This window comes from Tropicimonas marinistellae (assembly GCF_001509585.1).
Taxonomy (GTDB): Bacteria; Pseudomonadota; Alphaproteobacteria; order Rhodobacterales; family Rhodobacteraceae; genus Tropicimonas; species Tropicimonas marinistellae.
Genome location: NZ_LNCI01000020.1, coordinates 1 through 46679 on the forward strand (window position 1 = coordinate 1; position 46679 = coordinate 46679).

39 protein-coding genes and 1 riboswitch are annotated in these 46679 nt (G+C 64.9%); of the genes, 26 read left to right on the top strand and 13 right to left on the bottom strand.

The window, feature by feature from the left end; all coding sequences use genetic code 11:
- Nucleotides 1–610 precede the first annotated feature (610 nt).
- From ARC39_RS24325 to ARC39_RS24335, 3 genes are all read left to right on the top strand, one after another.
- Nucleotides 611–1042 carry a methylglyoxal synthase gene (locus tag ARC39_RS24325; RefSeq protein ID WP_068119295.1) on the top strand — a complete coding sequence of 144 codons (432 nt, stop codon included), beginning with the start codon at nucleotides 611–613 and terminating at the stop codon, nucleotides 1040–1042.
- A 172-nt stretch (nucleotides 1043–1214) separates the two neighbouring features.
- Nucleotides 1215–2501: a lipoprotein-releasing ABC transporter permease subunit gene (locus ARC39_RS24330; RefSeq protein ID WP_149866542.1), complete on the top strand. Its 1287-nt coding sequence runs from the start codon at nucleotides 1215–1217 to the stop codon at nucleotides 2499–2501.
- Entirely contained in the window at nucleotides 2494–3177 is a 684-nt protein-coding gene (locus tag ARC39_RS24335) for an ABC transporter ATP-binding protein (protein ID WP_068119195.1), read from the top strand. Before ARC39_RS24330 ends, ARC39_RS24335 begins: the two co-directional genes overlap by 8 nt.
- Before the next feature lie 23 nt (nucleotides 3178–3200).
- Here the strand turns inward: ARC39_RS24335 and ARC39_RS24340 are convergent, their stop codons facing one another.
- Nucleotides 3201–3641, bottom strand: coding sequence for a DMT family transporter (locus tag ARC39_RS24340; protein ID WP_068119198.1), 441 nt, complete (start codon nucleotides 3639–3641; stop codon nucleotides 3201–3203).
- A 130-nt stretch (nucleotides 3642–3771) separates the two neighbouring features.
- Here ARC39_RS24340 and ARC39_RS24345 point away from each other — a divergent pair, with 130 nt between their 5' ends.
- The 3 genes from ARC39_RS24345 to ARC39_RS24355 all read left to right on the top strand — a co-directional run bounded on the left by ARC39_RS24345 (nucleotide 3772) and on the right by ARC39_RS24355 (nucleotide 5582).
- A complete protein-coding gene (locus ARC39_RS24345) occupies nucleotides 3772–4185 on the top strand; it encodes a c-type cytochrome (protein ID WP_068119200.1) in 414 nt (137 codons plus the stop codon).
- A gap of 1 nt (nucleotide 4186) precedes the next feature.
- Entirely contained in the window at nucleotides 4187–4600 is a 414-nt protein-coding gene (locus ARC39_RS24350) for a c-type cytochrome (RefSeq protein WP_068119203.1), read from the top strand.
- A gap of 136 nt (nucleotides 4601–4736) precedes the next feature.
- Nucleotides 4737–5582, top strand: coding sequence for a MipA/OmpV family protein (locus tag ARC39_RS24355; RefSeq protein WP_068119205.1), 846 nt, complete (start codon nucleotides 4737–4739; stop codon nucleotides 5580–5582).
- 226 nt (nucleotides 5583–5808) lie between these two features.
- On the opposite strand, the gene lipA is transcribed toward ARC39_RS24355, so the two are convergent.
- The 3 genes from lipA to ARC39_RS24370 all read right to left on the bottom strand — a co-directional run bounded on the left by lipA (nucleotide 5809) and on the right by ARC39_RS24370 (nucleotide 8256).
- Nucleotides 5809–6759, bottom strand: a complete 951-nt coding sequence (gene lipA / locus ARC39_RS24360) for a lipoyl synthase (protein ID WP_068119208.1) — start codon at nucleotides 6757–6759, stop codon at nucleotides 5809–5811.
- A 171-nt stretch (nucleotides 6760–6930) separates the two neighbouring features.
- Nucleotides 6931–7818, bottom strand: a complete 888-nt coding sequence (locus ARC39_RS24365; RefSeq protein ID WP_068119210.1) for a cytochrome c — start codon at nucleotides 7816–7818, stop codon at nucleotides 6931–6933.
- Between the two features lie 273 nt (nucleotides 7819–8091).
- Nucleotides 8092–8256 carry a hypothetical protein gene (locus ARC39_RS24370; protein ID WP_236545389.1) on the bottom strand — a complete coding sequence of 55 codons (165 nt, stop codon included), beginning with the start codon at nucleotides 8254–8256 and terminating at the stop codon, nucleotides 8092–8094.
- A 331-nt stretch (nucleotides 8257–8587) separates the two neighbouring features.
- Between ARC39_RS24370 and ftsW the strand changes: the two genes are divergently transcribed.
- The 15 genes from ftsW (at nucleotide 8588) to ARC39_RS24450 (ending at nucleotide 26253) form a co-directional block, all read left to right on the top strand.
- Nucleotides 8588–9754, top strand: coding sequence for a putative lipid II flippase FtsW (gene ftsW, locus ARC39_RS24375; RefSeq protein WP_068119213.1), 1167 nt, complete (start codon nucleotides 8588–8590; stop codon nucleotides 9752–9754).
- Complete coding sequence (locus tag ARC39_RS24380) at nucleotides 9754–10872, top strand: UDP-N-acetylglucosamine--N-acetylmuramyl-(pentapeptide) pyrophosphoryl-undecaprenol N-acetylglucosamine transferase (RefSeq protein ID WP_068119217.1); 1119 nt, start codon at nucleotides 9754–9756, stop codon at nucleotides 10870–10872. The genes ftsW and ARC39_RS24380 overlap by 1 nt, the downstream gene beginning before the upstream one ends.
- A 17-nt stretch (nucleotides 10873–10889) precedes the next feature.
- Nucleotides 10890–12287, top strand: coding sequence for a UDP-N-acetylmuramate--L-alanine ligase (gene murC, locus ARC39_RS24385; RefSeq protein WP_068119303.1), 1398 nt, complete (start codon nucleotides 10890–10892; stop codon nucleotides 12285–12287).
- A 56-nt stretch (nucleotides 12288–12343) separates the two neighbouring features.
- Nucleotides 12344–12631 carry a DUF2484 family protein gene (locus ARC39_RS24390; protein ID WP_068119306.1) on the top strand — a complete coding sequence of 96 codons (288 nt, stop codon included), beginning with the start codon at nucleotides 12344–12346 and terminating at the stop codon, nucleotides 12629–12631.
- Nucleotides 12628–12921 carry a DUF2484 family protein gene (locus ARC39_RS24395; protein WP_068119219.1) on the top strand — a complete coding sequence of 98 codons (294 nt, stop codon included), beginning with the start codon at nucleotides 12628–12630 and terminating at the stop codon, nucleotides 12919–12921. Before ARC39_RS24390 ends, ARC39_RS24395 begins: the two co-directional genes overlap by 4 nt.
- 1517 nt (nucleotides 12922–14438) lie before the next feature.
- Nucleotides 14439–15377 (top strand): UDP-N-acetylmuramate dehydrogenase, encoded by a 939-nt coding sequence (gene murB / locus ARC39_RS24405; RefSeq protein WP_068119226.1) that lies wholly within the window; start codon nucleotides 14439–14441, stop codon nucleotides 15375–15377.
- Nucleotides 15378–15506: 129 nt separating this feature from the next.
- Nucleotides 15507–16385 carry a D-alanine--D-alanine ligase gene (locus tag ARC39_RS24410; RefSeq protein ID WP_236545390.1) on the top strand — a complete coding sequence of 293 codons (879 nt, stop codon included), beginning with the start codon at nucleotides 15507–15509 and terminating at the stop codon, nucleotides 16383–16385.
- Nucleotides 16382–17251, top strand: coding sequence for a cell division protein FtsQ/DivIB (locus tag ARC39_RS24415; protein WP_236545393.1), 870 nt, complete (start codon nucleotides 16382–16384; stop codon nucleotides 17249–17251). The genes ARC39_RS24410 and ARC39_RS24415 overlap by 4 nt, the downstream gene beginning before the upstream one ends.
- Nucleotides 17251–18585, top strand: coding sequence for a cell division protein FtsA (ftsA, locus tag ARC39_RS24420; RefSeq protein ID WP_068119236.1), 1335 nt, complete (start codon nucleotides 17251–17253; stop codon nucleotides 18583–18585). The genes ARC39_RS24415 and ftsA overlap by 1 nt, the downstream gene beginning before the upstream one ends.
- Nucleotides 18586–19085: 500 nt before the next feature.
- Complete coding sequence (ftsZ, locus tag ARC39_RS24425; RefSeq protein ID WP_068119239.1) at nucleotides 19086–20708, top strand: cell division protein FtsZ; 1623 nt, start codon at nucleotides 19086–19088, stop codon at nucleotides 20706–20708.
- A gap of 225 nt (nucleotides 20709–20933) precedes the next feature.
- Entirely contained in the window at nucleotides 20934–21854 is a 921-nt protein-coding gene (gene lpxC, locus ARC39_RS24430) for a UDP-3-O-acyl-N-acetylglucosamine deacetylase (protein WP_201455804.1), read from the top strand.
- 133 nt (nucleotides 21855–21987) lie between these two features.
- Entirely contained in the window at nucleotides 21988–22839 is an 852-nt protein-coding gene (locus ARC39_RS24435) for an outer membrane protein assembly factor BamD (protein WP_068119244.1), read from the top strand.
- A gap of 140 nt (nucleotides 22840–22979) precedes the next feature.
- Nucleotides 22980–24629: a DNA repair protein RecN gene (gene recN / locus ARC39_RS24440; RefSeq protein WP_068119247.1), complete on the top strand. Its 1650-nt coding sequence runs from the start codon at nucleotides 22980–22982 to the stop codon at nucleotides 24627–24629.
- Between the two features lie 15 nt (nucleotides 24630–24644).
- Nucleotides 24645–25412 (top strand): sulfotransferase, encoded by a 768-nt coding sequence (locus ARC39_RS24445; protein WP_068119248.1) that lies wholly within the window; start codon nucleotides 24645–24647, stop codon nucleotides 25410–25412.
- Nucleotides 25413–25584: 172 nt separating this feature from the next.
- A complete protein-coding gene (locus ARC39_RS24450) occupies nucleotides 25585–26253 on the top strand; it encodes a sulfotransferase family 2 domain-containing protein (RefSeq protein ID WP_068119253.1) in 669 nt (222 codons plus the stop codon).
- Nucleotides 26254–26259: 6 nt separating this feature from the next.
- Here ARC39_RS24450 and ARC39_RS24455 read toward each other — a convergent pair whose 3' ends face one another.
- A complete protein-coding gene (locus tag ARC39_RS24455) occupies nucleotides 26260–27636 on the bottom strand; it encodes an FAD-binding oxidoreductase (RefSeq protein ID WP_068119256.1) in 1377 nt (458 codons plus the stop codon).
- A gap of 262 nt (nucleotides 27637–27898) precedes the next feature.
- Between ARC39_RS24455 and ARC39_RS24460 the strand changes: the two genes are divergently transcribed.
- The gene (locus ARC39_RS24460) at nucleotides 27899–29587 is read left to right on the top strand and encodes a chloride channel protein (RefSeq protein WP_068119267.1); all 1689 of its coding nucleotides are present in this window, start codon (nucleotides 27899–27901) and stop codon (nucleotides 29585–29587) included.
- 57 nt (nucleotides 29588–29644) lie between these two features.
- Here ARC39_RS24460 and ARC39_RS25900 read toward each other — a convergent pair whose 3' ends face one another.
- From ARC39_RS25900 to ARC39_RS24485, 6 genes are all read right to left on the bottom strand, one after another.
- Nucleotides 29645–29818, bottom strand: coding sequence for a DUF6732 family protein (locus tag ARC39_RS25900; protein ID WP_161471009.1), 174 nt, complete (start codon nucleotides 29816–29818; stop codon nucleotides 29645–29647).
- Complete coding sequence (locus tag ARC39_RS24465; RefSeq protein ID WP_236545392.1) at nucleotides 29815–30171, bottom strand: hypothetical protein; 357 nt, start codon at nucleotides 30169–30171, stop codon at nucleotides 29815–29817. The genes ARC39_RS25900 and ARC39_RS24465 overlap by 4 nt, the downstream gene beginning before the upstream one ends.
- Nucleotides 30172–30298: 127 nt before the next feature.
- A complete protein-coding gene (locus tag ARC39_RS24470; protein ID WP_068119273.1) occupies nucleotides 30299–31543 on the bottom strand; it encodes an agmatinase family protein in 1245 nt (414 codons plus the stop codon).
- The gene (locus ARC39_RS24475) at nucleotides 31524–32291 is read right to left on the bottom strand and encodes an ATP-binding cassette domain-containing protein (protein WP_068119276.1); all 768 of its coding nucleotides are present in this window, start codon (nucleotides 32289–32291) and stop codon (nucleotides 31524–31526) included. The genes ARC39_RS24470 and ARC39_RS24475 overlap by 20 nt, the downstream gene beginning before the upstream one ends.
- Before the next feature lie 163 nt (nucleotides 32292–32454).
- A complete protein-coding gene (locus ARC39_RS24480; protein ID WP_068119279.1) occupies nucleotides 32455–33267 on the bottom strand; it encodes an ABC transporter permease in 813 nt (270 codons plus the stop codon).
- A 61-nt stretch (nucleotides 33268–33328) separates the two neighbouring features.
- Entirely contained in the window at nucleotides 33329–34384 is a 1056-nt protein-coding gene (locus ARC39_RS24485) for a putative urea ABC transporter substrate-binding protein (RefSeq protein ID WP_068119281.1), read from the bottom strand.
- Nucleotides 34385–34474: 90 nt separating this feature from the next.
- Nucleotides 34475–34584, bottom strand: a riboswitch (guanidine-I (ykkC/yxkD leader).
- A 545-nt stretch (nucleotides 34585–35129) separates the two neighbouring features.
- On the opposite strand from ARC39_RS24485, the gene ARC39_RS24490 reads away from it, so the two are divergent.
- Nucleotides 35130–40118: a 2-oxoacid:acceptor oxidoreductase family protein gene (locus ARC39_RS24490; protein WP_068119311.1), complete on the top strand. Its 4989-nt coding sequence runs from the start codon at nucleotides 35130–35132 to the stop codon at nucleotides 40116–40118.
- Nucleotides 40115–42874 (top strand): sulfide/dihydroorotate dehydrogenase-like FAD/NAD-binding protein, encoded by a 2760-nt coding sequence (locus ARC39_RS24495; protein ID WP_068119284.1) that lies wholly within the window; start codon nucleotides 40115–40117, stop codon nucleotides 42872–42874. The genes ARC39_RS24490 and ARC39_RS24495 overlap by 4 nt, the downstream gene beginning before the upstream one ends.
- A gap of 39 nt (nucleotides 42875–42913) precedes the next feature.
- Here the strand turns inward: ARC39_RS24495 and cbiB are convergent, their stop codons facing one another.
- Complete coding sequence (gene cbiB / locus ARC39_RS24500) at nucleotides 42914–43858, bottom strand: adenosylcobinamide-phosphate synthase CbiB (protein ID WP_068119288.1); 945 nt, start codon at nucleotides 43856–43858, stop codon at nucleotides 42914–42916.
- Between the two features lie 190 nt (nucleotides 43859–44048).
- Between cbiB and cobU the strand changes: the two genes are divergently transcribed.
- Nucleotides 44049–44558, top strand: a complete 510-nt coding sequence (gene cobU / locus ARC39_RS24505) for a bifunctional adenosylcobinamide kinase/adenosylcobinamide-phosphate guanylyltransferase (protein WP_068119313.1) — start codon at nucleotides 44049–44051, stop codon at nucleotides 44556–44558.
- A 4-nt stretch (nucleotides 44559–44562) separates the two neighbouring features.
- Here the strand turns inward: cobU and cobF are convergent, their stop codons facing one another.
- Nucleotides 44563–45312 carry a precorrin-6A synthase (deacetylating) gene (gene cobF / locus ARC39_RS24510; RefSeq protein ID WP_068119290.1) on the bottom strand — a complete coding sequence of 250 codons (750 nt, stop codon included), beginning with the start codon at nucleotides 45310–45312 and terminating at the stop codon, nucleotides 44563–44565.
- Between the two features lie 265 nt (nucleotides 45313–45577).
- Between cobF and ARC39_RS24515 the strand changes: the two genes are divergently transcribed.
- Complete coding sequence (locus ARC39_RS24515; RefSeq protein ID WP_068119292.1) at nucleotides 45578–46516, top strand: pirin family protein; 939 nt, start codon at nucleotides 45578–45580, stop codon at nucleotides 46514–46516.
- The last annotated feature ends 163 nt before the right edge of the window (nucleotides 46517–46679 follow it).

Sequence of the window (46679 nt, forward strand, 5' to 3'; positions counted from 1 at the left end):
TCCCGCGGCCAAGCTCAAGGGCGTCCTTGTGGCCGATGTTGAGGTAGTCGCCGACTTCGCCGGAATAGTCGCGGTTGGCCATACGGGCCAGTACTGGCGTTGCGCCGGAGGGAAGAGTGGTCATTTTCTGGCCATCCGTTCGATCCTGTTCACGCCCCCGCAATCGGGCTTCGTCTCGCATCCAATGATGGAAAAAATGTGGCAGTTTTGTTGCCCCGAAACGCGATATCTTGGGGGCTGGGCGGCAAAAAATACCAATTTCAGAACCTTAAAGCGCATACTTCTCGTCAAATTCGCGAAATCGGGGTGTGTTTGGCCCGGCAATTGCGGCGCGGATTATCTGGATGGAAGTCGCGATGCAGGGTCACTGTTGATCGGGCGGAAACCGCCCGCCACGGGACGCGGCTGGACGGCGGCGCAAGGCAGGCCGGCAAAATCCGGAAATGGCGGCGCTGATTGGCGGCTCGGGCTGGTCTTGGATCTTCAGCCGCTCACGGCGAAAGCGGTTGCGGCGCGGTGCCTTCGGCGCGATATCATGGGGGCAGTAGCTGGCGGTGGCCCGCGGGGCCGCGCCGGTACCGATGGTATTGCGATCTCGAAGGATGACCGAATGACCCGAATGGCCGCGCGAAAACGGATCGCGCTGGTGGCGCATGACGCCATGAAACCCGCATTGGTCGCCTGGGCGGCACGGAACCGCGATGTGCTCGCCCGCCACGATCTCTGGGGCACGGGAACGACGGGCGGCAAGGTCGCCGAGGGCACGGGGCTCGAGGTGACGCGCCTCAAGAGCGGCCCGCTGGGCGGGGATCAGCAGATCGGCGCAATGATCGCCGAAGGCGAGCTCGATATTCTCGTTTTCTTCAGCGATCCGCTGACCGCCATGCCTCACGACGTGGATGTGAAGGCGCTGCTGCGGATCTCCACGCTGGAACAGGTCGTCGTGGCCTGCAACGCGGCGACGGCGGATTTCGTGGTGGCCTCTGGGCTCTTGGAGGCGGCCTATTCGCCGGTCGAGAGCGAAGCCGCGCACGCCGGGTAAAGCGGTTCGCTCATCCGTGAATCGCCATTGCCTGCCTCGAATCCGCGTTTTGTGTACGATTGGCGATCCGCGATGGCGCAAGTTCTTGGCGGGTCGGCGCTGCCGCCCGGCCTGAGCGGTTGACGCTCCGGGCGAAGGCAGCCATTCAGAACGCAAAACACCGGAGCAGACCTTGCCGCAGAGCCCACCGCCCTTTGCCGCCTTCGAGTGGATGATCGCCTGGCGCTACCTGCGCGCGCGCCGCGCGGAGGGCGGTGTCTCGGTGATGACCTGGATCAGCCTCGTCGGCATCACGCTGGCCGTTTTCGCGCTGATCGCCACGCTGGCGGTGCGATCCGGTTTCCGTGCCGAGTTCGTCGATACGATCCTTGGCGCCAATGCCCATGTCACCGTCTATCAATCGGCCGAGGTGTCGGAAACCGGGCAGGTCGACCGGACCATCGCCGATTACGCAAGCATGGCGGAGCGCGTGCGGGCGGTGCCGGGCGTGACCCGGGCGGCGCCCCTCGTCAAGGGGCAGGTGATGGCCAGTTTCGGCGGCCGCAACGCCGGTGTCGAGGTCTTCGGGATCTCGGCGGAGGATCTCGCCACCATTCCCCGCATCGCCGCGCCCGAACGGCACAGCGGCGACCTTGCCCGGTTCGAGGCCGGTATCGCGGTCGGATGGGGTGTCGCCCAGCAGCTCGGCGCCAGCGTGGGCGACCGGATCAAGCTGATCTCGCCCGACGGGGTCAAGACGGCCTTCGGCACCTCGCCGCGCGTGAACGCCTACGAGGTGGTCTATGTCTTCCAGGCGGGCCGCTACGATATCGACCGAACGCGCGTCTACCTGCCCTTCGCGGAGGCGCAGAGCTTCTTCAACCGCGAAGGCGTCGCCGACGAGCTGGAGGTCATGGTGGCCGACCCCGAGGCCGTCCATGCCATGTCGGCGGACCTGATGCGCGCCGGGGGCGAGCGCACGCTGCTCTGGACCTGGCACGACGCGTCCGGCGCCTTCCTGCGCGCCCTCGAGGTCGAGGACAACGTGATGTTCGTGATCCTGTCGATCCTCGTGCTGATCGCGGCGATGAACATCATTTCCGGCCTCATCATGCTGGTGAAGAACAAGGGGCGCGACATCGGCATCCTGCGCACCATGGGGCTGACCGAAGGCTCGGTGATGCGCGTCTTCTTCATCTGCGGTGCCTCCGTGGGCACCATCGGCACCCTGGCGGGCGTGATCCTCGGCTGTCTCTTCGCGATCTACATCGACCCGATCTTCTCCTTCGTGAACTACATCGGCGGCGGCGGTGTCTGGGACCCGTCGATCCGCGGTATCTACAACCTGCCGGCGAAGCTGGAGCCGGGAGACGTGCTCTCGGCGGTCGTCCTGTCGCTGGGCCTGTCCTTCATCGTGACGATTTTTCCCGCCCGCCGTGCCGCCCGCATGAACCCGGTGGAGGCCCTGCGCTATGAGTGAGGCCGCACTCGACCTGCGCGGGATCGCGAAAACCTACAATCCCGGCACGCCCGGCGCCGTGTCCGTGCTCGACGGCGTGGACCTGAGCGTGTCGCAGGGCGAGGTGGTGGCCCTCGTGGCCCCCTCGGGCGCGGGAAAGTCCACGCTTCTTCACATCGCCGGCCTGCTGGATACCGCGGACCGGGGGCAGGTGTTCCTCGGCGGGCAGGAGATGACCGGCAAGGCCGATGCCACGCGCACCCGCGCCCGGCGCCGGGAGGTGGGCTTCGTCTACCAGTTCCACCACCTGCTGCCCGAATTCACCGCGGCCGAGAACATCGTGCTGCCGCAACTCGCGAACGCGGTTCCGGCGGCAACGGCGCGCGCGCGCGCAGGGGAACTCCTCGAAACCGTCGGTCTGACGGCCCGCGCAGACCATCGCCCCGCGCAGCTTTCCGGCGGCGAGCAGCAGCGCGTCGCCTTCTGCCGCGCGCTGGCCAACGCACCGCGCCTGCTCCTGGCCGACGAACCCACGGGCAACCTCGACCCGGGCACCTCCGATACCGTCTTCGCAGCGCTGATGGCCCTCGTCCGCGAAACCGGGATGGCCGCCGTGGTGGCGACGCACAACCTCGATCTCGCGGCGCGTATGGATCGCGTGGTCCGGCTGGAGGCGGGGCAGGTGGTGCCGCAATAGCGGTTCCGGGGGCGCCCGCCGCCTCACGCCCGTTGCGTGAGCACCACGCCAGCCGCCATCAGCGCGATACCAGCCCCTCGCATCAGCGATACCGGCCTCACCGGGGCACCGAACAATCCGAACTGGTCGATGAGCGCCGCCGACGCGAGTTGTCCGATCAGGACGAAGAATACCGCGTTGCCGACGCCGAACCGCGGCGCGATCGCCGTGACGGACAGGACGTAGAATGCAATCAGCACACCGGCCAGAAACAGGTGCGGCGGGGCACCGGCGGCCCGCAGAACGGCGCGCGGCCCGGTGGCCCCTGCGGCACCAAGCGCCACGCAGAGCGCGACACAGAACAGGATGACGGCGGCGGCGGCCGGCGAGCCGAGGCGCTGGCCAAGTGCGGCATTCAGCGCGGCGAGCACCGGAATGCCGATCCCGGCACAGAACATGACGGCGGCGTAGATCTGGGTCTGCATGGGCGCTCCTGCGGTTCGACTGCGGCAGACTGAAAGATTGCCAGATCCTGAGCAAGTCCGGCGGTTGACCCGGATCAATGACAGCGATTGGTTAAGGGAGGACCATCGGGCAGCCAGATTGGAGGCCGAAATGACGCCATATGCCAGAGGGTGCGCCGTCCTCGTCGCCATGTCCTGTGCGGTTGCGGCACTGTCGGGTGCGGCGCGCGCCGAGCCTGCGCCGGAGAGCTACGTCGATGCCTGTGCCGGTTGCCACGGGCCGGATGCACGCGGCGGCGGGCCGAAAGCCGCAATGCTGAGTGTCACCGTTCCGGATCTCACCACCCTTGCCGCCAGAAACGGCGGTACTTTCGACGCGGTGCGCGTGATCCGCCTGATTGACGGGCGCGAAGGGTTGTCGGCGCATGGCGGGCCGATGCCAATGTTCGGCGGCTTGCTCACCGGCCGTTCGGCCGTGATCGACGGTCCGGACGGCAGCCCGGTCATGACGACCGAACCGATCCTCGATATCGTGATGTGGCTCGAAATGCTCCAGGAGCCCTGACATGCGAACGGTTGCCAATGTCTTCGGGTGGTGCGCGGCGCCCCTCTTTGCGCTTTGTGCCCTACCGGCCGGCGCAACCGACACACAGGTCGGCGAAGCGCTCTTTTCGCGCTACTGCGCCACATGCCACGGTCACGGTGCGGCGGGCGACGGAGCTTCGGCCAGCGCCCTCGACACAAGCCCCGAAAACCTGACGACGCTTGCGGCCGGCAACGGCGGGGTCTTTCCCGTGGCGCGCGTGGTGCGCCGGGTCGAGGGAACCGACCGCATGGGTGCCGACGGCAGCCCGATGCCCGTCTACGGCGCCTTTTTCGAAGGGGCTCCGACGGTGCAGATCGAAACGGAAGAGGGGCTGATGACGGCCAGCCTCCCGGTTCTTGAAATCGTCACCTATCTCAAGGGCCTGCAACGCTGATCGATGCGTTTGGGTCACGTGACAATTGAATGACAGTCGCGCGATGTCGATGCGCGCTCCCTTGCACGTATTCCGCTTCGGTTTACCTTGGTGCCAGTTGCCCCTGGGACCCGCTCGATTCGGGAGACGTCTTGACATGAAAACCCGTATCTTCGGCACAATCGGTGTGGCGATGCTCGCCCTCGCGGGGAGCGTGTCCGCGCAGGAGGTAACCGATCCCGTTGCCGCCGCGCCCGTTTCGGAGCAGCCGCTCGCACTTTCGCGGATCGACCCGAGCAAGAACGTCGTTCTCCGCTATGACATTCGCGCTGGCGCCCAGGCACGCCCGGCCTATTTCGGGTCGGACGATTACACAATCGCACCTGATTTCGCGATCCGCTTCGACTACGCGAAAATCCGCGGACTGGGTGAGTACGGCGATGCCACGGGCTCGCGGCCGCCAAGTGCCCTTGGCCTGCGTGGCTCGCTGCGGTTCATCGGGAAGCGCGACAGCGGCGATCATGACGAGTTGAAAGGGCTTGAGGATATCGACCCGACCCTGGAACTCGGTCTCGGTGTCGTTTACCGGCAGCGGAATTTCGAGGCCTTCGGCGACGTTCGATATGGCGTGCTGGGCACGCAGGATTTCTTCGGCGAGGTCGGGCTCGATGCGATCAGCTATCCCAACGATCGCTGGGAACTGCGGGTCGGCCCGCGGTTCAGTTTCGGCGACAACGGCTTCACCGATACCTACTTCGGCGTGACCGACGCAGAGTCGGACGCAAGCGGGCTTGACGCGTTCGACCCCGATGGCGGTCTGCTCGGCGCAGGGATCGAGGCAACGGCCCGCTACCGGTTCAACGAGCTCTGGGGCCTTGAGGCGTCAGTGCGCGCCGACCGTCTGCTGAATGGCGCCGCGGATTCTCCGATCACGGAGATGGGCAACGAAGACCAGTTCCGTGTCCGCGTCGGCGTGACCCGCGAACTCGTTCTGCAATTCTGATCCACAGCGTTTCGTCTCAAACCTGAACCGCCTTTCGCCGCCTCCCGGGCGCGAAAGGCGCTGCGCGATACATCAGGGTGTCGCCCTGACGCCAAAGGTGCCGGGGCACCGCGTTGGATTGCAGCCTGCCGGGCGGCGACGCGGTGCGATCTCCGGGTTTCCCGGCGATGTTCCGTTGTGGGTGTGCAGGCGGAACAGCCCCGCAGGGCCGTCCCGGCCAGTCCGTTCAGGCGCGTCCGAGCTTTCGCAGCCGCGCTTCCCGCAATTGCGCGAAGTCGTCTCCGGCGTGGTAGGAGGACCGCGTCAGCGGCGTTGCCGAGACCATCAGGAAGCCTTTGCCATAGGCCGCCTTCTCGTAGGACTTGAACTCCTCCGGCGTCACGAAGCGTTCCACCGCGTGATGCTTCGGCGTCGGCTGTAGGTATTGTCCGATGGTCAGGAAATCGACGTCCGCCGAGCGCATGTCGTCCATCACCTGCAATACGCCCTGCCGGTCCTCCCCGAGACCGACCATGATGCCGGACTTGGTGAACATCGTCGGGTCCAGCTCCTTCACCCGCTGCAACAGGCGCAGCGAGTGGAAATAGCGCGCCCCCGGCCGCACCGTGGGGTAGAGGCCCGGCACCGTTTCAAGGTTGTGGTTGAACACATCCGGTTTCGCCTCGACCACGGTTTCCAGCACCTCCGGGGTGCATTTCAGGAAATCCGGGGTCAGGATCTCGATCGTGGACTCCGGCGCGCGATGCCGGATGGCGCGGATCGTCTGGGCGAAATGCTCCGCGCCGCCGTCCTCCAGATCGTCCCTGTCGACCGACGTGACAACCACGTGGCGCAGCCCGAGCTTCTGCACCGCATGGGCCACGCGGCCCGGCTCGAAGGCGTCCAGATCCTGCGGCTTGCCGGTCGCCACGTTGCAGAAGGTGCAGCCGCGGGTACAGATCTCGCCCATGATCATCATCGTGGCGTGCCCCTGGCTCCAGCATTCGCCCACATTCGGGCAGCCGGCTTCCTCGCAGACCGTGGACAGCCCCAGCTCCCGCATCAGCTTGTGCGTATCGTTGAACCCCTGGCCGCCGGGCGCCTTCACCCGGATCCAGGCGGGTTTCTTTGGCTGGGCGTTGTCGGGCCGGTGGGCCTTCTCAGGGTGGCGTTGATCGGGGATCTTCAGGTCGCGCATCTCACACCTCGCAGTTCCCTGAGTCATATAGGGGCCGCCATCTAAAACCAATCGCCATTTCCTACACGCAACCCAGCCATGCGGAAACGCGACGTGCCGTCGCCCGAACCGCCGCGAAGCCGGTGTCAGGCGGGTGCAACCGCGTTCGGAGCCCCGTGACGGGGATGCCGCCTACCGCGCCGGCGCAAGCCCCTTGAGATAGGCGGCTATCGCGTCCCGGTCGTCGTCGGGCAGCTGGCTGAGACCGGCGATGATGGATTCCATCTCCCGGCTCACCTCCTCGTGGTCCGGGCTAAAGCCGCTTTCCAGGTACCAGGCCATTTCGGCCGTGCTCCAGCTGATCGCGGCCGGCGTGATGTTGGGCACGTCCCCGCGGCCGGCCGGATTTGCGGCACCCGCCATCCAGCGGCTTCGGTCGAGCCCGCCGAACCGGTCTCGCGGCGTGTGGCATTCGGCGCAATGGCCGAGCGCCTCGACGAGGTAGCGGCCGCGCTCGATCTGCGGGCTCGGCGCGGCGCCCACGAAAGCGTCCTTCAGATAGCGCTGCTTCCAGAAGCCGATCGCACCGCGGAAGGAATAGGGGAAGGGGATCTCGTTGGCCCCGCGTGGCGTCGAATCCTCGGGCAGTGTGTCCAGATAGGCCTTGAGGTCCGCCACATCCTGCAGCGCCATCCGGGTGTAGGTCGTGTAGGGCATCGCCGGGTAGAGGTGCCGGCCATCGGGCGTGACCCCGCGCTTCAACACCCCTGCGAGGTCGGCGAGACTGTACCCGCCAATACCATGCGTCGGGTCCGGGGAGATATTCGGAACAACGAAGGTGCCGAACGCCGTGGGCAACCTGCGCCCGCCGGAGAGCAGCGGCGCCTCCTGCGCTTCGGCGCCACGGTCGGCATGGCAGGAGGCACAGCCCGCGGCGAGGAATACCTGCCGGCCGGCCGCCGCGTCGCCGCTGAAGCCGGCCACCGCGGTCTCCGGCAATGGGCGCGCCCGCGTCAGCCAGAAGCCGCCGGCCCCGAGCAGACCCACGATGAGAACGAGGAATGTGAGAAAACGGCCCATATGCTGTCCTTCCACGACCGGCGCCGCGCCACGGCGCAACGTCCCTTGGCGGCAGATTAGAAAGTTCCGCGCTGCAGCGCAAAGGCAGGAAGGCGGTCTTTCCGGGAGGGTTGCGTAACGGCACTGCGTCCTTGCCGAGCCTCCGCGCCAATCTGGCGCCTGTTCCCGGCGCGCGCCGCCGACCCTCGGCCGCATCTTGCGCGCCGCCGGTCGCAGGGCGCCACGGGACGGCGCGCGAGATGATCAGCCGGTTCACCCCGATCGCATCGGGGTTTAGAAGCCCGACGGGCGCGGCACCCGGCCGGGCCGGTCGGCGGTCATCCAATCGGGCCAGTAGCCCGCCCGTTCGATGGCGACGATCAGCAGGCAGACGACCAGAACGCCAAGCACGAGCATCACGCGCTGCCCCGACGGCGGGTTCTGAACCCAGCGTTTCATTCGGAAGAACCAGTGGGGGCCGAGCATGGTGGTTTCGGTGTGTCCGGGGTCTGGAAGGGAACCGTTCCGCAGCGAACGGTCCAGAGCGGCGTCAGCTTGCGCCAAGCGCGACCCAGCGGCAAGGGGGCATCCGCGCACTGCCAACGTTCCGAATGCGATCTGCCCGCGAGAGGCCGCCGACGGTTGGCGCAGGCGGCGCGGCTTCCCCGGCATTTGGGCTGCAACCTCCATGAAATTTACGTTTTTCCTAGCCGCATTGGCCAATTGGCGTTATTCTTCGGCGCATCAGACCCGGTCCACCGGGCGACAGAGGCAGTGTAGCGGTACTCCAATGACGGAAATGGTGTACGGGACCGCGCCCGCGCAATCGGGCGATCCGGTCCTTCCACGTTGGTGGCGGACGGTCGACAAGTGGTCGATTTCCGCCGTGCTCATGCTGTTCGGCATCGGGCTGTTGCTGGGGCTCGCGGCCTCGCCGCCCCTTGCCGCGCGGAACGGGCTGGACTCGTTCCACTACGTCGAACGTCAGATCTTTTTCGGCGGGTTGGCGCTGCTGACCATGCTCGTGGTGTCGATGATGTCGCCGGCACTGGTGCGCCGGCTGGCGGTGCTGGGCTTCCTCGCAGCCTTCGTGTCGCTGTTGCTGCTGCCGCTGTTCGGAACGGATTTCGGAAAGGGGGCGGTGCGCTGGTATTCCTTCGGTTTCGCCTCCGTGCAGCCGTCGGAGTTTCTCAAGCCCGCCTTCGTGGTGCTGGCAGGCTGGCTGATGGCCGCCAGCCACGATGTCGGCGGCCCGCCGGGCAAGGCCGTCTCCTTCGGCCTGGTCTGCGTGATTGTCGGCCTGCTGGCGATGCAGCCCGATTTCGGGCAGGCGGCGCTGATCCTGTTTGCCTGGGGCGTGATGTATTTCGTCGCCGGTGCGCCGATGCTGCTGCTTGTCGGCATCGCCAGCGGCGTCGTCGGCTTCGGTGTCGTCGCCTACAATTCATCGGAGCACTTCGCCCGCCGCATCGACGGTTTCCTGTCGCCGGATGTCGATCCGCGCACGCAGCTGGGCTATGCCACGAACGCCATTCAGGAGGGCGGCTTCTTTGGCGTCGGCGTGGGAGAGGGGCAGGTGAAATGGTCGCTGCCGGACGCCCACACCGATTTCATCATCGCCGTGGCCGCGGAAGAATACGGGCTCATCCTCGTTCTGCTGATCCTTGCGCTCTACGGCACCGTCGTTGTCCGCTCGCTCTTCCGCCTGATGAAGGAACGCGACCCGTTCATTCGTCTCGCGGGCACCGGGCTCGCCTGCATGTTCGGCGTGCAGGCGATGATCAACATGGGGGTCGCGGTGCGGCTCCTGCCCGCCAAGGGCATGACGCTGCCCTTCGTTTCCTACGGGGGCTCGTCGCTGATCGCGGGCGGGATCGCGCTCGGCATGCTGCTGGCCTTCACGCGGCAGCGCCCGCAGGGCGAGATCGCCGACATCTTCCAGCGCAGGGGGCGGTAATGGCCGCGCCCCTCGCCATCATCGCGGCAGGCGGCACCGGCGGGCACATGTTCCCGGCGCAGGCCCTGGCCGAGGCCCTTCTGGCGCGCGGCTGGCGGGTCCGGCTTTCGACCGATGCGCGCGGTGCGCGCTATGCCGGCGGTTTCCCCGATGCGGTGGAGATCGTCGAGGTCGCCTCCGCCACCTTCGCGCGCGGCGGCGCGCTCGCCAAGGCCGTGGTGCCGTTCCGCATTGCCGCCGGTGTCATCGGTGCCTGTGTCCGCATGTTGATCGAACGGCCCGCCATCGTGATTGGCTTCGGCGGCTATCCGACGATTCCAGCGATGTCCGCGGGCTGGCTGCTGCGCCGGCCGCGGATGATCCACGAACAGAATGGCGTGCTGGGGCGCGTCAACGAGGTTTTTGCCCGCCGTGTGAACGCGGTGGCTTGCGGAACATGGCCCACCAACCTGCCCACGGGGGTGGAGGGCCACTACACCGGGAACCCGGTGCGCTCGGCGGTGATGGAGCGGGCAGGCGCCCCGTTCATTCCGCCGGGCGACTACCCCATGTCGATCCTGGTGATCGGCGGCAGCCAGGGCGCGCGCATCCTGTCGGACATCGTGCCGCCCGCCATCGCCGCGCTTCCGCTGGACCTGCTCCGGCACGTGCGGGTCGCGCATCAGGCCCGCGGCGAAGACGAGGCGCGCGTGACCGCCTATTATGCCGATCATGCCATCGACGCCGAGGTGCAGCCGTTCTTCGACGACGTGCCGCGGCGCATGAGCGAGGCGCAGTTGGTGATCTCCCGCTCCGGCGCCTCGTCGGTGGCCGATATCTCCGCGATCGGCCGGCCCGCCATCCTGATCCCCTTCGCTGCCGCATTGGGCGATCACCAGACCGCGAATGCGCGGGGATTGTCGGAGGCCGAGGCCGCCATCGTCATTCCCGAATCCCGACTTGATGTCGAAACCCTTTCGGAACACATAGGCGCGATCCTGACGCAGCCCGGGGCGGCGACACAGATGGCGCATAACGCGCTGGCCCAGGGGCGGCCGGATGCGACGGAAAGACTTGTCGAGATGGTGGAGTCGCTGTCCGGCACACAAACAACAATTACGGGGCCTGAGCAGAGATGATGGACGGAAGCACATTGATGAACGCGGTGACCAAACTGCCCACCGACGTGGGCGCCATCCACTTCGTCGGTATCGGCGGCATCGGCATGTCGGGTATCGCGGAGGTGCTGCTCACCCATGGCTACACGGTTCAGGGCTCCGACCTGAAAGCCACCAAGATAACCGACCGGCTGCAAAAGCTCGGCGCCACGGTCTTCATCGGCCAGACGGAGGAGAACCTCGACGAAGCCGCCGTCGTCGTCATCTCCTCGGCGATCAAGCCCGGCAACCCCGAACTCGACGGCGCCCGCGCCCGCGGCCTGCCGGTTGTGCGCCGCGCCGAGATGCTGGCCGAACTCATGCGGCTCAAGTCCAACGTCGCCATCGCCGGCACCCATGGCAAGACCACGACCACAACCATGGTCGCCACCCTGCTGGACGCCGGCGGCATCGACCCCACCGTCATCAACGGCGGCATCATCCACGCCTATGGCTCCAACGCGCGCGCGGGGCAGGGCGAGTGGATGGTGGTGGAGGCCGACGAGAGCGACGGCACCTTCAACCGCCTGCCCGCGACCATCGCCATCATCACCAATATCGACCCCGAGCACATGGAGCACTGGGGCACGATCGAGAACCTGCGCGCGGGCTTCAAGACCTTCGTGGAGAACATCCCCTTCTACGGCGTCGCGGTCTGCTGCACCGATCACCCGGAGGTGCAAGCGCTGGTCGGCAAGATCACCGACCGCAAGGTGATCACCTACGGCTTCAACGCCCAGGCCGACGTGCGCGCCACCAACCTCTCCTACAAGGCCGGCGTGGCGCATTTCGACGTCGCCCTGCGCGACGACGACACGGTGATCGAGGGCTGCACCCTGCCGATGCCGGGCGACCACAATGTCTCCAACGCGCTCGCCGCCGTCGCCGTGGCGCGCCACCTCGGCATGAAGCGCGACGAGATCCGAAGCGCGCTTGCCAGTTTCGGCGGCGTGAACCGGCGCTTCACCAAGGTCGGCGAAGTGAATGGCGTCACGATCATCGACGACTACGGCCATCACCCGGTGGAAATCGCGGCCGTGCTCAAGGCCGCGCGCCAGGCCACAGAGGGCCGCGTGATCGCCGTGCACCAGCCGCACCGCTACTCCCGCCTGCACAACCTGTTCGACGATTTCTGTGCCTGTTTCAACGAGGCCGATGTCGTGGCCATTGCCGAGGTCTTTGCCGCGGGCGAGGCCCCCATCGAAGGCGCGGACCGGGATTCGCTCGTCGCCGGGCTGATCCGCCACGGCCACCGCCACGCCCGTGCGCTTCTCAGCGAGGAAGATCTCGAGCGCCTCGTGCGCGAGCAGACCCAGCCGGGCGACATGGTCGTCTGCCTCGGGGCCGGGACGATCTCCGCCTGGGCCAACAACCTGCCGGAGCGTCTGGGCAAGTAGACGCGATGGCTCCGGCCGGCCGCGAAGCCGCACCGGGGCAGGAAGGGAAGAGCGCGATGAACGCACTCGTTTGGGGATGTCTCTGGGTCATGGCCGCGACCGCCGTCGCGATGCTGCCGATGAAATACCAGTATGTTCCCGGCCTCGGGCTGCTTCTGGCAGCGCCGTGGCTCATCTGGAATATCGGCGCCGCCTATGGCTGGGTGCCCCTGCTGATCGCCACCGCCGCCTTCGTGTCGATGTTCCGCAAACCGCTGCGGTACATGATCCTCCGCGCTGCCGGCCGGTCGCGCGAGGAGGCGATGGGCCGCGCGCGGAAGCGGGCCGGGGAGGGCGCGCAATGAGCCTCTCGCTGACACTCGCCTGTCTCTGGGCGCTGGCCGCCACGTTCCTGGCGATGATCCCGTCGAAACGCAGCCACTGGCCGCAGGCCTATGTGCTGATTGCCATCGGCATCCCGTTGCTCGGCTTTGTCACCTACGAAAACGGCCCCATGGCCGGGCTGCTGGTCTTCATCGCCGGCGCCTCGATCCTGCGCTGGCCGCTGATCTACCTCTGGCGCTGGATCAAGCGCCACACCGTCGGCAAGCCCGACAGGATGAAGGCAAACGAAAGCCAGGGCAAACCCTCCTGATCCCTGCGGCGTTACGCTGCTGGCGCAGAACGAGGTGAGATCGACGCGCCGGGCCAAAACCGGTCCCTCATCAGGGCACCCCGCGCGGAACACGGCCGAAGGCCGCCGCGCATCGCCGGTCCGCCCCGACGGGCCGGCGATCCCTCACCGCCAGCGCGACGATCTGACTTCGTTCAGCACGGAGGGATAAAGCGCTGCCGTTCAGGGTGTCGTGCGCCGCCCCGCGGACCGGCGACGCCCGGCTCGCACAAGAAACCCCGATTGAGCCAGCCCCCGAGCGGTCCCACTCCCGGCCAAGCCGATCCCCGCGCGGAACAAGGCCGAAGGCCGCCGCGCATCGCCGGTCCGCCCCCACGGACCGGCGATACCTCACCGCCACCGCGACGCTCTGACGTTGGTCGGGGCGGAGGGATAAAGCGCTGCCGTTCAGGGTGTCGTGCGCCGCTCCGCCGACCGGCGATCCCCGGCTCGCTCAACAAACTCCCGATTGAGGCAGCCCCCGACCGGTCCCACTCCCGGCCACGCCGCACCCCGCGCGGAACAAGGCCGTCAGGCCGCCGCGCATCGCCGGTCCGCCCGCACGGGCCGGCGATCCCTATCCGCCACCGCGACGCTCTGACGTTGGTCGGGGCGGAGGAATAAAGCGCTGCCGTTCCGAGCGTCGTTAGTCGCCCCGCCGACCGGCGCCGCCCGGTTCGCACAAGAAACCCCCGAATGAAGCAGCGCCCGACCGGCCCCAAACCCCGCCACGCCGGTCTCCGCGCGGAACAAGGCCGTCAGGCCGCCGCGCATCGCCGGTCCGCCCCAACGGGCCGGCGATCCCTATCCGTCACCGCGACGCTCTGACTTCGTTTGGAGCGGAGGGATAAAGCGCTGCCATTCAAAGCGCTATTCGCCGCCCCGCGGACCGGCGATGCCCGGCTCGCACAAGAAAACCCCGGCTGAAGCAGCGCCCCAACCTGCGACTTGTGTGCTGTCGCCGTCGGGGCGGCGGCGTTGCATTCCGATTTCGCGCAACGACTTCAGGACGATGCACTTGCCAAGGCGCCATAGGTCTCGGTCGAGGTTTCCGGGCGATGCGGTTACATGTAGTTTCCACCCATTTGCTCGGGCGCCCAGCCTCAGCCGTGCCCAACCGGCCCGTGGTGCCGGAGGCGTGCGTCCAATCCGACCAGGGTGCATTGGCGCAGTTCTGCAATGGCGAGACGTGGTTCGGGACTCCGACACGAAACGTCCGGAGTGGGCATTGCGATGTACCCACCCCGTGTCGGCCGCGTCTCGTGGTGCTTTCGCCCTCCCCGGAACCCGCGCGAGGGGGCGTCTCCGGGCGGCCGGCCCCCCTCATTTTGTGGCTTGATCCTTAACGATTGGTGAATGCGCGCTCGTAACCCATTGAAATATAATGCCTCTGGAAATGTCTCACCATGAGACACCCTGAGGGCCGCGAAAACCGGTCTCGACAGCCGGCCCGCCGCTCCGCTATCAGGCCAACCCAGAGACTGGAAGGAACCCGCCCCATGGCCCAGCCCGATCAGATCGAGGTCCGCGGTACGCTCACCCCGGGCCGCCCGCTCTCGTCGCTGACCTGGCTGCGGGTCGGCGGCCCGGCCCAGTGGCTGTTCCAGCCGGCCGACCGGGAGGACCTCCGTGCCTTCATGGAGCGGCTGGATCGGGAGGTCCCGGTCTTTCCCATCGGTGTCGGCTCCAACCTGATCGTCCGCGACGGCGGCATCCGCGGCGTCGTGATCCGGCTGGGCCGGGGGTTCAACGACATCGCCTGCGGCGAGCGCACAGTGACGGCCGGCGCCGCCGCGCTCGACGCCCATGTGGCCCGCAAGGCCGCGCAGGCGGGGCTCGACCTGACCTTCCTGCGCACCATTCCCGGCGCCATCGGGGGCGCCGTGCGGATGAACGCGGGCTGCTACGGCTCCTACGTGGCCGATCACGTGGTCGAGGCCGAGGCGGTCACGCGCATGGGCAGCGTCGTGACCCTCACGCCGGAGGCGCTGCAATTCGCCTACCGTCAGACCAGCCTGCCGCGTGGGTGGGTGATTACCCGCGCGACCTTCCGGGCCGAACCGGGCGACCCGGAGCAGCTCGCCGAGCGCATGGAGGCGCAGCTTGGTCGCCGTGACGCCACCCAGCCCACGAAGGAGCGTTCCGCCGGCTCCACCTTCCGCAATCCGGCGGGGTTCAGCTCCACCGGTCAGGCCGACGATACGCATGATCTCAAGGCCTGGAAGGTGATCGACGACGCCGGGATGCGCGGGGCGCGACTCGGTGGCGCGCGGATGTCGGAAAAGCACTCCAACTTCCTGATTAATGCCGAGAATGCCACGGCCGCCGACCTTGAGGGCCTGGGAGAGCTGGTGCGGAAAAAGGTTTACCGTGCGAGCGGAATTCAGCTAGAGTGGGAAATCATGAGGGTCGGTGAACAGACCCCGGATAATACATGACCGCCGCAAGGTGGCAGGACAGGCGGTGAAGCCGCGCGCGGCGCGGATTTCACAAAACAAAAATGGGCCAATGGCCCGGTGAACGAGGCGGGCATGTCGAGCAGGGCATCCCCTAGAGTGGCGGTTCTCATGGGAGGGCCATCGGCGGAGCGCGAGGTGTCGCTCTCGTCAGGGCGCGAATGCGCCGAGGCTCTCAGGGGCGAAGGTTTCGAGGTTGTTGAACTGGACGCTGGGCCGGATCTTCCGGCGCGGCTGGCGGAAATCGTTCCCGATGTCGCCTTCAACGCGCTGCACGGCCGCTGGGGCGAGGATGGCTGTGTGCAGGGGCTGCTGGAATGGGTGCGTCTGCCCTATACGCATTCCGGCGTGCTGGCATCGGCATTGGCGATGGACAAGGAACGCAGCAAGGCGGCCTATCGCAGCGCCGGGCTTCCGGTTGTCGACAGTCGCCTTGCCTGCGCCGACGAGGTGCGTGCGCGGCACGTGATGGAGCCGCCCTATGTGGTGAAGCCCAACAACGAGGGCTCGTCGGTGGGTGTCTATCTGGTGCACGAGGCCGCCAATGGGCCACCCAAGCTTTCCGCCGATATGCCGGATGTCGTGATGGTCGAGCAATTCGCACCGGGGCGGGAGCTGACGACGACCGTCATGGGAAACAGGGCGCTTTCGGTCACCGACATTTACGCGGACGGTTGGTACGACTACGATGCAAAATACAAGCCGGGCGGATCGCGCCACGTGGTGCCGGCCAACATCCCGGCCGAGGTGTTCGAGGCCTGCCTGGATTACGCCCTGCGTGCCCATCGGGTGTTAGGATGCCGAGGGATTTCCCGAACTGATTTCCGGTGGGACGAGGGGCGCGGACTGGACGGGCTGGTGCTGCTTGAGACCAATACGCAGCCCGGAATGACGCCAACGTCGCTGGCGCCCGAACAAGCCGCTGCGGCGGGCTATGATTTCGGAGCATTCTGCCGCTGGATCGTGGAGGACGCCTCTTGCAATCGGTGAGCCGCCCTCAGCGCCACGACCCCGCACCTTCGCGCTGGTCCTACCGGCTGAACAGGCTTTGGCTCACGCCGGGCTACCGGCGGATACTGCGGCTTGGGTTTCCGCTTTTTCTGATGGCGGGTGCGGCGGCGTGGTACCTCTCAGATGCGCAGCGTCTGGAAGCTTTGCGTGACAGCTACGCCGAAGCCCGGCGGGCGATCGAGCAGCGTCCGGAGTTCATGGTGAACCTGCTGTCGGTGGAGGGCGCTTCGCCGGAGCTTGCCGAGGCCGTACGCGAGACCCTCGCCCTGCGCTTGCCCATGTCCTCCTTCGACATGGACCTTGAATCCATGCGGCGCAATGTCATTGCCTTCAACGCAGTGGCCGACGCCGACCTGCGTGTGCGAACTGGCGGTGTCCTCTCGGTGCAGATCACGGAGAGGGTTCCCGCCGTGTTGTGGCGTCATCCACGCGGACTGAGCCTGCTCGACGCCGATGGTCACATGGTCGCTGGCACCTCAGATCGCGGTGCATGGCCGGACTTGCCGCTGGTGGCGGGGGAGGGGGCCGAGGAGGCGATCCCCGAGGCGCTTTCATTGATCGCCGCCGCCGCGCCGCTGGAGGAGCGGTTGCGTGGGCTGGTACGGATGGGCGAACGCCGCTGGGATCTCGTGCTCGACCGCAACCAGCGCATCCTGCTGCCCGAGAAATACGCGGTCTCCACTCTGGAGCGACTGTTGGCACTCTCCAAGGGCCGCCAGATGCTGGAACGTGACGTGACCGTCGTGGATTTCCGCAACCCCCGCCGCCCCACCGTGCGGTTGAACCGAAACGCAGTCCTGGAACTGCGAAACATAAGAGACACGGATATCGGAGCCCCCCTGTAATGACCGACCTCTACCAGTCTCAGCGCGCGATGCGCCGGATGCGCAAACAGGCAATGGACCGCGGTGTCATTGCCATTCTCGACGTGGGTACCTCCAAGATTGCGTGCCTCGTGCTGCGCTTCGACGGTGCCGACAAGTTCGAGGGCACTGACGGTGTCGGATCGCTGGCCGGACAATCGAGCTTCCGTGTCATCGGAGCGGCGACCACACGCTCGCGCGGCGTGGCCTTTGGCGAGATCAGCGCGATGCAGGAGACTGAGCGGGCTATTCGTACCGCGGTGCAGGGCGCACAGAAAATGGCCGGTGTACGTGTCGACCACGTGATCGCTTGTTTCGCCGGTGCGCGGCCGCGCAGCTATGGGCTCGACGGACGTATTGATCTGGCCGACAGCATCGTCTCCGAGGATGACGTGGCCCGCGTGCTGGCCTGCTGCGATGTGCCCGACTATGGGTCCGACCGGGAGATGCTGCACGCTCAGCCGGTGAACTTCGCCATTGACCACCGCACGGGCCTCTCCGACCCGCGCGGGCAGATGGGCAATGCGCTGGCGGTGGACATGCACATGCTCACGGTCGATGCACGGTCCGTGCAAAACCTGCTCTATTGCATCAAGCGCTGCGATCTGGAACTCGCGGGCCTTGCCTCCTCGGCATATGTCTCCGGGATATCGGCGCTCGTCGAGGACGAGCAGGAGTTGGGTTCTGCCTGCATCGATCTCGGTGGCGGCGCCACCGGCCTGTCGATCTTCATAAAGAAACACATGATCTATGCCGACAGTGTGCGGATCGGTGGCGATCACATTACGCAGGATATTTCCAAGGGCTTGAAAGTGCCGTTGAACACGGCGGAGAGAATCAAGACCTTCTATGGCGGTGTCATGGCGACCGGCATGGATGACCGGGAGATGATCGAGATCGGCGGCGACACCGGTGACTGGGAACACGACCGGCGCACCGTCAGCCGTGCAGAATTGATCGGCATCATGCGCCCGCGCGTCGAAGAAATCCTGGAAGAGGTGCGGGTGCGTCTGGACGCCTCCGGCTTCGAGCACCTGCCGGCGCGCCAGATCGTACTCACCGGAGGCGCCAGCCAGATCCCGGGTCTCGATCTGTTGGCCAACAAGATCCTCGGACAGCAGGTGCGCCTTGGCCGTCCACTCCGGGTTCAGGGACTGCCGCAGGCGGCCACGGGCCCAGCCTTCTCTTCTGCCGTAGGGCTATGCCTGTTTGCCGCGCATCCGCAGGACGAGTGGTGGGACTTCGATATCCCCGCCGATCGTTACCCGGCACGGTCGCTGAAGCGGGCCGTGAAATGGTTCCGCGACAACTGGTAGGGGGACGGTTCAAGCAACGGAGTTGCAGTTCGCGCCTGCGGCAATTGCGATGGCGCGGCAGCGAAGCGGATTTCAGGGTGGGCGCGCGGATATTCGACAGTAGAAACTGAATAGTTACACTGGATTTTCAGTCCGTTGATCTGTACGCTTTTTTCCACAACAACGCGTCGGCTTTGAACCCGACGCACGGCAGGCCGAGCAGCCGCCCCGAAACGAAAAAGATCGCCGCACGTTGCGGTTTGGGCACGCGCAGTCCCCTCGGGCTCCGCGGTCTTTGTGCGTGAGGGGGCGGCAACCACCATATGCAGCCATTTCAGGTAGATGCAGGTGGTAAGGCAAAAAAACTTTCCATATTTTGTGGCATTTTTGCACTTTTTTGATGACGCGCCGTAGTCGTCCGCGTATTGTCGTCCCAATCAATTTGGAATCCCCGGGTTTGCCCCGGTCAGGACAGGCAGCAACCGCTCGGCAACGGGGCGGCATAACAAGGCGGAGAAAAGATGGCATTGAATCTCACCATGCCCGAGCAGGAAGAGCTCAAGCCGCGCATCACCGTTTTCGGTGTGGGCGGCGCCGGCGGGAATGCGGTCAACAACATGATCGAGAAGAACCTGGAAGGTGTGGATTTCGTCACCGCCAACACCGATGCCCAGGCCCTGCAGCAAAGCAATGCTCCCGCGCGCGTTCAGATGGGTGTGAAGGTCACCGAGGGGCTCGGCGCCGGTGCACGCCCGACGGTCGGTGCCGCTGCCGCTGAGGAAACCATCGAGGAAATCGTCGATCACCTGGCTGGCGCACATATGTGTTTCATCACCGCCGGTATGGGTGGCGGCACTGGGACGGGGGCCGCGCCGATTATCGCACAGGCTGCACGCGAACTCGGTGTGTTGACAGTTGGTGTTGTCACGAAGCCGTTCCAGTTCGAAGGCGCCAAGCGGATGCGTCAGGCCGAAGAGGGCGTGGACGCACTCCAAAAGGTCGTGGACACGCTGATCATCATCCCGAACCAGAACCTTTTCCGGCTCGCCAACGAGAAGACGACCTTTACCGAGGCGTTTTCGCTGGCAGACGATGTCCTTTACCAGGGCGTCAAGGGCGTGACGGACCTGATGGTTCGTCCGGGCCTGATCAACCTCGACTTCGCCGACGTGCGGTCGGTCATGGACGAGATGGGCAAGGCGATGATGGGCACGGGCGAGAGCGAGGGCGAGGATCGTGCGATCCAGGCCGCCGAGGCCGCCATTGCCAACCCGCTGCTAGACGAGATCTCGCTCAAGGGCGCCAAGGGCGTTCTGATCAATATCACCGGTGGCTACGACCTGACCCTGTTCGAACTCGACGAAGCTGCCAACCGGATCCGCGAAGAGGTCGACCCGGACGCCAATATCATCGTTGGCTCGACCCTCGATACGGCGATGGATGGCCACATGCGCGTATCCGTCGTGGCGACGGGGATCGATGCCTCCGCCGTGGTCCAGGATATTCCGCGCCCGGCCCGCAAGCTGCGCGATCCGGTCATGCCCGACGCCGAGGCGGCACCTGCACAGGTGGAAATGGAGCCGGAGCAGGTCGCCGCACGTCGATCCGCGCCGGTCGAGGCCTCGCAGCCCGTCGAAGAACCCAACCTGTTCGCCAGTGACTATTCGGCAGGCAATGAAATCGATGACGATTTCGCCGAAGACGACCTGCCCCCGCCGGCATATCGTCAACCGGCTGCGGAATCCCTGCAGATGGTCGAAGCCGCCGAGGACGCTGGTGAGGAGGGCTATGTCCCGCCGCAACCGCGACGCCCCGGTACGCCAAGCCCGGAAGCGCTGCAGCGTCTGCAAGCCGCAGTTCGCAAGTCCGCGCCGGTGTCTCCCGAACCGCGGCGTGAAGCGGCACCGGAGGTCGAGGCAGCTTCCGTTGAAAAGCGGAGCTTCGGTATCAGCACGTTGATCCACCGCATGTCCGGGCACAACGAAACAGCCGAACGACCCGCCGCTCACAACCCGCGCCAGCAGCCTCCGCAGCTGCGCCAACAGACAGGCCGGCCAAGCCAGGCCTATGACGATGACCCTGAGATGGATCCCGAGCAGGAGCGCATTGAGATCCCCGCATTCTTGCGGCGTCAGGCAAACTGATAAAAAACTATCCCTCGTTAACCTCCTATGGGGTCGGCTTGTCCGACCCCTTTTTCTTTTGTTTTAAGGCGATTAGAGCGTGATCTTCTTGCATCGGCGGGCTTCCGCCTACACGGGATGGATGGATGTTTCACGCGGTTACAATGTTTGAGTTGAGGAAAATGCGACCCATTCGTATCTGCTGAGTTGCCGGCTGGCTGTGCCGGTTTGAAGAAAGCCATTCAGTTGCAGACGACTCTGAAGACCACCGCGACGCTCATCGGCGAAGGCCTCCATTCCGGACGGCCGGCGCGCATTGCAATTGCGCCTGCCCCTGCCGACAGCGGCATTGTATTCCGGCGGACCGACGCGGTTGCCGGGAGCCCGGTGGTTCCAGCCCGTTGGGATGCAACGCAACACGTGCCGCTCTGCACCCGGCTGGTGAATGCCGATGGGGTCAGCATCTCCACGGTGGAACATGTCATGGCCGCGCTGGCCGGACTCGGTGTGCATAACGCGCGTATCGACGTAAGCGGGCCGGAAGTGCCGATCCTTGACGGGAGCGCGGCGCCGTTCGTTCGCGCCGTGCTGAAAGCGGGCCTTGCCCGCCTGGATGCGCCCCTCAAGGTGTTGCGGGTTCTGAAACCCGTCGAGGTCCGTGAAGGTGAGGCGGTGGCCCGGTTGTCTCCGTGCCCCGAGTTGCGTCTCGATTTCGAGATAGATTTCGACGATTCCGCAATCGGTCATCAACGTCGCGTGCTGAAAATGGGCAATGGCGCTTTCGTTCGTGAGCTTTGCGACAGCCGTACATTTTGCCGTCTGGCCGACGTGGAGTACATGCAAGCCAACGGTCTGGCGCTTGGCGGCACGATGGAAAATGCGGTGGTGGTCGACGGCGCGAACGTGTTGACGCCGGGTGGACTGCGCCATGCCGACGAGCCGGTGCGTCACAAGATGCTCGATGCCCTCGGTGACCTGGCGCTCGCGGGCGGGCCGATTCTCGGAGAATACACGGGCATCCGTGCTGGTCACACGCTGACGAACAAGCTCTTGCGCGCGCTCTTCGCCACGCCTGGGGCCGCCGAGTGGACTGTATGCGCGCCCGATGTGCAGGCCCGGCTGCCTGGAACGGGCGTCGGAATGGGAGACCTTGCAGCGGTCGCCTGATCACAGTGACTTCCCAAGTCGCGGAAATCCGGCGCAGACCCGTTTTGTGCCGGATTTTTCTGTGCTAGACGATGGCAAATCGCAGGCTCTCGAAGGAGGCCTGGGGCAGAAAAAACGGCAAGGGTCTCAAGGCATGGCGTCGCGTGGCATGACAATCCGGCTGGTGGGAGCTTTGGCGATTCTCGGTGCGCTCGCGGGGTGTGGCTCCGGTCCGGGCTTGAAAGCTAGCCGCGGCGTTCCGCTGGAGACTTTCACGGCCGAGGAAATCTACAAGCGTGCCGAGTATGACCTGAATAACGGCGATCCGGACGATGCGGCCGAACTATTCGGCGAGATCGAGCGTCTCTATCCCTATTCCGAATGGGCCAAGCGGGCGTTGATCATGCAGGCCTTTTCCTATCACACGGATCGTGACTACGAGAATTCTCGCAGTTCCGCGCAGCGATATATCGACTTCTATCCGGCCGACGAGGATGCGGCCTATGCCCAATACCTTCTGGCACTGAGCTACTATGATCAGATCGACGAAGTGGGCCGCGACCAGGGGCTGACCTTTCAGGCGTTGCAAGCGCTGCGCGACGTGATCGAGCTTTACCCCGACAGCGAATACGCCCGTTCGGCAATTCTGAAATTCGACCTCGCCTTCGACCACCTCGCCGCGAAGGAGATGGAGATCGGTCGCTACTATCTGAAGCGGCAACACTACACGGCTGCGATCAACCGGTTCCGGGTGGTTGTAGAGGAGTTCCAGACAACGTCGCACACGGCCGAGGCGCTGCACCGGTTGGTCGAGGCCTATCTCTCGCTTGGTCTGGTCGACGAGGCGCAGACGGCTGGCGCGATTCTCGGACATAACTTCCGTTCGACCATCTGGTACCAGGACAGCTACCAACTTCTTGTCCAGCAGGGGCTCACGGCCCAGGCCAAGGGTGATAGCTGGCTCAACCAGGTTTACCGCCAGATGGTCAAGGGCCAGTGGCTCTGATCTTCGGTCGGGCGCGGGGCGGCACAAGTCGTCTTCAACCGACCCAGATCCGCGTGGATCGCGAGCGATGGCAGCGACCACGCTGGCGTTCAGGCCGGGGACTGCCGTAGAACGGCTTCGGGGCGATGTGAGGTGGGACGATGCTGCGCGGGCTAGACATCCGTGACATGCTGATCATCGACCGGCTGGAACTCGAGTTTCAGCCGGGTTTGAACGTGCTGACTGGCGAGACCGGGGCCGGAAAGTCGATCTTGCTGGATTCGCTCGGCTTTGTGCTCGGCTGGCGGGGCCGGGCGGAACTGGTTCGGACCGGCGCGGATCAGGGCGAGGTGACGGCGTGGTTCGATCTGCCGGAGGGACACCCCGGTCGTGACGTGCTGCGTGAAGCCGGTCTTCCGGAAGATGATGAGTTGATCCTGCGGCGTGTGAACACCGCCGACGGACGGAAAACGGCCTGGATCAATGACCGCCGGACATCGGGAGAGGTTTTGCGGCAACTCTCCGCGACATTGGTGGAACTCCACGGTCAACACGATGACCGAGGGCTGCTCAACACGCGCGGTCACCGGGCGCTGCTGGACGAATTTGCCGGCGCGGCACCGGCGCTGGTGCAGGTGCGCAGTGCCTGGGACCAGCGCAATGCGGCGAAAGCTGCATTGGAAAGCGCCGAGGCACGGATAGCCAGTTTGAGGGAGGAAGAGGAATTCCTTCGGCACGCGGTTCAGGAGCTCGATACCCTTGCGCCGGAACCGGGAGAGGAAGCCGAGTTGGATTCTCGTCGTCGCCTGATGCAGGCGGCGGAGCGGATCGGGGAGGATATCGCGCGCGCACATGCAGCTGTGTCGGGCGAGGGAGCCGAGGGGAGTATCGCCGATGCGATCCGGTGGCTCGACGGGGCAGCGGCACAAGTTGAAGGGCAACTCGATGCAGCCACGGACGCACTTGCCCGCGCGATGGAAGCCCTGGGCGAAGCGGAGCAGGGGATTGCGGCTTGCCTGGAAGGTCTCGCTTTCGATCCGGCAGAACTGGAGCATGTGGCTGACCGTCTCTTCGCCATTCGAGAAATGGCGCGGAAGTACAAGGTTCTGCCTGATGAGTTGGCGGAGAAGGCCGAGGAGTTCCGGGAGAACCTGTCCGCGCTCGATGCGGGCGTCGGGGACATTGCCGGGCTTGCGGCCGCACTGAGAGACGCCGAGACCGCCCACGCCGCCGCCTGTGACCGCCTGACGGCGCAACGCCGTGATGCCGCCGCCCGGCTCGATGCGGCCATGGCAAGGGAACTGGCGCCGCTAAAAATGGAACGTGCGGTATTCACGACCGAGGTGAGCGCCGCCGATCCGGGCCCGGGAGGACAGGACGGGGTTCAGTTTACGGTTGCGACCAACCCCGGGGCACCGGCGGGCCAGTTGAACCGCATCGCTTCGGGGGGCGAGCTGTCTCGCTTCCTGCTCGCACTCAAGGTGTGCCTGTTGGGAGAGGCGCACGGGCTGACCATGATCTTCGACGAAATAGATCGCGGCGTGGGTGGCGCCACCGCGGATGCCGTCGGCCGGCGCCTGGCTACATTGGCCGCACGAGCGCAGATATTGGTTGTCACGCATTCGCCTCAGGTGGCAGCCCTTGGCGGGCACCACTGGCGGGTCGAAAAAAGGGTGTCGGACAGCGTCACGCTCTCCACCGTTACGCCGCTCGGTTCGGAAGCGCGGGTCGACGAACTGGCCCGAATGCTGTCGGGAGATACCGTTACCGACGAGGCCCGGGCGGCGGCGAGGGCATTGCTCAACCATTGACCTCGCGGGAGCGACATGCGACGCGAATCCACGATTGCAAACAGGGATCCGCTCTTGAACGACGACGCGAAGCAGAAACTGCCATTCCTGATGGCGCCTGAAGGGGGCTACGTGTTCGTCGTCACCTACGGGCGTTCCGGATCGACTCTTCTTCAGAACCTTCTGAACGGCATACACGGCTATTGCATTCGCGGCGAGAACAACGAGGTTGCTCTGCATCTCGGGAGTGCCTGGTGCGCGATGAAGGATTTTGCGCCAATGAGGGGCGTGCGCGGAAAGGGAGACCCGACCGAACCGTCACATCCATGGTACGGTGCAGAACTCACGGACCCCAATACGTTCGGTCGCGTTCTTGCAGATGCCTTCGTGCGCGAGATCCTGAAGCTCCCTCCGGGAACGCGCGTGGGCGGCTTCAAGGAGATCCGCTACCTCACGCCGAGGCGGGAGTTCATTCAGCAGATGCGCTTTCTGAAAACCGTCTTCCCAAATCCGCGCTTCGTCTTCAACACCCGCGACCACGAAGCCGTCGCCCGTTCCGGCTGGTGGTCCGAATGCGACCCGGCCGAAGTCAAAGAAACCCTGGCAAGAGCAGAGGACAACTGGGACATATTCATCGCCAATAACCCCGCGTGCTGTCTGAAGTTGCATTACGACGATTACATCGCGCATCCTGAGGCATTCGATGCGCTCTTCGATTTCCTGGGGGAAGACCGGGACCCAGCCCTCGTGGCACGCGTCCTGGGCACACGGTTGAATCATCTGAAGACCACGTCGACTACCTAGCGCGGGGATCACCAACCGGATCGTGATGTGCGTTCGGTGGGGATTGCCAGTGCAGGTGCCTAGGGCGTGTCTACCGCGGCACAGTGACTCCTGTCGGAAAGCGCGGCGCTCTTGGCATTGCGTCTGCCGCTTGGCCCGTGCAATGAGAATTCGAAGTCCACCAGGAGGCAGGATGCAGATCGGAATTCGCAAACGGTTCGTCTTCGTGGCCAATACCAAGGCGGCCTCGACCTCGATCGAATTCGCGCTGGCGCCTCATGCCGAAATCCAGCGGAGCGGCACGCCGAAACGCAAACACGTTTGGATGCGGGACGCCCTGCGGATCTATGACTTCGTTTTCTCTCAGGAGAAGTTCTCCCCCGGGACTTTTTTCCGCTTCGCGGTGATGCGGGAGCCATCGGACTGGATCGCTTCGTGGTATCGATATCGCTGCGGCAACGGAAAAATCGAGGCAAAGCTCCCGGCTGAGATTACTTTCGATGAGTTCTGGCGGAAGAACGACTGGAACATAACCCGTGCCGATGGGCGCCCAAACCTGCAGCGCGACCTGTTCTGCCGGCCCGACGGCGAGATGCTGATCGACTACATCATACCCTACGAAACGCTCGATACCGAGTTCGCCCGGATCTGCGAAGGGCTGGGCGTCAAGGCGGCGCTGCCGAAATTGAACCGCAGCGCGATCACCGCGAGCGAGCGGGAAATACCGCGCGAACTCAGGGACGAGGTTCGGGCGCATCTGCAGCCGGACTACGAGATCTACGAGCGGCTGGAAAGCTTCAACGAGGCCGGGTGGGCGCGGCTGGAACAAACGCGCCGGTGGGCCGAGGACGGGCCGGTTTAACGCGGTTCAATTCGATGGCGGAACGAGCTTGCCGGGATTGAGGATGCCGGTCGGGTCGAGCGCGCGCTTGATGTCTCCCATCGCCGCCCAGGTCTGCCCGTGTTCGGCTTCCATATAGTCGGTCTTTCCCATGCCGACGCCGTGTTCGCCCGTTGCCGTGCCACCTAAGCGCAAGGCGCGTTCCACCATGCGGTGCGACAGGGCTTTCGCGGCCGCGAGTTCGCCGGGCGCTTCATCGTTCACCATCAGGATGGCGTGGAAGTTGCCATCTCCCACATGGCCGATGATCGGGCCGGGGATTGGGCTTGCGGCTATATCGGCGCGTGTCTCTTCCACGGCCTCGGCCAATCGTGAAATCGGCACGCATATATCGGTCACGACCGCCCGCGCGCCCTTTCGGCTCGCGAGAATCGCGTAGTACGCCTTGTGGCGCATTTCCCAAAGCGCGCTGCGGTCCTCGGCCTTCGGCGACCATCGGAATGGCCCTCCGCCCATCTCCTCGACCAGTTCGCCGAAGCGGGTCGCATCGTCCGCGACCGATTGCGGCGAGCCGTGGAACTCCACCAGCAGATGCGGCTTCAGCGGGAAATCCATCCCGGAATAGGCATTGACCGCAGCCGCGGTGTCGGCGTCGACGAACTCGATGCGTGCGACCGGGATCCCGAACTGGATCGTGGCGATTACCGTGTCGACGGCCGCGCCCATGTCATCGAAGGCGCAGACGCCGGCCGAAATCGCTTCCGGCTGGCCGTGCAGGCGAAGCGTCAGCTCCGTGATGAGCCCCAGTGTGCCCTCGGAACCCACGAAAAGCCGGGTCATGTCGTAGCCCGCTGCCGTCTTGCGCGCGCGCGTGCCGGTGCGGATCACCCGCCCGTCCGCAAGCACGACCTCAAGGCCGAGCACGTTGTCCGCCATTGTGCCATAGCGCACCGTCGTGGTGCCGCTGGCGCGGGTTGCCGCCATGCCACCGAGCGAGGCATTTGCGCCGGGATCGACAGGGAAGAACAGCCCCGTCGCCCGCAATTCCCGGTTCAGCGCCTCTCGCGTGAGCCCCGGTTGAACGGTCGCATCCATATCCGCGTCGTTGACCGAAAGCAGTTTGTCCATCCGGCTGAAATCCACGCAGATCCCGCCGCGAACGGCCAGCGCGTGACCTTCGAGCGAGGTGCCTGCGCCCCAACCGACCACCGGGCAGCCGTGTTCGGAACAGGCGGCGAGGATCCGGGAGACTTCTTCGGTGGTCTCCGGATAGGCGACGGCATCCGGCGGTGTGACCGGGAAATAGCTCTCCGAGATGCCGTGCGCCTTTCGGTCGGCGTCGGATCGTGTGAGCCTGTCTCCCAAGATGCCGCTAACGGCGGTAATCGCGCGATCTACATTCATCCGTTTCTCCTGCGCTGCGACCCTAGTGGTCATCCCGGAGATTGCAAAGCGTGGGCTATGCGTGGAAACCGAGCAATTTGCGCTGACCGAAGGGCACAGTGAGCGCCGTGCGCGCCGCGCGACCGGGTTCGGGCTTGGAGGTATGTGGGCAATCCCCTAGGAACGATGGGAGTGTCCGGGTATCGCCCGGATAGCGGCATCGGCCGTTGCGGGCAGGCGGGCTCCCGGAGCGGTTTGGCCCCAGACCCGCAGAGGACTTGCCGTGAGCGAAAGCACCCGCGCGTTGATCCTGCAGCAAATCCGGGAAAGCCGGCAGGGCCTCGGCCAAGGCTGGCAACTCCTTTTGCGGCAAGGGCCAAGCCAGGTGCAGTTCTGGTTTATCGCGCTTGCCGTCGGCATTGCGTCTGGCTTTGCTGCAGTCGGATTTCGCGAGGGCATCACCTGGCTGCAGGGCACGCTCTACTCCGCGCCGGACGTCAATCAGATCCACAGCCACGCGCGCATGCTGCCGTGGTGGTGGCTCATGGCATTGCCGATCTGCGGCGGTCTGGTTGTAGGTGTCATTCTGAACCACTTCACGCCGGACGGGCGGGTGCGTTCGGTCGCGGACGTGATCGAGGGCGCCGCGCTTCGCAAGGGCAGGGTGGAGCGCAAGGCCGGCCTCGCCTCGGCGATGGCATCGCTGATCACGCTGTCCTCTGGCGGCTCGTCTGGGCGCGAGGGGCCGGTGGTGCACCTTGCCGGCGTGATCGCGTCGTGGGTCAGCGAACATATCAGGGCGGACGGCATCACGGGGCGCGACCTCCTGGGGTGCGCGGTCGCCGCGGCCGTCTCCGCGTCTTTCAATGCGCCAATTGCCGGTGCCCTGTTTGCACTGGAAGTCGTCCTGCGCCATTTCGCCGTTCACGCGTTTGCGCCCATCGCGATCGCATCTGTCGCGGGCACCGTTATCAGCCGCCTGGAGTTTGGCGATGTCACGGAGTTCAACCTGACGCCCACGACCTCGCTCACGTTCTACGTCGAACTTCCGGCTTTCCTGTTGCTGGGTCTTTTGTCGGGACTCGTCGCCGTGCTTCTCATGCGCAGCATCTTCTTTGCCGACGACTTCGCCAGCCATCTACAGGAGAAATGGCGGGTGCCGCAGGTCCTGCGGCCGGCGATTGCGGGTGCGTTGCTGGGCGCGCTGGCCATCGGCTTTCCCCATATCATCGGTGTGGGCTACGAGACGACGTCGGCGGCCTTGCGTGGTGAGCTGCTGTTTCACGAGGCATTTGTCTTTGCCGTCCTGAAAGTGGTTGCCGTCGCCATCACCGTGGCAGGTCGCATGGGCGGTGGTGTCTTTTCGCCCGCGCTCATGGTGGGGGCGCTGACGGGCCTCGCATTCGGATTTGTCGCCACCGGACTCATCCCGCAATACTCGGGCACAGGGGAGCTCTATGCGCTGGCCGGTATGGGGGCGGTCGCGGCGGCGGTGCTCGGTGCGCCCATTTCCACCACGCTGATCGTCTTCGAGTTGACCGGCGACTGGCAAACAGGGCTCGCCGTCATGGTGTCGGTCTCGCTGTCGACTGCGCTCGCCAGCCGACTGGTTGATCGCTCGTTCTTCCTAACCCAGCTGGAACACAAGGGCGTGCATCTCGCAGCGGGTCCGCAGGCCTATCTGCTTTCGATCTACTCGGCCGCGGTGATCATGCGATCCAAGGACAGCCCGCGCGCCGCGCCAGAAGAGGTGTGTATGGAGCTGATTGAAAAGGGTGTCTCCATCGAACCCGATACGACCCTTGAAGTCGCCTTGCCCATGTTCGACGAAACCGGCCAGCCTTTCCTGCCGGTCGTCGCACCCGCAGCGGATGGCGCCGAGCCCGAGTTGATGGGCGCGCTTTTCCAGGTCGATGCTCTGAAGGCTTACAATCGTGCCCTCGCCGACACCGCCGCCGAGGAGCATTCCTGAGGCCGGGGCCGATTTGGCCACCGACCGCAGGGCATTCCGCCGGTTTCCCTTAAGCGATCAGCGGTTCCGAGTTCGCCAGATCGCGTAGCCTGAGACCAGAAGGGCCGCAAGCCCGACCGCAACGGCCTCCATGCCGTGAGGATGCGCGTGGACCTCGGCGAGGGAATGGGCTTCGTGTGCCACGGCTGGTAGCGCCGACAGGGCGAAGGTGACAAGGGCAAGGCGCTTCATATGGAGAACTCCGTTTTCTTGTTAGCCAGGAAATCCTTTACATCGGTCACGGTCTTCTCGTCCATCGATACATAGACGAAGGCCATGTTCGTGCGTTCGCTTACCATGCTGCCGGGGTAGGGCAGGTAACTCAGTTCGCGCGATCCGAAGGAGGGTGAGGCGGTGCCGACCTGCCATTCGGTCGTCAGTTCCACGTCCACCAGCTTCAGGGCCGTCTCGCCGCCGCGGCCAGGTTTTTCGAAGGGCACGCCGGCGAGGCGAAGATAGGCCGCCTTGTCGGCGGCGTTCACGAAACCGTCGATGAACTGCGTGGCGAGCACCTGGAGGTCGGCCGCTTCGTCGGCGTCGTGCATGTGCGAATGCAGGTGGTCTCCGTGGGCGTGGTTGTGCCCCGCGCCATGCGGCGCGGGGACTTGGTGGCGTCCGTGAGTGGTGTGGTCGCCGTCAACGTGGTTTTGATGGTGGGGATGGTACGGGTGGTCATGTGGCATTGGACCACCTCTTGCCTTCGAAGTCGCCATGCGGAATTTCGACTGGCTTGTCGATGTGGGCTTTGTGCTTGCCGAGCGTGCCGTTCGAGACCATCGCGCCCAAGACATCGACAATGACCCGCGTCCCCATGAGTGCCGTGATGTCGGAGGTGTCATAGGGCGGGGAGACCTCCACCAGCTCCATGCCGCAGATCCCCTCTGCCGCGACCTTGGACGCCAGCGCCAGCGCCTCGCGCGGCAGGAAGCCGCCCGGCTCCGGCCAGCCCGTGCCCGGCACGAAGCCGCAATCGATGCTGTCGATATCGAAGGACATGTAGACCATGTCCACCCCGTCCCACGCCATCTCCAGCGCCATCTCGGCCGTCTTGTCGACGCCCATCCGCTCCATGTCGGACATGGTGATGATGTTGGTCTCCCGCTCTCGGGCGACCTTCACCGCCTCCCGCGGGACCTGCCAGCCGCCAATGCCAACCTGCACGAGGTTCTTGGCCGGCACATTCGGCAGGTTGGTGGAGTGGAACCACGGCGTGGTGTGCATCCGCTCGTCGAGGTCCTTCTCCTGGATGTCGGCGTGGCGGTCGAAATGGACAATGCCGATCTTCTTCGAGGTGCATTCGGCGATGCCGCGCACGCAGGGAAAGCCGATGGAATGGTCGCCGCCGATCATGATCGGCAGGCTGCCGGAGGAGAAGACGTGGGAAACCGCGCGGCTGATCTGGTCGAAGGACTTCTCGATATTGGCCGGGATGGTGAAGACGTCGCCCGCATCGCAAAGTGTCATCTGCTCCCGCAAGTCCACCCCGATCTCGTAGTTATAGGGTGTGTAGAGTGCGGAGATCTTGCGCACCCCCTGCGGCCCGAAGCGGGTACCGGGGCGATAAGTGGTGCCGCCGTCGAAGGGAATGCCGAGCACGGTGGCATCGTAGTTGGCCACTTCCAGCACATCCTCGGCATAGGGCGCCTTGAGGAAGGTGTTGATGCCGGCATAGTGCGGCAGCTCGCCCCGCGCGAAGGTGGGGATGGACTTGTCCTCGATGCTGTCCGCGCCCGTGAGTCCCATGCGCAGCGCCCACCGGCGCTCTTCGTCCCAGCGGCCCTCGGGTATTTCGCCTTCGGCCTGCATCGCCTTCCAGCCCTGAAGCTTTGTCAGGTCCGGGTGGTGGAAGCGGCGCGCGTCGTGTCGTGTGAGGCGTGGGTGATGCGGCCGCGAACGGTCACGCGGGGACTGGAACATGGGTTTCCTCCGTCAGTCTCTGGAAGGGGATGCCGCCATCGCGGGCATCGAAATCGTAGGTGATGGTGGCGCCGAAGGCCTCCGGATCGGTCGGGTCCCAGCGGGGCTTGTCGAAGACGAGCACCCGGTCGCCCAGCTTGAAGCCCTCGGTCAGGTCGTGGGTGACCATGAAGACGGTCATCTTCGTCTCGGCGCGCAATTCCATCAGGAAGTCATGCATCTGAAGGCGCGTGCCCGGGTCGAGCGCGCCGAAGGGCTCGTCGAGCAGCAGGATGCGCGGCTTGGCTGTGAGCGCCTGGCCGATGGCGAGGCGTTGCTGCATGCCGCCCGAAAGTGTCGAGGGGTATTGATCCGCCACGTGGGCGAGGCCGATGCGCTCGAGCACTGTGTCGGCGCGGTCGCGGGCGGCGCGGCGGTCGGCGCCGAAGAAACGGCCAAGCGGTTGGGCGAAGCTCTCGCCGGCAACGACGTTCTCGCGGATCGTCATGTGCGGGAAGACCGAATATCGCTGGAAGACGACGCCGCGCTCCGGATTCGGCTCGACGGCGGGCGGGTTCCCGTCGATGGAGATCGTGCCTCGGGTGGGGGTCTCCTGCGCCAGCAGCAGGCGCAGAAAGGTGGACTTGCCGCAACCGGAGGCACCGACAATGGAGATGAACTCGCCCTCATCCACCTCGACATTTACTCGTTCGAGGATCGGGCGCTTGCCATAGGACTGGAAGACGTCGCGGACGGAGACGAAGCTCATTGTGAGACCTCCGCATTGGGGACCTGCGCTTCGAGACAACGTCCCGACCGGCGTTTCCGCCGGACAGCGCCCGACCCGCTCCCCAGGGCGGGCGCTCTCTGCGTCTCCCTCCGGGCCGGGCACGGCCCTTCTCGCTCCGAATGGATGTCTGGATTATTGATCATCACAACCCTTCCTCCATCCAGGGGAAGGCGCGCTTGGACAGCTTCTTCAGCAGGAAGTCGATCACGAAGGCGAGGAAGGTGATCCAGATGACATAGGTCAGGATTACGTCCATCGCGAGGTATCGACGCACGAGGAAGATCCGGTAGCCGAGCCCGAGATCGGAGGCGATGGCCTCGGCGGCGATTAGGAACAACCAGGCTGGCCCGAGCGAGAGTCGAACCGCCTGGATCAAACGCGGCAGAACCTGCGGTAGCGCCACGCGCAGCGCGATCACGAACGAGGAGGCGCCGAGTGTTTCGGCCTTCACGATCTGCTCGCGCGGAATCTCGATGACGCGCTGCGAGAGGTCGCGGATCAGGAAGGGAGTGATGCCGATGACGATCAGCACGATCTTCGACAGTTCCCCGAGCCCGAAGACGATGAAGAGGATCGGCAACAGCGCCAGTGGCGGCACCATGGAGATCACGGCAATGAACCCGGCCAGCCCGGCCCGAATATGCGGGAACAGCCCGATCAGAAGCCCGGCGCCCAGACCGATGAATGCCGAGATGGCGACGCCGATCCCGAGCCTTTGCAGCGAGATCGCGGTGTCGTGCCAGAGCAGGATGCGGCCGGACCTCTTGTCGGGCTCGGAAAATAGGCGCTGCGCTGTGTCGACGATTGTCGAGGGGGCTGGCAGCAACTTGTCGGCGGGGTTCTCCGCCAGCCGCATCTCGGAGCCGATCATGTAGGCCACGAGCACCAGCGCGAAGGGTAGCAACGCCAGGAAGGTGGCCAGAACCGGCCCGGGTTTTCGGTTGATGTATCGCATACTGCAATCCAGGCACGCCCCGCCACTGGAGGACGGCGGGGCGCTTTCCCCGTGGTTGGGGTTACAGGCTGCCCTCGGCCGCCATCTTCATGAAGCTCGTGTCGTATCGGAACTTCACATTGTTCTCGTCGCCAGTCGTGCTGCCGTCCGGATAGGCCACGCCCACGAAGTCGGCCGAAGGCGCGCCTTCGCCGAGAATACCTTTGTCGAACAGGAACTCCGCAACGTTCACCATTGTGGCCGGCAATTCCGCGCTTTCGGTGAAGGCAACGGCGTCGGCTGGAGTCCAGAACATCTTCGTCGAGTCGAGCTGCGCCTTGTAGCCGGCAAGATCCGTACCCGAGGCTTCGGCCATGGCGCTCAGGGCTTCTTCGTCACCGGCAGCCATGAGATCCATCAACTCGTACCAAGCACCGACCAGGGCCTTGCCGAAGGCGGGGTTGTCGGCAAGCGTTTCGGTGTTCACCACCATCAGGTCGATAATCTCGCCCGGAATATCGGCGCTGTCGAAGAGCATGTTCGCACCGGGCGTCTCCAGGATGGAGGAGACCAACGGGTTCCAGGTGACGACGGCTTCGACATCGTCGGTCGCAAAGGCGGCAATCATGTCGGCGTCCGATGTGTTGATCACGCCGCCAAGGTCCGCCTCCGACAAGCCAACACTGTCGAGCGCGCGCGCGAGCAGGTAGTGGGAGACCGACAGTTCCACGAGGTTGACCGGCTTGCCGGCAAGGCTCGCTAGGTCGCCATCACCTTTCACGATCACCGCGTCATTGCCATTGGAGTAATCGCCCACGATCAGGGCTGTCGTATCGACACCGCCGCCCGAGGGAATGGACAGCGTGTCCATATTGGTGGCCGAAACACCGTCGAAGGCGCCGGCGGTGTATTGATTGATGGATTCCACGTAATCGTTGATCTGAACGATCTCCACGTCGATCCCGTACTTCTCGGCCCATTTGTCCATGATGCCGGAGGTCTCCAGGTATCCCCAGGGCATCCAGCCCACATAGATCGACCATGCGACCTTGAATTCGGTTTTCTCCTCGGCCATCGCGGCAGGGGCGCTTAGCGCGGCGGCGAGTATGGTTGCGGACAGAATTGTCGACTTCAGCATGTTTCAGCTCCCTGTCGTTCCGCCGGTGTTTCTGATTGTCGGTGCGCTGGCGGAACAAGGAGGATAGGGCGCGGGCGAACCGACGCAGTACTCTCCCGGGATTTTGGCCCGCCGTGTACCGCGGGCGAATTTGCCCCCGCGGCGGCACTTCTCGGACCAGTCTCCGGCCTCAGCCGGACGGAACCCTAAGTACCCTGCGCCTCCAGCACAGCAAGCCGGCGGGAGTCGAGGCAAGTGCGGCGCATGGCAATCGTCGCCCGGATCGCGGCCTCAGGGGAGCAGCGCCGATTAATTGGGCGACTTGGGGTGAATTTGTGCGCCTTTGGGTTCCGATTGATGTCGATTCCCGTCCAAGCTGTCCGGTTTGGGAGGCCCGACGCAGCTCCAATCGGGGCGGATCACGCAATGCTTCGGACGCCGTACGACGACTGTGCGACCGGCCGTCCACGTGGAAGAGCGACGATTTATAGCACCCAACGGCGAGCGTGACCGGGCGCCCCGCACCGCCCTTCGTACCCGGAACGGGCCGTTTTGGGATGCAGGAGGGGAAATCGGGAATTGCCCGAGTTCGAATATTTCCCCAGGCCGCACAATTCGGAGCGATCTTTTCGCCGCCATGACGAATCCGCCTGAGGCCATGCAACGCGCGCAATCCCGCCTCCGAATCGAATGTGGGCGCAAACGTGGCATTAAACTCGCGGTTGAAATCGTTTACATTACCCTATGCTCAAAATTGGTGGACGAGATGAAAGACGTCGCTTCCAAGGTCCCGGAATATCCGGGGGTACCTGCCGTCATCCACGGTAACGGTGCCATCGCCCAGGTCATGGGACAGGTCTGTGGCGGGGTGATCGGTTACCCGATCACGCCATCGACCGAAATCGCCGAACTCTACGAGGCCTTCCGTGCAAGCGGCGGCGTCAATATCTGGGGCAGGCACCCGTTCTTCTTCGAGCCAGAAGGCGAGCATTCCGCGCAATCCGGCGCGCTCGGCGCGGCGCTCACGGGCGGGCAGTACATCTCGAACGCCTCGTCCAGCCAGGGAATTCTCTACGGCATCGAGTCCCACTACGTGACCGTCGGCAAGAAAGTCGGCGGTTTCGTCATGCAGGTGGCGGCGCGGTCCGTTTCGCGTCACTCGCTCAACGTGATGGCGGGCCACGATGACGTCTACGCGCTTCTCCCGTCCGGCTACACGATCCTCTTCGGGTCCAACCCGCAGGAGGCCGCCGACCTTGCCGCGATCTCCTACAAGGTGAGCGCGATGTCGATGATCCCGGTCGCCAACGCGATGGACGGTTTCGTCACAAGCCACATGATGAGCGAAGTCATGATGCCCGAGGATGACCTGCTGACGGCCTTTCTCGGTGATCCTGGCGAGCGGATCAAATGTCCGACCGTTGCGCAGGAAATGCTCTATGGCGCGAAGGGTCGGGTCTTCCAGCTCAAGCGCTATCTCGGCCGACACAGCTCCGATCTCGCAACCGAGGATTACGTGACGCTGGTCGACTACCTGGATGCCAATGCCGAAGCGGTCGAAATCGACAATGCGGGCGATCTCGTGGGCGAAACGCTCGCGCATCTGCCCGAAGAGTTGCATGCACAGTGGCGGCGGCAATGGGTCAACGCTTACGAGAAGGGCACACGGCAGCGCGTACCAGCGCAGGTTGACGTCCATAATCCCGGCCTCACCGGCGGGGTGCAAAACCAGCCCGATTTCCAGGCCGGTGCCGTCGACCATCGCACCCACTTCGTGCGCGACGTGCCGCGTTTCGTTCGCGAGGCGATGGCGGAGTATTCCGAGCTTACCGGGCGGGACTATGCGCCCATCAAGACGTACCAATGCGAGGACGCCGAGACCGTTGTGGTTGGCCTGGGCTCGGTCACCGACGATGCCGAAGCCGTGGCAGCCTATCTGCGACGGCAGGGACGCAAGGTCGGTGTGATCTCGATCAAGATGCTGCAACCCTTCCCGGAGGCCGACGTGGTCGCGGCTCTGGCCGGCAAGCGAGCGGTGACGATCCTCGAACGTTCCGATGTGACCGCGCTCACCAGCATGGTCAACCAGGCGCTCCTGAAGGCCGTGGAAAACGCGGACGATCCGCGCTACCCCGATATTCCGGCGCTCACCAAGCTGCCGAAGCTCACCACGGCGATCTTCGGGCTTGGGGCGCATGACCTGCAGCCGCGCCACATGGTTGCGGCGTTCGACAACATGGACAAGGGCAACGCGCCGCTCGTCTTCCTCGGCAGCCAGTTCTTCGACAAGAACCCCACCCCGCATGTTGCCGAATTGCAGGAGCGGTTGCGCGCTGCCTATCCGGAAACCGAGGTCATGGCGCTGGAGACGGGGCCGAACCCGCGGCTGCTGCCTGATGAGGCACTGCGCATCCGGTTCCACTCGGTGGGCGGCTACGGCACCATCGCGACCGGCAAGCTGCTGACGGATATCCTCGCCAACGCGCTGAAGCTGCATTCCAAGGCCGCGCCGAAATACGGCTCCGAGAAGAGCGGCGCGCCGACGAATTACTACATCACCCTCAGCCCGGAGCCGGTGAAGCTGGCCAACGCGGATCTTGAGGATGTGGAAGTTGTGGTTTCGCCAGACCACAAGGTCTTCGCGCACAGCAATCCCTTGCGGGGCCTGATCGAAGGCGGCACGTTCATCCTCCAGTCGAGCCTCTCCCCGCTCGAGGTCTGGAAGGAAATGCCGGCGTCGATGCGTGACTACATCGTCTCCCGCAATATCCGCTTCTTCGTTCTGGATGGCTTCGCGATTGCCAAGAAGCACGCGCCGCGCCCGGAACTTGAAACCCGGATGATGGGGATCGCCTTCATCGGCGCGGTCTGCGGGCATGTGGAACGGATCACCCACGGCGCCGAGGAGGCGGCTGTGCTGGAGATGATCCGCAAGCAGATTGCCAAGAAATTCGGCGCCAAGGGTCAGGCGATTGTCGACGGCAACATGGCGGTGATCCGCGACGGGCTGAAGGCGGTGGTCGAGATCGACTACGCCGCGCCGGAATTTGTCGAGGTGACGAAGGCCGACAATCCGGAGATGGAGTTCACGTCCGCGATCTCGGCTTCCATGTGCCGCATCGCGCAGGACGCATCCCCCAACGGGCTCTTCGACCACGATTATTACGAGGAGACCGTGGCGGCCCCCTTCCGCGAGGGCCGCATCGGCGAGGCGCCGGTCTTGCCCGGCGTGGGCATGTTCATGCCCACCGGCACGGCGGCGGCACGCGACAAGGGGCTTTTCCGGCGCGAGGTGCCGGTTCTGGAGCCCGATCTCTGCACCGGCTGTCTGGAATGCACGATGGTCTGCCCCGATGCCGCGATACCGGCAACGGTGCTCGACATCGACGGGCTGCTTTCCACCGCGCTTAAGGAGGCCGACATGGCGCCGGCGCAACGCGAGGCGGCGAAGGAATTCCTGCGTCCGCTGGGCGACGCCGTCCGGGCCGAGATCAACGCCGGTAAGGAAACCCGCCCATTCGGCGATCTGGTCGCAGACGCAGTGGATGCGCTGGATGTCGAGAGCGCCGTCGTGCGGCGCAACCTTGGGCGTATGGCCGAAGCCGCGGCGCGGCTGCCGGTCTCGCGCACACGTCCGTTCTTCGATGCGATGGAAGCGGAACGTGGCGGCTCCGGCGGGCTATTCTCCGTCGTGGTCGACCCGTGGAAATGCTCGGGTTGCCTGGAATGCATCGACGTCTGCGGCCCGGGTGCGCTGTCCGTGGCCGAGCAGGATGGACCGCTGCTGGAAAAACTCCAGAACCAGTTCGAATTCCTGTCGAAAACGCCGAACACACCCGCACGGTTCATCGAAGATGCCTTCCAGCCGGGCGGCGATATCAAGCGGATGATGCTGGATCGCGATACCTATTACGCCACGACCGGCGGGCACGGCGCCTGCAGAGGTTGCGGCGAGGTCACGGCAATCCGACAGGTTGTCTCGGCCAGCCATGCCATTCACGACCGCCGCCGCAAACGTCACGTGCGGGAGTTGGAACAACTCACCGACGCGCTTCTGGCCAAGCTGCCCGAGGTCGCGGAGGACGCAGCGCGGACGGCGCGTATCCGCAATGCGCTGGACGTGCTGGAGAAGCGGCTCTTCCTGATGGAAGGCGGCCCGACCGGCAACGGCCCGGCGGCGATGGTAGTGGCCAATGCCACTGGTTGTTCGTCGGTCTATGCCTCGACCTTCCCCTACAATCCCTACAACGATCCCTGGGTGAACAGCCTGTTCCAGGACGGCCCGGCACTCAGCAAGGGGATTTTCGAGGGGCTGACGGCAACGGCGGCGGTGGATTTCAAGGCACTGCGGGTGGCACGCCTGGAGCTTGAGGATGCCTACGATCCGGCCACCGACGACGCCTTCTTCCGAAACTTCGAATGGCAGGCCTTCTCCGGGGAAGAGCGTGCGCTTCTGCCCACGGTGATCAACATCAGTGGCGACGGCGCGGCATACGACATCGGCTTTGGGGCCTTGTCGAGGCTGCTGGCGAGCACCACACCGGTCAAGGTGATGGTGCTGAACTCCGGGGTCTATTCCAACACCGGCGGGCAGGCCTCAACGGCGAGCCTGTCGGGGCAGGACAGTGATCTCAGCCGCTTCGGTCCGGCCTCTCACGGGAAACAGGAGGATCGCAAGGAGCTCGGCCTAATTGCCGCGTTCCACCCCGACGTCTTCGTGGTGCAGAGCGCCACGGCCATGCCGGGGCACTTCCTGAAGAACATGATGGCTTATCTGGAGCACGATTCCTCTCCGGCCGTGCTGGATGTCTACACGCCCTGTCAGGCGGAGCACGGCATTGCCGATGCCGCCGCGCACCAGCGGGCGAAGCTGGCCGTCGAGGCCCGTGTCAGCCCGGTGTTCGTCCACGATCCCAACGCCGGGGCTTCGCTCGAAGAACGCTTCTCGCTCGACGGCAACCCGGCGGTCGAAAAGGACTGGGCGACGACGACGCTGGAATATGTCGAGGACGGCGAGTTGAAGCTCATGGGCGTTGCGCTGACACCGGCGCATTTCGCCTTCGACGAGACTCGCTTCAAGAAGCAGTTCCGCCCACTGGCCGACGGTGCGGTCGGGGTGCCGATTGAGGCATATATTGACCTGCCGCTGGCAGAGCGGGTGGGCAAGGCGCCCTATGTTCTGGCGACCGACGAAGACAAGCACCTTGTCAAACTGGAAGTCGGGACCACGGTCGTGCATCTGGTTGAGGAGCGGCGGAAAGCCTGGCGGACGCTACAGCACCTCGCCGGGCTCGATGTGGAGCAGATCGACGCCGTACACCACGCCGAGGTGGCGGCCTTGCAGAAGCGGTACGAGGAGGCCGTTGAGGCGCGGGAAACCACGATGGACAGCATCGCGACCGGCATGAGCGCGCTTGCTGCCGCTTCCAGCGCTCCGTCGGCCGTCGGTCTTGCAGGCGCGCTCGCGCCTGTGGCGGGTGGTGCGCCCGCAGCGGTCGCCGAGGCAACGCCTCCGTCAAGTAACGGGGAAATCCCGCATATCCACGAGGAGGACGTTGCGCTCTGTTCCGACTGCAAGACTTGCTACCAGGAGATCCCGGAACTCTTCGAACTGACGAAGATCGTGGTGAACGGGCAGGCCAAGCAGGTCGCACGGACCATTCCGGGTGCGCTGGACACCGTTGAGATGACGGACGACCTGCGGGCGCGGCTCGCCAAGGTTGCCGCCAATTGTGACTCGGAGATCATCCGATGAATGTCGATGTCGCCCAGAGTCAGGACGAGGTGCTGGAACAGCAGCTCGACGTCCTGCGAAAGCACCTGATCGCGGATCCGCGCAGTCTTCGCGACATCTTCGTCGCCGACGGCACGCAGGCCATGGCTTGGGAGTTCCGGCAAGAGGAGATCGGCGAGAAGTTCATCGGCGTGTTGTGGAACCTGCTCCTGAAGGAAGACGACATGAGCATGGTCCTGCAGCGTTTCCTGTGGGACCTGCCGCTCAAGTACAAGCGCAAGTTCATCCGGGCGCTCGACCGTCATCTGTCCGGACGCTACCCGATGTTCGCGGGGCTTTCCGACGGATGGCCCGCGGAAAACTACATCCCGCCGTATGTTCGGCCACCGGAGGATCGCAGCCATGACTTCGAGCTAGTGAACACCGGCTACCTCGGGTATCGCGCGCTTGGGTACAGCCTGCGCGAGGTGGACCTCTTCGTCTGGCTCGAAGCCATGCGCGACAAGCAATGCGAGGACCGGCCCTGTGAATTGGGCGTTCTCAAGGAGCGCATTCGCAAGAAGGAGGCTGAAAAGGTCGGCGGGTGCCCGGTTAAGATCCACATTCCCGAAATGCTGGACCTGATCGGCAATGGCAAGATCCGGCAAGCTCTGGAACTGATCGAGAGTTGCAACCCGCTGCCAAACGTCACGGGCCGGGTATGCCCACAGGAAAACCAGTGCCAAGGCGTGTGCAAGCACACCAAACGGCCGATCGAGATCGGGCAACTGGAGTGGTACCTTCCGGAGCATGAGAAGCTCGCCGATCCCGACAGGCTCAAGCGGTTCGCAGGCATCGTCAGCCCGTGGGAGCGGGCGGAGAAGCCGCCCATTGCCGTGGTGGGCTCTGGCCCGTCGGGGCTCATCAACGCCTATCTTCTGGCGGTCGAAGGCTTTCCTGTGACGGTCTTCGAGGCGTTCCATGAGCTTGGCGGCGTGTTGCGCTATGGCATTCCGGAGTTCCGCCTGCCCAACAGTCTGATCGACGACGTGGTGACCAAGATCGACTTGCTCGGCGGCAAGTTCGTGAAGAACTTCGTGGTTGGCAAGTCGGCCACGCTGGATGACCTCAAGGCGGCTGGATTTTGGAAGATCTTCGTCGGCTCCGGCGCGGGTTTGCCGACCTTCATGAACGTGCCGGGCGAGCACCTGAACGGGGTGATGTCGGCCAACGAGTTCCTGACCCGCGTGAACCTCATGCGCGGGCGCAACCCGGAATTCGAAACGCCTCTGCCGGATGTCGAGGGCAAGAGCGTGCTGATCATCGGCGGCGGCAACACCGCGATGGATGCCGCGCGTACGGCGAAGCGGTTGGGAGGCAACGTCACGATTGTCTATCGGCGCACCAAGGCCGAGATGCCGGCGCGGGTGGAAGAACTGCATCACGCGCTGGAGGAAGGCATCGAGGTGGCCGAACTGCGCGGCCCGCGCGAGTTCGTGGGCGACAGCCACAGCCATTTCGTGACCCATGCCATCGTGGATATCAACGAGCTGGGCGAGCCGGATGCTTCCGGGCGCCGGCGCCCACAGCCCACCGGCGAGACCATCGAAATGCCGGCCGATCTGGTGATCATGGCGCTTGGCAACAAGTCCAACCCGATCATCCCGGAGGCGGAGCCGGACCTTAAGCTCAGCAAGTGGGGGACCATCGAGGTTGAGCAGGGGCAGGAGACATCTATCCCGGATGTCTACACCGGCGGCGACGCGGCCCGTGGCGGCTCTACGGCGATCCTTGCCGCGGGCGACGGGCAGGCGGCGGCGCGGCAGATCGTCGGCGACATCCCCTTCGGCGCGGACGAGATCCGCGACATGGTCGCCCGCGCGGCTCGCTACACCGACAAGGGACAGGCGCGGCAGGAGATCCTGAAGCACTCGCAACTGACCGCTGGAATTGTCGAGTTGACCATCCGAGCGCCCGTCGTGGCAAAGGCGGCACGCGCCGGGCAGTTTGTCCGGGTGCTTGCAAGTGACGACGGCGAGCTGATCCCGCTGACGCTGGCGGATTGGGATGCCGATGCCGGAACCATCGACCTGGTGATCCAGGGTATGGGCACGTCCACGAAGCTGATGAACGAGATGCACGTGGGCGACGCTTTCGCCGGTATCGCCGGGCCCCTCGGTCGACCAAGTGACGTGCATGCCTACGGTGCGGACGAGACGGTCGTTCTCACGGCCGGTGGCGTCGGCCTGCCGGCGATCCTGCCGATTGCCAAGGCGCATCTGGAGATGGGCAACCACGCAACGATGATCATCGGCTTCCGCTCCGCGGAGCATCTGTTCTGGACGGGTGAAGACGACCGGATGGGGCAGCTCAAGGCGACATACGGCGATCAGCTCGATGTGATCTACTGCTCCAACGACGGCACCTTCGGCATGAAGGGCTTTGTCACCACGCCATTGGAAGCGATGCTGAAGGACGGCAAACGCTCCAAGGGCCGCAAGCTCGCCGAGGTCATCTCCGTTGGTCCGCCGATGATGATGCGCGCGGTCAGCGATCTGACCAAACCCTATGGCGTGCCGACCGTGGTCAGCCTCAACTCCATCATGGTGGATGCAACAGGTATGTGCGGCGCCTGCATGGTGCCGGTGATCGAAGGTGACAGGAACGTGCGGAAACACGCATGTATCGACGGCCCGGAGTTCGACGCCCATACAGTTGAATGGGACAAGTTCATGCCGCGCTTTGCGCAGTTCAAGGCGCAGGAGGTCCGGAGCCTGGAACGCCACGGTCTTGCCTGACACGGACGTCATTGCGGTGGGCGGCCTCCACGCCGCCCGCTACCACGTGAGCATCGCAAGCACCGCCAGAACACCACCCAAACCCAGCATTGACCGCAGATAGAGCCGCAGGCCCCGGCTGAGATCTTCGGGCGTCGGGTCTGGGCATGTACCGTTGAGCCAGGGCTCCTCGCTCGTTTCCGTTCCATAGACGCGCGGGCCTGAGAGCCGGATGCCGAGCCCGCCGGCCATCGCGGCCTCGGGCCAGCCCGCATTCGGAGACCGATGCGCACGGGCATCGCGCCGCATCACCCGAAACGCCGTGCGGGGGTTTCTTGCGGCGACGCAAAACAAGAGGCCGGTCAGCCGCGCCGGAATGAGGTTGACCAGATCGTCCAGCCTTGCGGCGCTTCGCCCGAAGTACAGGTATCGGTCGCTGCGATGTCCGATCATGCTGTCCAGCGTGTTGATCGCCTTGTAGCCTGCGATGCCGGGTAGGCCGAAAACTCCCCCCCAGAAGATCGGCGCGACGACCCCGTCGGAGGTATTCTCGGCCAGGCTTTCAAGGGCTGCGCGAGCGATGGCGGAGGTGTCGAGCTGTGCCGGATCGCGGCCGACGATCATGGCCACGGCGCGCCGCGCGCCCTCCAGATCGCCCTTCGTGAGTGGCGTTGCCACGGCAGCGACGTGATCGTACAGGCTGCGAGTCGCCACCAAAGACGCTGCAAGGAGTCCGGTCAGCAGGACACCTGCGTAGCCCTCTGGAAGAAGCGAGGCGACCACCCATGCCATCGAGACGGTTGCGCCAACGCAGATCACGACCGTCAAAGTGCCCATCGCGAGGCGCGTGCCACTGGAGTACGCCGTGCGGTTCCCGTGCTTCTCCAGCACGGAAATCAACGCGCCGAGCCATGTCACCGGATGACCGATTCTGGAGTACACCCAATTCGGCCATCCGATTGCCCCATCGATTGCTATGGCCACGAGCATTGCAGCTGCGGTCATGGCATCATCCCTCTCGCTGCGGCCCACGTGGGCGCAGTAGGGGAGCGGCTTGCAATCCAAAGATGTCGAAAGGTCCGGAGACGGTGGGAATTCGGTGGCATGGGCATCGGGGCTGATCGTATCCGCGATTGAATGGCATTCCCGGCCACGCTATGCAACGGCGCCGCAGTCGCGTTTCGGAGTTTGGCGATTGACCAGAGTGATCCTCATCACCGGTGGCGCCCGGTCGGGCAAGAGCCGCCATGCCGAATGCCGGGCGCGTGCGCTGCCCGGCGGACGTGTCTATATCGCGACAGCCGAGGCACATGACGACGAGATGCGCGGACGCATCGCCAAGCATCGGGCACAACGGGCAGGCGATGGCTGGACCACGGTGGAAGCGCCGCTGGACCTCGTCGCGGTTCTTGCGCGAACGGATGGTGAGGGCGTCAGGCTCGTGGATTGCCTGACTCTATGGCTTTCCAACCTATTGTTGGCCGAACGGGATTGGGAACCGGAAGCCGCCCGTCTGGTGGAGGCCCTGCGGCGCCAATCCGACCCGGTCGTTCTCGTTTCGAACGAGGTCGGCATGGGGATCGTGCCGGAGAACGCGCTGGCCCGCTCCTTCCGAGATGCTCAGGGTTGGTTGAACCAGCGTGTCGCAGACGTGGCCGATGAGGTTGAATTCGTCGTCGCAGGCCTGCCACTGCGAGTAAAGTGAGCGCTTACGCCGGGCGCCTGCGCAGCAAGTACGTGTCCATGATCCAGCCGTGTCGCGCCCGCGCTTCAGCGCGTGTTTTCAGAATCCGTGGTGCGGCGTCCGCCAGGGTGCCTGCAACGATCAGTTCCTCGGCCATGCCCAGATAGGCGCCCCACCAGATGGTGATTCCGTCGGGAGCGAGGTTTTGGAATGCACAGGCGGAATCGAGCATCACTGCGACTGTCTCTACATCCTCAGGCCACCCGCCCTCCCGCAACCGCCGGCCGGTGGTAACGATAAAGGGTGCTCCCGTTTCGTTGAGCGGGATGCGATGGGCTGCGCAGAGTGCCTGTACAGCGGTGATGCCCGGCACCACGGAAACCTGGGGGGCCGGTGACAGGCGCTCGACCACGCGGAGCGCGCTGTCGAACAGGCAAGGATCGCCCCAGATCAGCAGAGCGATCTTGTGCGCATTCGGGACTTCAGAGGCGGTGTCTGTCCATGCCTTCGCCACGGCATCGTGCCAGGCGGCGACGCCGTCCAGGTAGTCTCCGGCCGAATCTCGCGTCGGCATGTCGAACTCGGCAATCCGGCTTCGGGCGTCGGAACCCAGAACTCGGGCGCAAATCTGGTAACGCAGGTCGGCGAGCTCCGACTTTTCCTCGCCCTTTCGCGGGATCAGGATCAGATCAGCCCCGCGGATTGCGGCGACGCCCTGGCTCGTGAGATGATCCGGGTTTCCCGTGCCGATACCGATCAGTGCCAGTTCACGCATGACCGGTACACTTAGTCAAACTGCAATCGTCCAGGTGCCGGTCGCGCGCTTTGTGTCTCTGCAAGCCCATGGGCGTCATATCCCTCATTCCATCAGCAGGGCCTGCGCCGCCAATCACGGAATGTCAACGTCAGGATAATTTCGCACATTGGATCAAGAAATTGGCCATTTTGGTGCATTGGAGAACATAGGCTGCGCGGCGAGTGGGATTTGCAGTGACCGCCGCTCAACCTACTTTTCAAAGGCAACTGTCAGGAGATAGCAGATGAGCTGGAACCCAGCACTCGACGCCGACATCCCGACCGGAGACGGTGTCGATTCCATTGAAACGCTGATCGTCCCGCGCGCGCGGGATATCGGTGGATTCGAGGTACGGCGCGCCCTGCCGGCGCCGCGCCGGCAGATGGTGGGACCGTTCATTTTCTTCGACCAGATGGGGCCGGCCGAGTTCCTGACGGGGCAGGGGATCGACGTGCGCCCGCACCCGCACATCGGGCTGTCGACCGTGACCTATCTTTTCAAGGGGCGGATGCATCACCGCGACAGCCTGGGCGTGGACCGCTGGATCGAGCCGGGCGCCGTGAATCTCATGACTGCGGGACACGGCATCACTCATTCCGAACGGACCGATGGCGAGATGCGCAGGGCGCCGTTTGAAATGTTCGGCATACAGACCTGGCTCGCGTTGCCGGCCGGGGCTGAGGATGACGCTCCAGCATTCGAACACGCCGGCAAACAGGAGCTTCCGGATCTGGAGGGCGAGGGCAAACAGGTGCGGCTGATCCTCGGCTCCGCCTGGGGCGCGGCCGCGCCGCTGAAGACGGCAACCGAGCTGTTCTACGCCGATGCGGTTCTTGAACCGGGCGCGGCGATACCGCTTCCCAACGACCACGAGGATCGGGGGGCCTACGTGATCGCAGGGACGGTCGAAATCGGCGGCCAGGTCCACGAGGCGGGGCGGATGATGGTGTTTCGTCCGGGGGATCGGGTCTCCATGAAAGCCGGGCCGGAGGGCGCGCGAGTAATGCTCCTGGGCGGCGAGACGCTGGAGGGGCCGCGGTACATCTGGTGGAATTTCGTCGCCTCCTCCAAGGAGCGGATCGAGGCGGCGAAGGAAGCCTGGCGCGCGGGGGATTGGGAGCACGGGCGGTTCCAGCTCCCGCCCGGTGACGACGCGGAGTTCATCCCCCTGCCGGATCGGTAGGATCCGGGCTGGAAGGACGTGCGGTCGTCGCGAGGCCGGCTCGCAAAAAAGGCTGCATTGGCTGCTTGACGCGGCCCTCGGCGCGGCCTAGAACGCCGCTCACGCCGCGCGATGAGAGATGTCGCGGGCGGGCAGCGGGCGGTTGTAGCTCAGTTGGTTAGAG

What these genes read in the sequence shown, in the direction of transcription:
- ARC39_RS24380 (WP_068119217.1), top strand. Translation starts at nt 9,754, where the DNA reads ATGGCCGCGCCCCTCGCCATCATCGCGGCAGGCGGCACCGGCGGGCAC.
- ARC39_RS24465 (WP_236545392.1), bottom strand. Translation starts at nt 30,171, where the DNA reads ATGCACGACGCCGACGAAGCGGCCGACCTCCAGGTGCTCGCCACGCAG.
- ARC39_RS24395 (WP_068119219.1), top strand. Translation starts at nt 12,628, where the DNA reads ATGAGCCTCTCGCTGACACTCGCCTGTCTCTGGGCGCTGGCCGCCACG.
- ARC39_RS24515 (WP_068119292.1), top strand. Translation starts at nt 45,578, where the DNA reads ATGAGCTGGAACCCAGCACTCGACGCCGACATCCCGACCGGAGACGGT.
- ARC39_RS24455 (WP_068119256.1), bottom strand. Translation starts at nt 27,636, where the DNA reads ATGAATGTAGATCGCGCGATTACCGCCGTTAGCGGCATCTTGGGAGAC.
- ARC39_RS24340 (WP_068119198.1), bottom strand. Translation starts at nt 3,641, where the DNA reads ATGCAGACCCAGATCTACGCCGCCGTCATGTTCTGTGCCGGGATCGGC.
- ARC39_RS24365 (WP_068119210.1), bottom strand. Translation starts at nt 7,818, where the DNA reads ATGGGCCGTTTTCTCACATTCCTCGTTCTCATCGTGGGTCTGCTCGGG.
- cbiB (WP_068119288.1), bottom strand. Translation starts at nt 43,858, where the DNA reads ATGACCGCAGCTGCAATGCTCGTGGCCATAGCAATCGATGGGGCAATC.
- ftsZ (WP_068119239.1), top strand. Translation starts at nt 19,086, where the DNA reads ATGGCATTGAATCTCACCATGCCCGAGCAGGAAGAGCTCAAGCCGCGC.
- ARC39_RS24390 (WP_068119306.1), top strand. Translation starts at nt 12,344, where the DNA reads ATGAACGCACTCGTTTGGGGATGTCTCTGGGTCATGGCCGCGACCGCC.
- ARC39_RS24350 (WP_068119203.1), top strand. Translation starts at nt 4,187, where the DNA reads ATGCGAACGGTTGCCAATGTCTTCGGGTGGTGCGCGGCGCCCCTCTTT.
- cobF (WP_068119290.1), bottom strand. Translation starts at nt 45,312, where the DNA reads ATGCGTGAACTGGCACTGATCGGTATCGGCACGGGAAACCCGGATCAT.
- ARC39_RS24485 (WP_068119281.1), bottom strand. Translation starts at nt 34,384, where the DNA reads ATGCTGAAGTCGACAATTCTGTCCGCAACCATACTCGCCGCCGCGCTA.
- ARC39_RS24495 (WP_068119284.1), top strand. Translation starts at nt 40,115, where the DNA reads ATGAATGTCGATGTCGCCCAGAGTCAGGACGAGGTGCTGGAACAGCAG.
- ARC39_RS24335 (WP_068119195.1), top strand. Translation starts at nt 2,494, where the DNA reads ATGAGTGAGGCCGCACTCGACCTGCGCGGGATCGCGAAAACCTACAAT.
- ftsW (WP_068119213.1), top strand. Translation starts at nt 8,588, where the DNA reads ATGACGGAAATGGTGTACGGGACCGCGCCCGCGCAATCGGGCGATCCG.
- ARC39_RS24370 (WP_236545389.1), bottom strand. Translation starts at nt 8,256, where the DNA reads ATGAAACGCTGGGTTCAGAACCCGCCGTCGGGGCAGCGCGTGATGCTC.
- murB (WP_068119226.1), top strand. Translation starts at nt 14,439, where the DNA reads ATGGCCCAGCCCGATCAGATCGAGGTCCGCGGTACGCTCACCCCGGGC.
- ARC39_RS24470 (WP_068119273.1), bottom strand. Translation starts at nt 31,543, where the DNA reads ATGTTCCAGTCCCCGCGTGACCGTTCGCGGCCGCATCACCCACGCCTC.
- ftsA (WP_068119236.1), top strand. Translation starts at nt 17,251, where the DNA reads ATGACCGACCTCTACCAGTCTCAGCGCGCGATGCGCCGGATGCGCAAA.
- ARC39_RS24345 (WP_068119200.1), top strand. Translation starts at nt 3,772, where the DNA reads ATGACGCCATATGCCAGAGGGTGCGCCGTCCTCGTCGCCATGTCCTGT.
- murC (WP_068119303.1), top strand. Translation starts at nt 10,890, where the DNA reads ATGAACGCGGTGACCAAACTGCCCACCGACGTGGGCGCCATCCACTTC.
- ARC39_RS24445 (WP_068119248.1), top strand. Translation starts at nt 24,645, where the DNA reads ATGCGACGCGAATCCACGATTGCAAACAGGGATCCGCTCTTGAACGAC.
- ARC39_RS24475 (WP_068119276.1), bottom strand. Translation starts at nt 32,291, where the DNA reads ATGAGCTTCGTCTCCGTCCGCGACGTCTTCCAGTCCTATGGCAAGCGC.
- lipA (WP_068119208.1), bottom strand. Translation starts at nt 6,759, where the DNA reads ATGCGCGACCTGAAGATCCCCGATCAACGCCACCCTGAGAAGGCCCAC.
- ARC39_RS24490 (WP_068119311.1), top strand. Translation starts at nt 35,130, where the DNA reads ATGAAAGACGTCGCTTCCAAGGTCCCGGAATATCCGGGGGTACCTGCC.
- ARC39_RS25900 (WP_161471009.1), bottom strand. Translation starts at nt 29,818, where the DNA reads ATGAAGCGCCTTGCCCTTGTCACCTTCGCCCTGTCGGCGCTACCAGCC.
- ARC39_RS24450 (WP_068119253.1), top strand. Translation starts at nt 25,585, where the DNA reads ATGCAGATCGGAATTCGCAAACGGTTCGTCTTCGTGGCCAATACCAAG.
- ARC39_RS24435 (WP_068119244.1), top strand. Translation starts at nt 21,988, where the DNA reads ATGGCGTCGCGTGGCATGACAATCCGGCTGGTGGGAGCTTTGGCGATT.
- ARC39_RS24410 (WP_236545390.1), top strand. Translation starts at nt 15,507, where the DNA reads ATGGGAGGGCCATCGGCGGAGCGCGAGGTGTCGCTCTCGTCAGGGCGC.
- ARC39_RS24325 (WP_068119295.1), top strand. Translation starts at nt 611, where the DNA reads ATGACCCGAATGGCCGCGCGAAAACGGATCGCGCTGGTGGCGCATGAC.
- ARC39_RS24355 (WP_068119205.1), top strand. Translation starts at nt 4,737, where the DNA reads ATGAAAACCCGTATCTTCGGCACAATCGGTGTGGCGATGCTCGCCCTC.
- ARC39_RS24480 (WP_068119279.1), bottom strand. Translation starts at nt 33,267, where the DNA reads ATGCGATACATCAACCGAAAACCCGGGCCGGTTCTGGCCACCTTCCTG.
- recN (WP_068119247.1), top strand. Translation starts at nt 22,980, where the DNA reads ATGCTGCGCGGGCTAGACATCCGTGACATGCTGATCATCGACCGGCTG.